The sequence below is a fragment of the Pontibacillus yanchengensis Y32 genome, from assembly GCF_000770635.1.
In the GTDB taxonomy this organism is placed as follows: domain Bacteria; phylum Bacillota; class Bacilli; order Bacillales; family BH030062; genus Pontibacillus; species Pontibacillus yanchengensis.
In genome coordinates, this window is the sequence record NZ_AVBF01000027.1 from 1 (window position 1) to 52253 (window position 52253).

Genomic DNA, 52253 nt, shown 5'->3' on the forward strand with positions numbered 1-52253 from the left:
CTTGCCAGCTCGCCGGCAGGACGCGAGCCGTTTCCCACCCATCCCTAACACTCATTAAGCATCGGACCCTCCCCCTAACCAATAATCATCTCGAATCCAAGTCTTCAAGATTATGCTTCTTATCTTGAATAAGGCTATTTTTAATTAGTTGATTCCATAATCAACACCAAACTTTAATGACCTATGCATAAAAAAGCCCGAGCATTCATAGCTCGGGCTGATCTCATTTATTTCTGTAACGCTACCTTCACAACGCTATCTCCAACAGTAAACTCCTTCATCTCATCCGTTTCCCCAACAGTCAGGTTGTTCACGAGGACATTTTCACGGATTAGGCTTTCATTCTCCTGGATTGCTTTCTTTACATCGTCATCACCAGAAAGCGTGATGTCGACGCGGAGATCGATTGGTAGGTCTTGTTGTTTTCGATCGTCTTGGATGACACGAATTACTTCACGAGCAAGGCCTTCTAGGCGAAGCTCCTCTGTAATGTTGGTATCCAATACGACGTGGAAGTCTTGATTGGATCCCATGGAAAGGCCAGAATCGGCAATGCGTTCTACGTTCAATAGGTCGATTGGGACTTCTACGTCTCCATCGCTAGTTGGAACGACAACTTTTTCGTCTTGTACGACTTGTGCCGCTTCTTCGTCAGATAGTTTTTCCAAGTATCCTTTCACAACACCAACGTTCTTCCCAAGAACTGGTCCGGCTGCGCGGAAGTTTAACTTCACTTCGTAACGGACAAGGTCGTCAGAAGACTGCTTCACGACAACTTCTTTGACATTGATTTCATCTCGGATGATGGAGCTGTATTTTTCCATCGCTTCCCCTTGGGCTGGGTTTACCGGGATAACGGTTAGCTCAGCTAGTGGCTGCTTCGTTTTGATTTCTTCTGTGTTACGTACGCCACGCGCAAGCTCAACCACTTGCAGGACAGCATCCATATCTTGTTCTAGCTGTTTGTCGACGACTTGTTCGTCTACTTTCGGGAAGAATGCTAAGTGTACGCTTTGACCCGTCAGGTTTTGATAAATGTCGTCTGCTAAGAACGGTGTATATGGTGCCATCAGCTGACTCAAGCCTGTCAGTACTTCGTGTAGCGTGTGGTAAGCGGCTTTCTTAGATTCTGTCATGCCTTCTTCCCAGAAACGTTCACGGGAACGGCGAATGTACCAGTTACTTAGCTCATCCACGTACTTCTCAAGCGCGTTTGCTGCTTTTGTAAAGTCGTAATCGTTCAATGCTTCTTCTACAACGCCCGTTACACTATTCAAGCGCGATAGAACCCATCGATCAAGTAGTGTCTTCTCGCCGGCATCATTCGGATTGAATTCATATCCGTCGATGTTAGCGTATAGCGTGTAGAAGCCGTGCGTGTTCACGAGTGTATCGATGACTTTGGACTTCGCCTCAATCACGACGCGCTCAGAGAAACGTTTGTTGTTCCAAGGTGCACTATCTGCAAGAAGTGCCCAACGGAAGGCATCGGCTCCGAATTTGCCGACTAGTTCTGTCGGGTCTAGGGCGTTTCCTTTACTTTTGGACATCTTACGTCCTTCTTCATCCAGAATGTGACCGGTAGACAGTACGCGCTTATATGGCGCTTTGCCTGTGAATAGTGTAGAAACCGCTAGCAGGCTGTAGAACCACCCACGCGTTTGGTCGATTCCTTCACAGATGATATCTGCAGGGAATTGCTTTTCAAACTGGTCTTTGTTTTCAAATGGATAGTGCTGCTGGGCAAACGGCATGGATCCACTATCGAACCATACGTCGATGACCTCAGGGACACGTTCCATCGTTCCTTCACACTTCTCACACTTCAGCTGAACGCGGTCCACGTAAGGCTTGTGCAGCTCCACATCGCCGATATCGCCGATTGCTTTTTCTTTAAGATCAGCTTGACTGTGCGGTGCGTATTGGTGATCACAGGAATCACAGATCCAGATAGGCAGCGGTGTGCCCCAGAAACGGTTACGTCCGATGTTCCAGTCGACCATATTCTCAAGGAAGTTTCCGAAACGGCCGTCCTTGATGTGGTTTGGATACCATTCGACTTGTTGGTTGTTCTCAAGGAATTTGTCTTTAAGTTCTGTTGTCTTGATGAACCAGCTCTCGATTGCGTAGTACAAGAGTGGAGAATCACAACGCCAGCAGTGCGGGTAGCTGTGCTCGTATTTTTCTTTATGGAAAAGGAGTCCTTCGTTCGCTAGGTACTTCACGATGTCGACGTCACAGTCTTTCACAAAGCGACCTGCGAATGGAGGAATATCTTCTGTATATTGTCCTTGCCCATCTACAACGTTGAAGAAGGAAAGGTTGTGCTTTTTCACCAGGCTGTAGTCATCTTCACCATAAGCTGGAGCGATGTGTACGACACCTGTACCGCTTTCCGCATTAACGAAGTCCGCTTCGACAACGAAGTGACCGCGCTCTGGCTTCACGTATGGGAATGGTGCTACATACTCGACGTTTGCGAACTCGCTACCTTTGTGACGGGACACGACTTCGTACTCTTCGCCAAGGTTCTTATCAGCTAAAGCTTCTGCCACAATGTACACTTCTCCGTCTTTCTTGGCCTTAATGTAATCGAGGTCAGCGTGTACAGCAAGTGTTACGTTCGCTGGAAGTGTCCAAGGCGTGGTCGTCCACCCAAGGAAAAATTCGTTTTCTGTACCTTTTACTTTGAACTTCGCGGTTGCGGAAAGGTCCTTCACATCTTCGTAACCCTGCGCGACTTCGTGTGAGCTCAATGTCGTTTGACAGCTCGGGCAGTAAGGCGTTACACGGTGACCTTTAGAAAGCAGATTACGCTTATGAAGGTCACTCAAGATGTACCAAACGCTCTCAATATAGCTGTTGTGAAGCGTGACATACGGATCATCCATGTCGAGCCAGTACCCGATCGATTCCGTGAATTCACGCCATTCTTGTTCATAATTGAAGACACTTTCTTTACATTTCTCGATAAACTTCTCGACACCGTACTCTTCGATTTCCTGTTTCCCGGAGATGCCAAGCTGCTTTTCGACTTCAAGCTCTACAGGCAAGCCGTGTGTATCCCAGCCACCTTTACGAAGCACTTGATACCCTTGCATCGTTTTATAGCGACCAACAAAGTCTTTGATGACGCGGCCTAGTACGTGACCCGCGTGCGGAAGACCGTTCGCTGTTGGCGGTCCTTCATAAAATACAAATGTTTCGGCGCCCTCGCGCTCGTTCATCGAGCGACGGAAGACATCTTCTGCGTTCCAGTAATCTTTGACGCGATTCTCGCGGTCAATAGCCGCTTCTTTCGTGTTTACACTGCGCATCGTTTCCACCTCTTACCCTTTTATTTTTCTATATAAATCAAAAAATCCGCCCCTGAACACATGTCAGGGACGGATATACTTCCGCGGTACCACCCAGATTCCGTGCAGATGCACGGCTCTTTGCAAAAACGAATAACGGTCGTTTCCCGGTTCTCCCTACTCGAAGCCTTTCGGAGGAACTTCTCGGAGATGATCTTCAGCCAAACAACCGCCATCACCTTCCAGCAAACTGGTGACTCTCTGAGGACTGGATGATTGCCTACTCTTCTCGTCAACGAAATAATACGTAATTTCTTCTATATATTATAATGAAACATTCCGGCTGTCAAAACCATGTTACCATCTTAACCAGAAATCCGTCGTTCTAGACTTATAGTAGAAGATTTGTTTGACTCTATACGTACTTTCTCAATACGTTGCCAGGGTTCAATATCTACATCTCATTACAATGGAAGAAATGGTTTGTTTATAGTATAACATGGAGAGACGTCCATTACGTTTTCCGTATCAATAAATAAATGAAATAAGGTGCGCCAATTAAGGCAGCCATAATTCCGGCTGGTACTCCATCAGGCTCTAAAATATTTCGCCCTATCGTATCCGCTACTAGCAATAGCCATCCCCCTAAAAGAATTGCGATGGGAAGATACAATTGATTTCTCGGTCCAATGAGACTTTTAGCTATATGGGGTGCCATTAATCCTATAAACGCAATGCCTCCTGTAACGGATACAGCCGCAGATGCTAATGCTACGGCAACTAATAGCATCGAAAAGCGTTCCCTTTCGATGGAAAGTCCCACTCCAATCGACACTGAATCGCCCATCCCTAACAAGTTTAAACGGTTCGCTTTGTACAATGTAAACGGAATTAAAATGACTAACCATGGCAAGATGGCCCAAATAAACGGCCAATCAGACCCCCAAATGTTTCCTGCTAGCCAATTTGCGATAAAGTCTACCTTCTCTCGTTTTGCAGAAGAGATCAATACAACCATTAAACCGGAGAAGGCCATTGAAAAGCCAACTCCTATTAAGATAAGCCTGATTGGTTGAAGTCCAACACTTTTTTTATATGAAAATAGATATATCAATGTCGCCGTCAGGAATGCTCCTACAAAAGCAACGATTGGTAGCATATACACAAAAGATCCTACATCGATTGGGAAAAATAAAAAGAAGACTGCAACCGCAACACCAGCCCCAGTATTGATACCAATAATTCCTGGATCTGCCAAATCATTTCTAGTAATCCCTTGTAAAATGGCACCTGACAACGCCAAGGCCATTCCTGCTAAAACGGTAATGATTATTCGAGGCATACGTACAGAAAAGACAACAAAGTTTTCTTTAAATGTTCCTTGCTGAAGGAAGATGGGAATCAACCGATCATAACTCACAGAAGAGTACCCAAGACCTAACCCGACCAAAACAGTCCCCGTAATTAATAGAAGGAGAGCCGTTATAATCAATCGTTGTTTTCTTATAATCGCTGGATGAATCATGATATGGTCTTCCCTCCCTTATTTACGATAAATAGAAAGAAAGGTAATCCCATAATCGCTACGACAGAAGCGACAGGTGTTTCATATGGTGCATTAATGGTTCGGCCTATCGTGTCCGCTAATAACATAAAAGCAGAACCAAACAGAGCTGACATTGGAATAATATAGCGGTAGTCATTCCCGACGATTGGACGAACAATGTGGGGAATCATGAGACCAATAAAAGCCATATTTCCTACTAAGGCAACTGCAGCTCCAGCAAGAAAAATAATCACAATAAATAACGTAAGCTTAATTCTCGTTGTCTTCTGACCTAATCCTACCGCTACATCATCATTTAAGCTTAAAATGGTTAGTTGTCTAGAAAGATAGATTGCCACAACAAGACCTAAAAGGATGAAAGGGGTGATGGTTTGAATTTGATCCCACGTTGTACCAATTAGACCTCCAGCAGTCCACATCGACACATCTTTAGCAATGTTAAAATACAAGCCAATTCCTTCTGCAATAGCAGATAATAAAGCCGAAACAGCAGCACCTGCTAGAACAATTCGGAAAGGGGAGTAGCCACCCTTTTTTAGTGAGCCTATACCAAATACCATTACGGACCCTACTCCTGCTCCAATAAAGCATGCAATCATAATTCCAAAATAATTCACAGATGGAAGCAAGGCCATGGTTAATGCTAGTGCGGCGTTTGCCCCAGCTGTTAGCCCTAACAAACCAGGATCTGCAAGAGGGTTCCTGGTCATCCCTTGCATGATTGCACCAGCAACGGCCAATGCCATCCCTACGACAATGGCAGCTACTTCACGAGGCAACCTAATCTCCCTTATGATATTGGCACTCTCTGTTGAAGCGCTAGTTGTAATAGCAAGCCAAACTTGTTTCACACTAATATCCGCAGCACCTAATACCATCGCTACAAAAAAAGATGCAACAAGCACGATAAACCCTAATATGAACTTGTAATATAATGGAATAGTATTCTTATTTGCAATCATGTCAATCATCTTTTCTATATTAAAGTTTAAACCCTAGGAAGGACATCATTATGTACGTAAAAATAAGAACAGGCTGCCGAAACCATTCGACAGCCTTGTTCTCGTCTTACTGTTCACCAAGGAATGCTTCTTGGAAGTAGTCTAATTGATATTCTAGTGTGTTAGGATCATTAAAATAGAAGGCTTTACTGTTCACTTCAAATACTTGATCATTTTTCACAGCAGGAATATTCTGATACGTTTCTGTTTCTTGGAAAGAGTTATCTGTATCTTCATTCTTACTAACAATCATATAGTCCCCAGCGTATTCTGGTAGGACCTCTGGTGAGATGGCATAATATCCTTGCTCTAGAGCCATTTCCTTCACTTTTTCAGGCATTTTAAGATTCATTTCTTGATATAGAATCTCTGTTCCGCGTCCCCAGTTATCACCGAAAACATAGATTTGCTTATCAAATTTCTCGATTACAGAAACTGTCGTGTCTTCACCAATTTTTTCGCGGATTTTGTCTCCTGTAGATTGAGCGCGCTCTTTGAAATCTTCAACCCATTCTTTCGCCTGTTCTTCTTTATTTACAAGCTTACCAATTTCAATATGCTGCTGTAGGTAATCTACTTTACCGTATGTATAGGTAACAGTAGGAGCAATTTCTTTGAGTTTATCAACGTTTTTCGTATTAGATAATCCAATGATTAAGTCCGGGTTAAGTTCGATAATCTTCTCAAGGTTTTCTGCAGAAACTTCTTCAACATCTTTTAACTCTTCTTCCCAGCGAGGGTTCATCTTTGACCATGAATCGATTCCAACTAGATTAACATCTAATGCCATTAGGTTCCCTGCGAAGGATGATAATACAACTACTCGCTCTGGGTTAGCAGGAACTTCAACTGGACCATTTTCAGATTCATAGGTGATGGTTTCCGAGGAGGAATCACTGCTTTTTTCTTCATTGTTACTAGATTCCTCTTGGTTTTCGTTTTGATCATCAGCAGAACTTGCTTCCTCAGATGATTGACCTCCACATGCACTAAGAATGAGCACGAACAACAGTAGGAATGGAATAATTGCTTTTTTCATAAGTATCTTCTCCTTTTATTAAGTCATATGTTATACACATTGGTTTATTGGTACGTGGATCCCTACCAATTTCCGCATCGATTTGAAAAACGTCCTTCAACACCTCTTTTTGTATAACTTCTTCACATGATCCTGCCTTTACGATGTTGCCATCTTTCAAGGCGATTATATGGTCAGCAAAACGCGCTGCTTGGTTTAAATCATGCAGAACCATTACAATCGTACGCCCTTCATCCAGGTTCAGCCTTTGCAGAAGCTCTAACACTTCCAACTGATGTGCCATATCCAGGTACGTTGTTGGCTCATCAAGAAAAATCATATCCGTTTCTTGAGCCAAGGACATGGCAATCCATACACGCTGACGTTGTCCTCCAGATAAAGCATCAACAGGCTTGTATTTGAAATCTTCGGTACCCGTTACCTCAAGCGCCCAATTGATCATGTCGATATCTTTCTTGGTCAATCGTCCAAAGCCTTTTTGATATGGAAACCGTCCGTACGATACTAACTCTCCAACTGTAAGGCCTGATGCACTCTCAGGAGATTGTGGGAGAATCGCCATTTTCTTAGCAAGAGCTTTTGTATCTTCCCTAGTAATGCTGTCCCCATCCAGAATTACGGATCCAGACCGATGAGAAATGATACGCGTCATGGCTTTCAGTAGCGTAGACTTTCCACATCCATTTGAACCGATGATGGTAGTAATTTTCTGATCTGGGATATGAAGAGAAAGATCTTCCACAACGGAGCGTTCGCCGTATCCAATTTGTAAATTTTCCGTGTATAGACGGACCATAGTGAAGCCTCCCTAGATTAATTCGCGAATGTTGTTGATAATGATTCTCAATATCGGTTACAATGAATACTATAATTGTGTTCATAACGATTGTCAATATAATTTTAGTTCAAAAGAATGATAGTCTTACAAATGAGAATGGGGAGCGTGCGAATACATGGAGGAAATGGAATACTTTGATGTTACTATTATTGGCGGTGGTCCTGCTGGGCTTTATTCAGCCTTTTATAGTGGTTTACGAGAAATGAAAACAAAAATTATTGAATATCAGCCTCAATTAGGAGGAAAGATTCAAGTTTATCCTGAGAAAATGATTTGGGATGTAGGAGGCCTCACCCCTACTACAGGAGCTCAGCTGATGGACCAGCTTGTTGAGCAAGCAATGACGTTTGATCCAGAGGTTGTCTTGAATGAGAAAATTGAATCCATATCAAGACAAGAAGATGGCATGTTTGTACTTAAAGCAGCTTCTGGTGACGTGCACTATTCTAAAACCGTAATCGTAGCAGTAGGTAGTGGCATCTTAAATCCACAAAAACTGCCAATTGAAGGGGCAGAACGATTTGAGGTAACCAATCTACACTATACGATTAAGTCACTTCAGCGTTTTAAAGACAAGACGGTCATTGTTTCTGGTGGCGGAAATTCAGCTATTGATTGGGCAAATGAATTGGAGCCAGTGGCGAAAAAAGTGTATCTTACCTACCGAAAAGAACAATTAAAGGGACATGAAGCCCAAATTACGCAATTGCTAAGTGGATCTGCTCAATGCTTCTTTCAGACATCCATCTCAAAGCTACATGCAAGTGATAGCCATGAATGTATAGAGGAAGTAGAATTAACAAATCAGCAAACGGGAGAATCTTTTAAAGTAGCAGTGGATGATGTAGTGATTAACCATGGCTTTGACCGAGACGCTGCTCTCTTAGAAAATAGCCCTCTTAACCTTGAAATAGCGAATGATTCCTTCATCTCAGGAAATGCACGAAGCGAATCATCTGTAGAGGGACTTTATGCCGCAGGTGATATTTTAACGCACGAAGGAAAATTGAATTTAATTGCTGGCGCATTCCAGGATGCAGCAAATGCTGTGAATCGAGCTAAACAATACATCGAACCAGAAGCAAATGCTACTGCTTTAGTTTCTTCTCATAATGACCGATTCAAACAACGAAATAAGAAGTTAGTGAAAGAAATGGTGCAGTAATAAGTGATTTAGTAGTAGAATAGATATAGAACAAAAGCTCAGGGCGCCCTGCTAGCGACGTATATACTGCGGTCCACATGACGTGGGTTGGTTCGATGTTGCTACGTGACGTATTGCCCTTAATCGAACTTCCTCTGCCTACCGTAGGAGATAAAGGCAACACGAAAACATGCGTGATTTGATGTTAACTTATCGTAAGGGGGAGCAGGAAGTTTGCTAGTCGCTGGGCGCTGGAGCTGGACGTGGCCGCATCGGATCACTTTTTAGTTATACACAAGCCTTGAATTTTTTAATTTCATATAAAGGAACAAACTAACACGCTGTGGAGGGTGGAGCTTTAAAATGGGTAATTCTATTATTCCTTTCATCATATTTTTTCTGTTAGTTGGGATAGCTATCTATCAACTATTATTAGCCTTAGGATTTCCATTAGGCGCAGCTGCGTGGGGTGGTAAACATCGCATTTTACCAATACACCTCCGCATCGCTAGTATGTTTTCAGCATTATTTCTTGTATGTATGGGTATTCTAATCCTCCAACACACTCCCATTATTGAACCTTTCCTACCTACCCATCCTATTCTTTGGGTATTCACCGTCTTCTTAGGGGTGAATACGGTAGGAAATGTAGTATCACAAAGTAAACTAGAACGGCTCATCATGACTCCCATATCTAGTATTCTATTTTTGTTGTGCCTTTTAGTTGCACTAGGTTACTGATGTGAGCCTTTCCTTATATAATACCCTCCATGTAGAAAGAAGCTCAGAGCATTATACTCTGAGCTTTATTTGATAATAGAAGTTGCTTATTTCAAAAATCGAATGGTTAAAGGAAACTTGTATGGTTTACCCATTAATGCTTTCACGATAGCTGCCACTAGAAATATAAGTACAAAAAAGCCGTGTAGCAACAAAAGACCTATTATGATAAACCCTGCCCCTACTCCAATAACCGCAAATACAGGCGGTAGGTCCATAGCAGAAATATCAAAAAACGAGGAAAGTCCATTGATACCAAAAGCAAAGATCATAAAACATAAGAAATATAACTGATAGCTCAATTGAAAGTTAATATTTTCTTTGGAATGCTCATCGATTAGTATAGATTGTTGACCTGCTAACACCCGATAAACATACACAGCTAATATATTAAAGGGTGGTATTGGGACCATAGCAATCACGTGTGGGAGGGCTGCTAGTATTTTTTGTTGAGTCGAATAGTGCATTTAAATCTCCTTTTTTTAGATGAAACTCTTGAGCTAACCCTTCTATACTGATTACATCACTCACGATGATTTCTTTTTAACCATTTTCTTTTTTGGCTTAGTACCTATAAGAGCAGCTTTCACCTTTTCTCTGTTCTCCTTATGCACCAGTACATATAACGTATCATCGCTTGCCAGTATCGAATTTCCTTGTGGGGTAATAACTTTTCTATCTCGGATGATACCTATGATTAACGTGTCACTTGGCAGCTGCAAATCCGTTAATGATATTCCGATAGCCGGCGATTGTTCTGTCATAGCTACTTCCATGATTTCAGAATCTGTTTTTCCTAATGTGATTAATTCCATGCTTGGCATGACGTCATGATCCTCTTTCACAGTAAGACCTAATTTCGTTGCCAGCCATGATAACGTACTTCCCTGAATCAAGGCTGATATTAAGACTACGAAAAAGACAACATTGAAGATGAGATCACTATTTTCCACATCCGCAACGATTGGATATGTGGCTAAAACGATTGGAACAGCACCTTTCAATCCTGCCCAAGAAACGAACAACTGCTCCTTTAGATTATATTTCATAAACATAGTAGATATAAAAACAGCAATCGGACGAGCCACAAAGATTAATATAATGGATAGTAAAATCCCCTGCCAAAACACTTCAGGAAGTTGTTTTGGAAACACAAGTAATCCAAGCAGGATAAACATAACAATCTGCATCATCCATGCAAATCCTTCATTAAACCTTAAGATGGAAAAGCGATACAGAAGGTCATTATTCCCAACGAAAACAGCCATTACATAAACAGCCAGAAGTCCACTTCCCCCAATTGCACCAGCAATCGCATAGGTAACGATAGCACAACCTATCGCCAATACAGGGTACAAACCAGAAGCATCCAACTTTATATGATTTATAAGGAGAACGGTAATTTTTCCAAGTACAAGGCCAATGACCAACCCAACTCCCATTTGGACAAAAAATGTCCCTAACGTGGACCAAATAGAAGTTTCAGGAACTTGTATCATTTCAATCAAGGAAACCGTTAGAAACACTGCCATCGGGTCGTTTGATCCCGATTCTGCTTCAAGCGTAGAAACAAGTCTCTTCTTGATATCTTTTTTGCCAAGAACCGCAAATACAGCAGCAGCGTCTGTTGAACCAACAATTGCACCAAACAACATTCCTTCTAATAAAGAGAAATCCAGGATATACATAGCTGCTCCACCCGTTACTATAGTGGTAAGGAACACACCAAGCGTAGCCAATATACCTGCAGAGCCAATTATGGGACGAATATGATGCCATTTGGTCTGTGTACCACCCTCAAATAAGATGATAATCAAGGCAATGATTCCAATTAATTGCGTAAGTTCTACATTTTCAAAGTAAACGAAATTGTTAAAAGACATTCCTACTAAAAGGAATAAAACTAGAGAAGGTAACCCTAAACGAGAAGAAAATTTTGTTGCAACAACGCCAATAATCAGCATTGACGAGAACAAGAAAATTAGTGTATGTACAGATAATTCCAATTGAATACAATCCTTCCAAAAACATGCTCTATTTTCTATTTATTATGATAACCTTCATACCCTAAAAAACAAAACCTGATGCTTTTTTGTTATTGGATTAGATGGGGACAATTAGAGCTTTGTTAGTAAGTATAAGCTTTGGCCGGGTGTGGACGTGCACTCGGGTGCGCTGGGAGCCTTAGCGAGCGAGTTTCTGATTATAGGAGCGACTTCTTTAATTTTAGAGCGACTTTGACCATTTTCCGAGCAACTTTTCCAATTTAGGAGCGACCGCTGTTTTGAAAGACGTGCTGGGATCTGTCCGGGGGTGGCGGACATGCGCTGGGCCCCTTTGCGAGCGAGTTTTGGAATTTTGGAGCGACTTCGACCATTTTCCGAGCAACTTTTCCAATTTAGGAGCGACCGCCCCAATCCCGCTTCCAAGCCATGTTTCCGTTCCTCCCAATATCGCTGGAGGTGAGCGTGGAACAAGGACGAAATTCTCATGTGTTATTCCAATTTGCAATCCAAACACAAACGCCTGGGCAAACCCTTTATGATTAAAGGAATCGCCCAGGCGTTCAAATACTACATGTTGTTAAATGTTTCTATTGCCTTATCTGGACCCATGCCAGGTTGAATTTTGTTTTCATATAACATCTTAATCAGGGTTTCATCTAAATCCGTAAAAGCTTTGATATAGGTATATTTTTGAAAAAACATGCTATCGGGATAACTATAGGAATCGTTCACGAGTCCTAATGATTGAGTCAATTCCTCCCGAATTAAGTGAGTACGCCCTTTTTGAGAGGTTACATCGGTTGCAATAAGAATTTTAGCTCGGTTAATGACATAACCTTCTTTCCACCAATACTTAAATAACCCCCAGTTTCCTTCTTTAGGGTTAGAAACATATTGATCAAATTCTTCTAATGGTACGAAGTAAATTTCGATATTTGCATTTTCGTCTTGTTGAGTAAGTGTAATACTATCCTGTGCTTGATTGATGTCATTAATAGTATTTTCTAAAGCCTTTGCATCTTCTGATGTAGGGGAACCTGATACTTTGATTTTCGGATCTGATTTCCATTTTCGAATGGGATAATCCCCATCAATCCATTCAGATCCAAAAGCAATTTCTTGAAAATATTCTAATGCCTGATCAGAGTATTTGCCCTTATGTACTTTAAACTTCAACGTTTCTTCTTCCCTAAGGTTTTCACCATTTTCCGCTTTTACATTTGTACCAATATGTAGAGTGTATGTGCTCCCAGTATTATACGGAATTTTAGGTTCTACCTCTACCACCTTATTATTATTAGATAGATAGAGTCGTATATTCGTTTTAGAGATTTTGTTTCCATCTGGCCCTATTACATATATATTATCATGATTGATTGTGGTCGGATCCATTGGGGTATTAAATTTGATTTCCCAGGTTTTATTTTTTGGAACAGAACGTTCTTCTGCATGAACATGGCCTTCTATAGACAACATCGAAATCAATAGTAAACCTACAATTAGCATGACCTTTTTCATCAATAATCCCCCCTTTTGAAAAATTACATGTCTATATTTTATCATTTTTTGTCGAGTAGTGCGTGAGAAAATTGGATTCTTTACCAATTTTTAACACGGAATACACAAAGAAACGTATAGGATACTGATTAGCAACTCATACTATGCAACCCGTGCAACATGAGGTAGTTCAATCTAGTATGTGAGGCATCTAAATAATTTCACTTCGATGTTGCTAGGCGCTGGAGCAAGACATGCAAGCTTTAAAAGTATATAACCTCTTTGCTAAACGCTAATTTTTATAGGTGCGCTTTTGCGGGAGAGTATCTCGTGTTTGAGCGACATTTTTGATTTATGAGCGAAATTTGGAATTTAAGAGCAACTTTTCAAATTTATGAGCGAGATTTGAATTTTATGAGCGACATTCCAAATATATGAGCGACCACCTAAAGGAGCACGAGGTGCCAGTACAAAAATAAACCTGGTAGATGAAAAATCTACCAGGTTATGACTCTATTACGAATACTAACTATTTTTGTTCGTCAAATAGAGTATTAGCAAAGACGGACTTAAATACGTCAGCATAGCGCTTCATGTTGCGTTGAACTTTTTCACCGATTTCAGCCATTTCTTCATCGGACGCGTTTGTCATATCTACTGCATTTTCCCCTTCTGTTACTTCAGGGAACGTTAGCTCGTCTGTGAATTGCACATCTTGTTGTACATCAAACGTTAGGCTACCATTCATTTCACCCGTTTGAGGAGTTGTCATTGCTAAGTCCAGGCCAAATTCCATGTCCTGACTATAGCTATCATCAGATTCCTTGTTTAATGTAGTGTTCACATGACCACTGATATCAGGAATCATTTGTCCTTGAAGTGCTTCCCCATCTAAAATAACGTCGAACGCTACATTTGAGGAAGTTTCAGTGTATTCTGATGTTAGATCAAGACCAACGTTTAGGTCAGATTGAGTTTCAGGTGCATCTACTTTCAAACGGAATGTGTTATCCACGTTCAGGCCGTTACTTACCTCTTCTCCATCTTCTGTATAGCTTAGAACAACGTCTGTGTCTGCAGCTTCAGAAACAATAGAGATATCGCCTGATGCTTGATAATCATCGCCATTTTCTTTGTAGTTCCCTACCATTTCTACAGAAACAGTTTGGTCTGTTTCAGGGTTTAGAATGCTAAATGTAATCTCTTCATGAGCAACTAAGTTGTCTTTAATGTACGCTTCAATGTTGATACCGTCTTGAAGTTGAAGTTTATCAACATTTTCGATAGCCTTATTTAGATCAGCAATCATCATTTCTTCCTGACCTTCAGTAGGAACGCCTTGCATTTCCATTTGTGTCATAACCGTATCCCAGATACGCTCATCATTTTTTAGTTCTTCTAATAACTTCTTGATCATCTCTTGAGCGTTTTCTTCATCAATTTTTACGGAAACCTTGTTGTATGTTTCATCTTCAAAAGAAGCATTTTCTTCTAGGGAAAAGTCAGCTTCTTTTACTTGTTCTTCTAAGATATCTAGGTAATCTTGGCCAATCTGCTTTAACTCATCCATTGTAAATGTAGTCTGATTATATTCCACTACGTTTGGAATTTTAGTCATCTCAGGAGCAGCGGCGCTCATTTGACCCTCAGGAGTAGCTGGCATTTCTGCATTTGCACCTGACATTTCCATTAAATTACCAAAATCATCATTATTCACCGTGAAATACTTGTTATATAGATTAGTAATTTTCACTGAAGTCTTTTCTTCATTCTGATAGAAAGAACCTTGTCCAATTCTGTAGCGATCTAAATACAAATCCATATCCGCAAACATTTCATTTGTACTTGGGTCCAACTTAGAAGATGTTTCAAGCTTTGCTTTTGATAAAGCTTTTTCATACATAGACAATTTTGGAACCATTTGATGGATCATATCACTGTTTACATCTAAACCTGCTTGAATCGTAGAATTAGATTCATAGGCTTCTTCCAGCAAACGATCTTGTAGCTCATAAGATGTTTCCGTGTAAGGCTTGTACCTTTCCCACTGTACTTCATTTGTGTTTTTCTGTGCGTCTAAATAAAGGGACATCGGGTCTTCTTCAGCTGATGCATATGTAGCTGTAGCTCCAAATCCACTTAACGCCACTACTGCTACTGTCGCAGATACACTTGCTTTTTTCAGGTTTTGAAATGCTTTTCTTTTCAATTTTTCCATCCTCTCTTTTCCTTGGTAAAAAATTCTTTTCAACAGTACTCTACGAATCAGTCTACTATAAGTTTCAGTAAATTACCAAAAAAATGAAAAGAATGTACTTTTATGTATTCACTTTGTTCGTGTTGAAGTGCAACTTATTCCTCAACATCACAATGTTAACCTCTATCTATTTTTTTAATTTCAATTATTATTATTTATTTGTTGATTATGGAATGAACTAATCAAAGTAGCCTTATTCAAGATAAGAAGCATAATATGGAAGATTTGGATTCGAGATATTTTATAGAATCAACGTTACTAGCTGGTCGAAAAAGAGGGATATTTCCGTTGCTTTTGTAAGAATAAAGGTGGCCGTGGAACAACTCGCGTCCTGCCGGCGAGCTGGCAAGCCTCCTCGAGCCCAAGAGCGGGGCTCTGCGGGGTCTCGCCTACCTCTTTCTCCGGCGGGAGTCTCCTTGTTCCACGGCCACCTTTGCTGTTTTGGGAGGGACGGAAACATGGCCAGAAAAGGTTGTTTTAGGTTGTCGCTCCTATTTTGGAAAAGTTGATCTGAATTTTGCGAAAGTCGCTCCAAAAATCAAAAAGTCGATCCTATTTTCAGAAACTCGCTCCTAATTTTCAAAAGTCGCTCCAGAGCCCATAATTATAGCAAAAGGTCGCTACTACGCATTGCAAACTCGATCAATTTTATGGCAATTGAGGCCGCAGGTCCGATTGCAACATATTGGCAGGGTTGGGTGGGAAACAAGGAGACTCCCGCGGGAGGAAGAGGTAGGCAAGATCCCCTGAGGGCGTTTTCCCCGAAGGTAGCTTGCCAGCTCGCCGCAGGACGCGAGTTGTTTCCCACCCAACCCCAACCCTCATAAAGTATCGGACCTCCCCCTTAATATATCTCGAATCCAAGTCTTCAAAATAATGGTGCTTATATGGAAGAACATAAAACTATTTCATTATTTCACCAACAACATTTCACCAACAACAAACGTTAACAAAGCCAAACACACAAAAAACCGTACGTGATTCTAATAACGAATCTCGTACGGTTACATGTGTAATATTAATGAGTCATCTTATTTTGTGGCATCTGCGCCTGACCTTGTGTTTTGGCAAAGCCATTCACCATAGCTGTCATATCTTGTTGAGCGAGTTGTGGAACTTGGTAGTATTGATGTTTATTTTGGTATAAGAAAATTTCATATGCCATTTCAATATAATTCGGGACGCTGTCAGCTAGCACACGACGTACAACTGGGTTTGTTGCTTCCACAGCAGTCATTGTTAAAAGAGATGCTGTTGATTTAATAAGGCCTAGCATATGACCTGAAATACCTTGGTCTTTTATATCTGCTAGAGAACGATTTGGTTTCTTAGGCTGTGATGGTTTTACACCAAACACTACTTCATTGCTTTGTTGCATATTATATTGCTGTGTTGGCACCTGAGGATCTGCTCCTGTTGAGAACGCATCTACAACGGTATTGTATTGCTGCTCGATGAATTTGTACTGGCGATCAAGTATTTGTGTTAATTCCTGATCTTGTACATACTGGCGAAACATCATGTATTGATCTAATACATTAATAACAGAAGCCAGCACTTCATGTAGGTCAAATACTTCATGCCCACCATGAATCATGTTTTGCGGCATTCCTTGTGGTGCTCCTCCAGCATTTGGTTGCTGTTGTTGGTTGTTCATTTCTTTTCCTCCTAATAAGCAAAGTCATCTTTATTATGATGAATTACATTAGGAATATGTACATAACTTCCATTACAGAAAATTCTGCTTTTATGAGATTCAAACGTATTGTGTTGACGTTATTCTTGTACACTGCTAAAGTTTCAAAAGTGGCGTCATTAAACGCCTAACGTTTTTAACAACACTACACTTCACTACATTCCTTGTATAAGTTTGAGAATAGGGCTCAAACGTATCTACTAAGCTACCGTAAATAGCTTGGCTACAAGGGATATTGTTTATTATTTACACCATGAAATAAACGATTCCCTTTGTAGACCTGTAGCTTCGGTGGCATGTGCTTCCGAAGCTTTTTTGTATGATGTGACATTTATTTTTTCGCAAAGGGAGGTTTTATCATGTTGAAACAAGTAGCTCGATATTTTCAATTTAACGAGAGACAAACTAATTTCAGACAAGAGACCATAGCAGGAATGACAACTTTCCTTGCTTTAGCATATATTTTAGTTGTGAACCCAGCAGTACTTGGCGAAGCTGGAATGGATAAGGGTGCTGTCTTCACAGCAACTGCACTAACCATTTTATTTGGTACATTAATGATTGGACTGTTTGCGAATTATCCAATCGGAATCGCTCCAAGTATGGGATTAAACGCATTTTTCACCTATGGAGTTGTTCAATCCCTAGGCGTGGAATGGCAAGTAGCACTGACCGGCGTATTCATCGCAGCTATTTTATTTATGATTTTAAGCTTATTGAAAATCCGTGAAAAAATCATTAATGCCATCCCTCAAGATCTAAAACATGCTGTTGCTGGAGGTATTGGCTTTTTCATCGCTTTTATTGGCTTGAAAAATGCAGGCTTGGTGACAAGTAGTCAATCTACATTTGTGCAATTAGGAGATCTCACAACTCCGACGACATTACTGGCGATTTTTGCATTTATTATTACGATTATTATGCTTGTAATGGGTTGGAGAGGAGCCATTTTTTATGGCATTATTCTCGCTACAATTAGCGGGGTATTGTTGGGAGTTATTGATAAGCCAAATCAAATTATCGGAAAAGTCCCTAGCCTTGAACCGACATTCTTAGTGGCGCTACAACCAGAAAACTTGACACAAGCACTATCACCTCAAGTGCTTCCTGTCATCTTTACGTTTTTATTTGTGGCTTTTTTCGATACAGCTGGCACTTTAATTGCCATTGCATCTCAAGCCGGTCTTATACGAAACAATGAAGTCCCAAATGCCGGACGAGCTCTGTTATCAGATAGTACAGCTTCTACGGTAGGTGCATTACTTGGTACTTCTACAACAGCATCGATGATTGAATCCTCTGCTGGTATTGGTGCCGGCGGAAGAACAGGCTTTACCTCTGTTGTGATGAGCGCATTTTTTGCAGCAGCTCTTTTCTTTGAACCTATTCTATCCATCGTCCCAACCAGTGTAACAGCACCAGCTTTAATTATTGTTGGAGCAATGATGGCTACCGAAGTTAAACAAATAAACTGGGACAGCCTCGATGTTGCCATCCCAGCATTTATTACGATCATTATGATGCCTCTCACCTTTAGTGTAGCTACAGGCATCGCATTAGGATTCATCTTATATCCGATCACATTCCTATCCGCCAAGCGTGGAAAAGATATTCATCCAATGATGTATGTGCTGTTTGTGTTATTTATCATTTACTTTTGGATAAGTCCTTAAGCTAAAGCGCAAGCGCCTTGGTCACCCCCGACAGGCTTAAGGCAAGCCTCGAGGTGGCGTTTTTTGCCACAGCGAGGCTTGCCTTAAGAACCCGAGGGGTAGGCGCTGGAGCTGGACGTGGCCACTTCACTTTTTCAGTTCAAGAGTATGGTTTGGATCCTCACCCTTACGGCCAAGCAACACCCTGATTTTCCTCATCCAGAGGTTTAATCAGGGTGTTTTTTTCGTTAGTAAGTATGCATACTTACTCCTTGGACAGCCCTTTAAATCCCCAACTTATTGGTCTGGTAACTTCCATTGCTTCAAAATAAACCATGTACACTTGTTTCTTTTCATCAATACTCTCTATAACACCTGTTCCGAATACAGGATGTCGTACTTTTGAGCCTTCATCGTAAGCTGCTTCTTTTTCTGGTTGAGTTTGCAGTTTTCTAGCGACACGAATAACTTCTTTTGCTTCTTCTTCCAAATTTCGATCCATTACCCCAATACGTCGGAAGAGCGCTTCATCTAATTCAAAAATAAACCGAGATGGATACTTTTTCTGTCCTCTTCCGGTAAACCCTTCTGATTCGGTTAGATATAATTCTTTCTCTGCTCTAGTAATGGCTACATAGGCTAAGCGTCGCTCTTCCTCTAGCGCATATTCCTTCCGATCTCTTAGGGAACGCTCATTTGGCAGGATATTTTCTGACATTCCAATCAAAAATACATATGGATATTCCAGTCCTTTAGCCGTGTGAATTGTCATGAGCTTCACAGAATCCTTATCATCTTCCCGGTCATTTTCTGTATATAGCGTAAGCATCTGAAGGTAGTACTCTAATGATAAATCTTCTCCATAAGATGCTTCATACTGAACTAATGAACGTTGGAGCTCCATAACATTATCTAAACGATCCTGGTCTCCATCCTCTCGAATTAATGCTTCATATCCTGTTGCTTGTAATACGTCCTGTAGTAAATCTGAAACGGCCACTTCGTCCTTCTTTACCTTTAATGATTCAATGGCTTGAACAAATTCTTGGGCCTTGGTTCGTTGGAATTGCTCATGTTGGGCGTGTTTTTTTAATGTTTCATATAAGGTTAGGCCCTCTTGCTCGGCCCATTCTCTTAATAATTGGATTCGTTTTTTACCAATCTGTCGTTTAGGTGTATTCACAATTCTTAAGAAGGATAAATCATCACCGAATGCTAGCAAGCGCAAATGGGCTAACGCATCTTTTATTTCCTTACGTTCAAAGAACTTAAAGCCACCGAACATGGCATATTCAATATTTTCATGTATTAGTTCTTGTTCAATAAACCTAGATAAGTAATTTGCCCGATACAAGATGGCTATTTGACTTAACCTGGCACCTTTTTCTTTCACCAAGTGCTTAATCTGGGTTAGTATCCATTTCGCTTCCTCTTGTTCGCTCTTTCCATGATAATGAATCACCTTTAATCCTGAAGGAGACTCCGTGAACATAGCTTTATCCACTCGTAGTTTATTGTTCCGTATTAAAGAATTACCAATATCAAGAATTTCCGGAGTGGAGCGATAATTTTGATTGAGGAATATCGTTTGGCAGTCTGGGTACCATTTTTCAAAATGAACGATGAATTTCGGATCAGCCCCACGCCATTCATAGATTGTTTGGTCTGGATCACCAACTACAAAAAGATTCTTATGCTTTTGACTCAATAACCGGATTAATTCAAATTGTTTGGAGCTACTATCTTGAAATTCATCAACTTGAATATAATGTAAGTGATCCTGCCATTTTTCTAACACGGTTTTATATTCTTTAAAAAGGACAAACGTAAAGTTCATTAGGTCATCAAAATCCAGCCCATAAATCCGCTTCTGTTTTTTTAAATACATCAATAGAATCTTCCGGTCCTGATCCTCCGTTTTCTCTGGTTCGATAGGATCTGTTCGATTCATCAATTGATACACATATCCTGTATCCATTTTCATCTCGGCTATCTTTTTTAGAATCCGATTAAACTTACTATCATTGATCTTCAGTTGTAGTTCCTCGTATATCTCTCTAAGAATCGTCTTCTGATCCTCTGTATCTAAAATCAGGAAGTTCTTCGGATAAAAAAGGTGATGGATGTCTTCTCGTAAAACGCGTACACAAAAACCATGATAAGTAGAAATATATCCTGTATCACGTTCTCCTCCGATTAACTTTTTCACCCTGCGTTTCATTTCTTGTGCAGCTTTGTTCGTAAACGTTACACACAACAAGTTAGAAGGTTCGATTCCAAGGGCATTAACAAGATAGGCATACCGATTCGTTAACGCTCTCGTTTTCCCTGAGCCTGCTCCTGCAATGACGCGAATGGGTCCCTCGGTGGTCGTAACCGCTAATTGTTGCATTTCATTTAATCCACTTAGCATACTTGATTCCATACCTATCCCTCACAGAACATTTGTTTGGATTTAGTATACTATATTTTCTTCTATTATTGAAGGGAGATGTATGTTATTACTTTTGGTACGTCATTAGTTCAGAAACCGACGTAAACGTGTACCCTTTCGCTGATAGCTTTTCGATTATACCTTCAATTGTTTCAATAGCATATTGTTCATTACTCTCATACATCACTTCTAAGGAAATAATTGATCCTGGCTCGACACTATCACTTACATCTTGAATGATACTTTCTGGCTCTGAATCAATATCAGCGTAGATCTTAGGTTCAATGGACCACATAACCGTGTCACGTTCATGTTGCTGGAGATAAAATGGCAGAACAAATAGTTTCTTGCCATATGGGGGGCGAAATGGAATGGTTCCTTGATAGCCAGCATCACGGATCAGTTGATCGGTCGTTTCAATTTCTTGCCTGATCCATGAAGGGCTTTTGAAAATCATCTTCTCGTACGAATAACTTTGATTTCCGATTTGGTGATTGGTTTGAACAATCTTCTTTAATTGCTCTGGATGCTTCATAATTGTACTTCCGTTTAAGAAGAAGGTAGCTTGTACATCATACTTCTCGAGAGATTTTAAAATATCTTCTGTCATTTCAGTAGGACCGCCATCAAACGTGAGAGCGACAACTTTTTCATCTGTATCCACATCTGTTACGAGCTTTCCTGCGACTTGAAAGGTTTGAGCATTCATTAAATGATATAGGCTAAAGACAAGTAAAAATACACCGATGAACGTCATAAGTAAGCTATTAATCAGTTTTTGCATGATGATCGCCTCTTTTAATGGATGGTAGAAGATTATTTACTATTTCTATAGCCTCCCCATCCTTCTATCAAACGCTTACAGCCAGGTTTTAATGGAACTGTAATATAAAAGAACCAGCCACAAATCCCCATGCCTATCCTTCACACCGACTTTTTCTAACCTGTTGAATCTTCCTCCTTCTTTACACCTTATTAATATTTTGATTGTATCGATTGTTAGTCATTGAATTATGGTGGCCATGGAACAACTCGCTCCCTAAATTCGGGGCGGGGCATCGGATATGCGTGGGTTCCCTATCGTTATGCGTGGCTTTCCTCCTGATATGCGTGACTTCCCTCTCGATATGCGTGACTTCCCTCTCGATATGCGTGGCTTTCCCCTCGATATGCGTGGCTTTCCTCTTGATATGCGTGACTTCCCTCTCGATATGCGTGACTTTCCTCTCAATATGCGTGACTTCCCTCTCGATATGCGTGACTTCCCTCTCGAAATGCGTGGCTTTCCTCCCGATATGCGTGGCTTTCCTCTCGATATGCGTGGCTTTCCTACCGTTATGCTTGGGTCTCCTCGTTCAAGGTGTGATTCTTTATAAAAAGGTTTCACACAATCCAACTATCCGTCGAACAAAAGCGCAAGCGCCCTGCTAGCGACGTACAAACTGGACGGCTCCGTATGAGATAAAGGAAACACGAAGAGCGGTAGCGATTCGATGTTGACTTATCGTAAGGAGGAGCAGGAAGTTTGCTAGTCGCTGGGCGCTGGAGCTGGACGTGGCCACATCACTTTTTTAGTTATACACATGCATTGAATTTTATAATTTCCTAAGCAACAAAAAAAATAACCCCCACCTAAGATGGGAGTTACTTCTCTATCTATTCAAAATCAAAAGCCCAATTACCGTTACGGAAAACGGGTTCTGTACTTCCGTCTGCAGTGATGCCATCAATGTCTAACTCACCGGATCCGACCATGAAATCAACGTGGACGATACTGTTATTGACGCCATTTTCATCTAGTTTTTCATCATTCATGTCTGCTCCGCCTTTTATGCTACTTGGATATGCTTTTCCTAGTGCTAAGTGACAGGATGCATTTTCATCATATAACGTGTTATAAAAGATGATGCCACTCTGAGAAATGGGAGACTGATGCGGGACTAGGGCTAGTTCACCTAAACGACGGGCACCCTCATCCATATCTAATAAATTCTTTAGTGTTTCATATCCTTGTTCAGCACTGAAGTCTACAACTTTTCCTTCTTCAAACGTTAACGTGAAGTTGTCTATTAGATTTCCACCGTAGCTAAGTGGCTTCGTGCTGGCAACTGTACCATTCACTCCATACTTATGTGGTAATGTGAACACTTCTTCTGTAGGCATATTGGCATTAAACGTGACGCCTTGTTCTGATGTAGAAGCTCCGCCTTTCCATATATGGCCTTCAGGTAGCGCAACCTCTAAGTCTGTACCTGGTGCTTTATAAATCAATTTCTTAAACTGCTTCTTATTCAGGAAATCTCGTGCCTTCCCTAAAATCTCATTATGCTCATTCCAAGCTTGGATTGGGTCGTCTTGATCTACTCGAGTAATGGTGAAAATTTGTTCCCAAAGCTTATCGACAGCTTCTTGTTCTGACACATCAGGGAACACCTTTTGAGCCCATTCTGTATTTGGTATCGCTACAATCGACCATGTAATTTTATCGTTCATGGTGTATTGACGGAAGTTTTTCATTGCTTCTCCAGATGCTTTGTTAGCTGCAGCAATTCTGCTGGAATCCACTCCATTCAATAAATCTGGATTCGTTGATCGAATGGATAGAACAGCGGCACCTTCTTCTGCAAAGGCATCAAACATATCTACTTTCCATTCAGGTACAGACTCAATTACCTCTTGCGCAGCGTTGTCGAACCATAAGCGTTGAAGGGTATCATCAGACCAGTTAATATGTACATTCTTCGCACCCATTTCGTATGCTTTACGAGCTACGATTCGAGCTAAATCAGCACCATCTACAGGAGCATTCATCATTAATGTTTGGTTCTCTTGTAAGTTCACCCCTTTTTTTAGGGCTAAATCTGCGTACTTTTCTAACAGATGTTGGCTAGGCATGTGTTACTTCCTCCTTTAAATTTCGTGTCACTAAATATCTTAACAAAACGTTTTCAAAATTGTAATAAATACATTTCTTTTAGTTTTTCCTATCGCGATCATTTTATTGCAATTTACTTTTACTAAACCTACGTTTTTCCATGGGAATAATTACAACAAGCACTCCTATTGAAAAAGAAATTGAGCATTCGTTATACTACTTATCGTGCTCTCATAACTATTTTTACGATAAAACAGATATAAATCTCAAATTCGAGACAACTATAGAAGGAGGTTCTCTCATGGATACCAAAATGATTGAAACGATGCATAAACGAAACGGGACGAAGGAATTTGATAAGAATTCTAATATTACAACGGAAGAGCTAAATGCGATTCTTGAGGATGCTGTTACTGCTCCTTCCTCCTTTAATCTACAGCACTGGCACTTCCTAGTTTTTCATAACGATGATGCTAAGGAAAAGCTACTTCCTGTGGCATTTGGACAAGAAAAAGTAACCGATTCAGCGGCTACGATAGCTGTACTTGCAGATAAGGAAGCGTATCACAACATCGATGCTGCATTCGATCCGCTTGTTGAACAAGAAGTAATTACAAGCGAGATGAAAACCGGCATTTCTAGCACGATAAACAAAGTATATGAGAATCATCAAGCAGCACACGATACAGCTCTTGTGAACGCAGGGCTTGTAAGTATGCAAATCATGCTAGCTGCAGAAGCACGTGGATATGATACGCTCGCAATGGGTGGTTTTTCAGGAAGCCAACTAAAAGAAACGTTCCATGTTTCTGATCGATATGAACCAGTTATGCTCATTTCCATTGGTGAAGAAGCCTGGACACCAGCCAAAACACCACGAATGGGTCTCGATCAAGTTTCTACTTGGATTTAATAGACTTCTAGATATTCCAATTTTTATTTCGTTAGCACCTGCTAATTTATAGCAGGTGTTTTTTTTCGTCAAACCACCTTATATTACAAGTTTCACCAAACTTTGCATACAGTTCAATCATGTCATTCTTTTCTATTAAATCAAAAAGATTGTACAATTCATTCTGTACAAAGTGAGAATAATAGTGTATGATAACTACTGTACATAAAAGAAAGGACGATTTGATGAAAACCAAAATTATTGATTGGCCCACGTTTATAGGGGCATTCTTCTTACTGTTAGCTGTAACAGTCCCACTTATCCTTTTCCCTGAACAAGGACAAGAAGTCGTTTTGGCTGCGAAAGATTACATGACAAAGAACTTTGGTGTACTCTTTATGCTAATGGGAATTGGAGTCTTCTTATTCCTCATATATGTCGCGTTTAGTAAAAATGGTCACGTAAAATTAGGTGACAAGGATGAAAAACAAGAATTTGGCACATTCTCCTGGGCAGCGATGCTTTTCTGTGCAGGTATTGGATCTAGTATTCTTTACTGGGGTACAATCGAATGGGCCTACTACTATCAATCTCCTCCATTCGGTATGGAAGGTGGCACAAAAGAAGCGATTCAATGGGCAAGTGCCTATGGCATTTTCCACTGGGGACCAATCGCTTGGGCTATTTACACCTTACCAGCACTACCAATAGCTTATTTCTACTATGTTCGTAAAAAACCTGTACTTAAAATCAGTGAAGCTTGCCGCCCTCTAATTGGCAAACGCGCTGACGGTCCTATTGGAACGATTATTGACGTATTATTTATGTTCGGATTAATGGGAGGAGCTGGAACTACTCTAGCCCTTGGTACTCCTATGATTGCACAAGGTATTTCAAGTCTTACTGGCGTCGAAGTAACGATAGGCTTAAAAACAGTTATTTTAGTTGTCTGTACGGTTATTTTTGCCGTTAGTGCATACACTGGATTGAAAAAAGGAATCAAGGTACTGAGTGATATAAACTTATGGTTAGCCTTTTTCCTTCTTGGGTTCATCTTTATTTTCGGACCTACTCGTTTCATTGCAGAAACAACAACGAATAGTTTAGGTCTACTATTAGATAACTTCTTCCACATGAGTACGTGGACAGAACCATTTGGTAATTTAGGTCAATTCGAAGAAACACTTTTCCCTGAATCATGGACGATTTTCTATTGGGCATGGTGGCTTGTTTATGCACCATTCGTTGGTCTATTTATCGCTCGTATTTCTCGCGGTCGTACGATTCGTCAAATGATTCTAGGAACGATTATCTACGGAACACTAGGAAGTATCCTATTCTTCGGTATCGTAGGTAACTTCGGAATGTATATGCAGATGACTGGGGAATTTGATGTTATCGGTGTACTAAATAATCAAGGAGCACCCGCCGCCATTATTAGTGTAATGGATCAACTTCCATTAGCACCACTAATGATTGGGATTTTCACCGTGCTCGCGATTATATTCTTAGCGACAACATTTGATTCAAGTTCATATATCCTTGCTTCGGTTGTACAGAAGCAAGTTGAAGAAGAACCACTTCGTTGGAACCGTTTATTCTGGGCATTTGCACTATGCTTATTACCATTAACACTCATGTATCTTGGTGGACTAGGTACACTGCAAACAGCCAGTATCGTAGGTGGTTTCCCGCTTATTATCATTATGATTATGCTCGCATGGTCCTTTATGAAAGCATCCAATGCTGACATTAAAGCATCAGAAGGATACGAGCCGAAGACCATTAACTTAGACTCTGAAAAAATACACAAACGTCTAAAACGTAAAAAGAAAGACGACGAAAACGATAAAGACTCAAGAGTAGGTTAAATAATAGAACAAAAGCGCAAGCGCCCGGTTAGCGACGTATATGCTGGACTGAGCCGTAGGAGATAAAGGCAACACGAAGAACGTAGTGATTCGATGTTAACTTATCGTACGGAGGCGAGGGAAGCATACTAGTCGCTGGGCGCTGGAGCTGGACGTGGCCACTTCACTTTTTTAGTTATACACAAGCGTTGAATTTTATATTATTTCCTATATGACAAAAGAGGCACGCTCCTTCATTGGAGTGTGCCTTTTTTAGTTATATCTTCAAAGTTAGTATATTTTCTAGCGCTTCCGCATTGTTAGTCAAGCTGTGTCGTATTGATTTCTTCAATCACCCAAACCGTATTTCGTGTGGATAATACGAACTCAACCTGAATATGCCCTCTTAATTGGTTATCGATTTCTTGTGTAATTTTGTACATTCCGTTAGCTGTTTCTGAAAATTGATATGGGTTGTTCTCATTTAAATATAGGGGGCCGCCTTTAGCTTCCACATATACATTTCCATTTTCAACTCTGAAATAGGTGTCAACTAATGAAGCTGCGATATCCGGTGCTACAAAGTGTTCAAAGTGAGTCTGTAGACCTTCTTTGGTGGTGTACTCTTGTTGGATTCCTTCATCATTTGTATAGTTTACTACCTTCTTGAAGGCTGTTTCGTACTCTTCCAGAACTCTTGTAGCTTGAGCTTTGTTTAACGTCTTACTTTCTATATTGCTCTCATTATTATCAGGGGAAGTATTTTCATTTTCTCCACTGATTTCTTCCTGCTCTACTTGCTCAACAATCCATATTCCATCTTGTTTAACTAGTGTAAATATATTTCGTACATTCGTTGGACCCATCTGTTGGTTATATCTTTCTTGAATTACTTGATATTGTTGATTACTTACTTTTTCAAAAGAGAAAGCTTCATCCTCAAGTAAAAATGTAGGTCCTCCCATTGCTTTAACATATAACCCATCATCTTCTACTCTAAAATAGGTATTCACAAATGAATTTGCACGATCTGTGGACATAAAGTGCTCAAAATGTTCTTGTAATTCTTGTTTGGTACTATATTCATTTAGTTTTTGCTGATCGTTCGTATTATTTATTACCATTTTAAACGCTTTCTCATAATCTTCTAATATAACTTGTGCTCTTCCTTTGTCTAATGTCGCAGCATCTGCTTCTGCATTACTTTCAGAATCATTAGCAGAGCTTCCTGTATTTGATTCCTCTTTGGTGTCTTCATTCATTTTATCTTCATTTTGAGTTTGTGAATTAACAGAATCAGTTGTTCCTTCGGTATCTTGGGAGGAGTCAACTCCACAACCTGTGAAAAATAAGATTGCTGAAAAAGAAATGGCCAGCAAATTATTCATATTATACACTCCTTCTTCTCTCATTTTTATATGATTCAACCCAATCAGATCTGATATATTAAAATGATCATTTTAACCCCTTTGACGTAAAGAGGTATGGTTCCGTTTCATTATTTCCACACCTTTTACTTAAAATTCTAGTAGTATATCTTTATTGTTATTGCTTCCCAATACGCCCTTGGTCATTTATTATAGGAAATAAGAGAAATTGAAGGTGGTGCAGAGAATGTCTAAGGCACAGGAATTATATGAATATTTACAAAACAACGCTAACGAAATCACACAAGAATGGTTAGATGGAAGACATAAAGGAACGAAATCGATCTACTCTGCTGATGCAGGTGAAGAGACAGAAAAACAACTACGCGAACATAATCAAAAACTATTGGATGCCATGAGTAAAGTTTTTATTTCTGAAAAATCCTACCCAGAGCAAGAACTGAAAGAATGGGCAGAGGAAGTATCAGAACGAAGGGTATCAGAGCAAGTCCCTATTCATGAAACATTAGGAGAATTCCGCCGTTTCAGAGGGATATTATGGGATAAGATTAAACAATTTATTTCCAATGACAATGTAGACTTAGATACGAGTTTACGCTGGGGTGAATTACTCAATGACGCTCACGATTATGTTGTGCTTCAATTCGTTGAACATTATGACAGAACGAACACAACACAAATGCATGCCCAGCAGCAACTAATTAATGAGCTAAGTGCTCCTGTAATACCAATTACAGATAAAGAAGCGATTTTACCGTTAATTGGGGATTTGGATTCGACTAGAACCTCTCACATTCAAAAGAGTACATTAGAACAATGTAGTAGACATCCATATGAGACCCTTTACTTGGACATGTCTGGCGTACAGACAATCGACACAATCGTTGCCCATCACGTCTTTCAACTGATTCAATCCCTAGACTTATTAGGTGTTAAATCTGTCATCTGTGGCATGAATCCAAAGGTTGCTCAGGTTGCAATTCAATTAGGAATTGACTTTTCAAATATTACCATTAAAAGCACGCTATCTCATGCTCTTGATGCGATTAATTTTCATGAAGGTGAGAACACGAACCTTACTAGTTAAAGCCCAACATTATTTAAAAGCCCTTGGATTAAAGAAAAATCCAAGGGCTTTTTCTTTCTGTTTAACACAGCTGCTGTTAGGGAAATTATGGAAAGAGCAACAAAGAAGGAGGAAAACAATGGGAGATTATATGCCAGCAAACTATGTAACCTATTATTTCCATGATGATGGAACCATTCCAAACAATGCTCAGTTACCACTTGTGTTGTACCCAAGTGTTTTGAATAATGAACAAGATTCTATGGATAATCGTTTTTTAAAAGAAGGTTGGGGAGATACATGGATAGGTGGTGTTTTTGATTACCATCATTTCCATAGTACCGCTCATGAAGTGTTAGGTGTACTAAGTGGTGCTGCGACCATTCAATTCGGTGGAAAAAAAGGAGAATCGCTACATGTTAATACAGGTGATGTGGTCATCATTCCTGCAGGCGTAGGTCACAAGTGTTTAGATGCTACTAAGGATTTCAGGGTTGTTGGAGCTTATCCAGAAGGGCAGAAAAATGACCTCCGTGTAGGTAAAGCTTCAGAACGTTCTAAAGTATTAAATAATATAGGACATGTGTCCCTACCGAAAACCGATCCCGTATTCGGTAAACAAGGAGCATTACTTACGCTTTGGCATTAAAAAGAGTTCAGGATACCTTCCTTTCGATTAAGCTAAATTTGATTATAGTGAATGTCACCCCAAACATACTTTTCCTAAAGGTTGCTTATCATGCCTAAATTAATATCGCTATAAAAAATCATCTAAATCAAAGAATCCTAGCATGGAAGTTCGCTAGGATTTCTTAATGCTACGTCTTCAAAAATTCTTCAATATGCTGGATTAATTGCTGAATTCCTTGAATGGAGCCCACGGTATCTCTGGGTACATTACCAGCATGATTCGCTCCAGCCATAAGGTAGGTGGTGATATGATCGCGAGCCTCTAGCTCTCTCCATGGATTTTCCAGGTAATGCGGATCTTCTTCCCCAATAAATACTAGACTTTTCTGAGGAATTTGCAACAACGTATCCCTTACCTTGTCTTCATTCAATAATGGGGTGAGCCAAATCGCCTTTGCTTCCGCGAATTCTTGTCTTAAAGTAAGCTCTTGTACCATCGCTCTTGTGCCTAAAGACTTCCCAACTAATACATAATCATTATAAGAAGAATCCTGGAGAGCATCTTTAATACAACTGTCTACATCTGCATAAAGCCACTCGTCTCGTTCTTCTTGATTTAATTCTTTAAAGGAATCTTTTTGATCATAATGATAGTTTACTTGTAAGACATCATATCCATAATCCACTAACACGGACGTTACATAATACAGTAAAGGCATTTCACTCGAATAACCTAAACCAGGAAGCATAATGGCTAATCGATCAGCACCCTCATCATGTTGAATGATGCGTGAGGATACAGGCTGTTCCTGGTACCCTCCTACTTCTTTCTCGCTGATAGAGTACATACTTCCCCTCCTTCTACATTATTTGGTGTCTGTAATACGTCTTTCCCAAATAATGGAGGAGCAAATCTCTCATTAACTATTTTCCTACTTTTTTGGTTCAGGAATATACACAGGTTTTGGACTAAGCCAAAACGAGTACCATCCACCTTCTTTTACAATAGGGTTATACTCGGAGAGCTTCAAACCAGCTTCATCTGCCATGTGAGAGATATCTAGTTGATTTGGAAGAGAATATAAATTGGAATGTGCTGCAAAGAAACTATTAAATGCCGCCGAGAATGCCTGTCCTTCCTCAGCTCCATTAATTGGCGTAATAACAGAAATGATTCCGTTTTGTTCAAGCCAATGAGATAAATTTTCTAATAGCTTCCCTCTCTCATTTGGATCAAGATAGTGAAAAATATTGTGGAGAAGAATTAAATCTGCTTTGTCTTCATCAGGCTTCCAATTTGATGCGTCTCCCACAATATAAGTGATATTATCGTAGTCCTTTGATGCTTCACGAGCGTGCTCGATAACATTTGCGTTCACATCTACTCCAATCATTTGGATATCGGGAAACACTTCTGCTAGTTTCCTTAAATAACCTCCATACCCACAGCCAAGATCGATCATTCTTGTAATGTTACGTTCTCGAATTGTCTTTTTGATACGACGAATGGAAAATTGCTCTAATAATGTAGAAGTCTCCGCAACTACATTCCCATACTTTTCATGATTAAAATAAGCTCGGTCATTCGATTTCATAAAAGCAGGATACGATAAGAGCGTTGGAATATGTAGTTCCATCATTTCTTTTAATAGGGCACCAATCCCATCCCCCTCAACTTCTTCTAAAAATTCTCCACAATTCTTTTTAGAAGTACGATACCTTTCACCTGTACGTTTGCGTAAGTGGTTAATGGAGGCACCTACCTCTACCCAGCATTGTAATAACTCCTCACTTAAACCCTTGTTAACTGCCACCTCTTGTACTGTTACGGGGCGCTTAAAAGCCTTGAATAAATCAAGTTCATTCCCCACATACGCATGCCAAGTATGTAAGAACGACTCATTTCGTTTCATCCAATTCCTTGCTTTCCATGCCTTTTGCCAATCTTTCATTCTATCTCTCCTTTCTCCCAAGGATAATCCTCTGTTCGTTCAAAAAAATACGATAGCTGCTCTTCCTCATTAATGGCTTTGTTTCGCTTTGGAAGAATACCTATTTGAATGGCTCGGTCTAGAATCGTATTATCCCACCGACCTAATCCTGATATATTTAACATTTGTTTAACATGCAAAACAGGGTCCTTTTCCATTTGTACAATGCTTTTCATTCGAACTTGTCTCCACCAACGATAAGGAAAAGAGTAGGCCAAAGCCGATAAATGGCTTAGCTCTAATAAAAACTGCGCTCGTGGTCGTCGAACTTTTTCATACCACTGCAGATGACTCATGTCCCATGTTGGCTGCTGCTTCATCCAGACAATGAGTTGGCCTAATACGTCTGCATCCTGGATGGCCAAGTTCATTCCTTCTCCTGCCATAGGGTGCACAGCATGAGCAGCATCTCCAATCAAAGCTATGTTATCGGACACATAGTGATCCACATGATACATGGTAGGAATCATCAATTGAATGTCTTTCCATGATTGTAGTTGGGTCACATAGTCTCCTAACTCGGGACATAATTCCTTATATGCTTGATGGATATATTCGATACCTTCTTGCTTTAATGCTTTGTAGGCACCTGCTTTAATCAAAAACACGGTTCTAATTTTTTCATTTGGTAATGGAAATAGTCCAAGAAAACGGTGATTAGTCGTAACTATTTTTCCTTTTTGAAATTCTGGAGGTCTTGGAATGGTTACCGTTAAAAAATGATGATTATAGGTTTTACTTTCTGAATGAACCCCCATCGCATTACGAGTAGGAGAATTTCTTCCTTCTGCTCCTACATAGATATGAGCGGACATTTTCTCGTACGTCTTATCATACGTATATTTAATTTGAGCAACTCCCTCTTCAAAGCCTACGAAGCGAGCTGGTTGAATATAGGTAAAGTGGTCGCTATATTCTCTTGCCTTATCTAGCATAATTTTCTTCAATTTTTCATGGGGAATCATGAGAGCATAATTATAGGGAGAGAATAGTAAACTATAATCCATCTTGGAGTTACCTATATGAATTGGTTCATCATTTTCTCTTCTTTCCAGTTCATTAAATTCAATAGCGTCAAACGTATGGCCATGTTTCAAGATTTCATCTAGCAATCCTAGCGCATCTAATAATTGGAGGGTTTTGGGTTGGAGTAATTCACCTTTATAGGATGGGGACTCAGCCTTCAACTGCTCGACTACAGCAACATCTACTCCGTTACTTGCCAGCTTCACTGCAAGAGCTAATCCCCCAACTCCACCACCATGAACTAAAACATCTGTATCCTTCATCCTCTCCCCCTTCCCGAACTGATGTATGATTACTAAATTCCACCATATATATGAGACGAAACGTTTGGATGCTTTATCCATAATTGTATTCCAATCCAGTAGATCATTTGGTACAATGACGTAATAGAAAAGCGCCTGCCAAAAGACGTCGGCTGGTTCAATGTTGATCGTACAGAGGTGAGGCACGCTCACTAGTCGCTGGGCGCTGGAGGTAATAATATAAAGGAGGGTATAATCATGTTTACCTATCAAGTCGATGAATCTACTTATCTAAAATTGTTAGAAATAAGAGACACTCAACCTATGTTCAATATAGTAAATCAAAATCGTTCCCACTTAAGGCAATGGATGCCCTGGATTGATTCCACCAAAAAAGTACAAGACACGGAAGCCTTTATTAAAAGTACGTTAGACAAATTCTCGAATAGTAACGGCTTCGACGCAGCCATATGGCATAAAGGGGAAGTCGCTGGCGTTGTAGGTTTGCATTACATAAATCAAACCCATGGTTTAACTAGTATTGGGTATTGGTTGGGAAAGGATTTTGAAGGAAAAGGCTTGATGACTAAATCCGTTTCCAGCGTGATTGATTATGCCTTCCATACGCTCAAACTAAACCGTATTGAAATTCGTTGCGCTACAGAAAACAAAAGAAGCCAAGCTATCCCTGAACGACTAGGCTTTTCAAAAGAAGGTGTCATCCGGGACGCAGAATATCTTTACGACCATTATGTAGACCATATTGTGTATGGACTTTTGAGAAGAGAATGGGAGGAAATGAAAGCGTGAGCATATACGTCTAAGTCTTTTGGTTTTTGTCAAAGACAAAAGAAATTCTTAGAAAGAGAGGGGATTTCTTTTAAGGAAATAGACGTTTACGAAGATAAGGAAAGATAGTTTCAAAGATTTCGGGGTTTAACAAAAAGAGATTGGTGCAAGAGTTGTTAGTTTAATTTTAGCGGGTTTTCCCGCTTTTCAAGGTAATATAGCCAAGAGGTTAAGGCGAAGGTCTGGCAAAACCTTTATCCTAGGTTCAAGTCCGAATATCACCTCTAATAAAAGAAAGAGAGTTCAGTTTAACGATGCTGAACTCTCTTTCTTTGTCTAAAAGCTTTTATTCCATTCTTTATCATTAGGTCCTTTTTGATCATACAAGAACTGAACACTAACATGCTTTATCATGATGTCTTCTTTCAAGTATTGAATAAAGGCATTAAACGTTTCTTCATCAGATTCTCTTGGTTGTCTTTTTAAGTTGATATTAATAAATGGCTTAGCATTAGCATTTCTGAAGTTGGGAGGTGAATTTGGTTCAATATCATTTTCTATCCCAACTCGGTCATCATACCGTACATCAAAATAATTCATTCCTTTTATTTTTTCTTCTAAATAAGAGTCAATTTCGTTTGATAATTGATTCTCCCATTTATTTGCTACATAAGTGTCTTCCATCTGCTCATTTAAAATATTTTTATAGACCAAGAATTCCGTTCCATCTTCATGTCTAACTCTAGCAGCGTTATCAAAGTTTATTGCATTCGCTGTGTTATATACACCGTATATATCAGTTTGTGTTTCAAAATGATTATCAAGATACTCTCTTGCTTGTTCTTTTACTTCGTTCTCTTTAAAAGGGTTGTCAATGACATAAAGCATTACGATAAAACCAACACCTAAAAGAAAAACTAGTATAACTAAACCGGAAATTTTCAAAATGTTTCTCATGACACTCTCCTTGAAACTTTGTTTATTTAATTAGTTTCATTTAGTTTCATTATACAGAGGACAAACTTTATTTTCATTTATTTTCCAAGTTTTTATTTAAAAGGTTGTTTTGTCCCTATTTCATGTTTTTTTATATAGTGGACGTGGCTTCTTCACTTTATCAAAATTATCCACAAACTTAACCATTAATAGTTTCCCAGACGATAAAAAAGACGGCATTTCGCCGTCTTTTTTATTATGCGTTTGATGATTCCTTTTCCATTTTGCGGAGTTCCACACGTCTAATTTTTCCTGATGTGGTTTTAGGAAGCTCATCAATAAATTCTATTTTTCTCGGATATTTATACGGTGCCGTCAATTCCTTCACATGCTTTTGCAATGTTGGGATAAGGGAAGGATCCTCAGCATCCACCTCTGGCTTTAGAACAATATACGCCTTCACGATATTACCTCTAATTTCATCTGGACTAGAAACAACCGCACATTCTTGGACAGATGGGTGTTTTACTAAGGCATCTTCGACTTCAAATGGTCCAATCGTGTATCCAGAGCTAATAATAATATCGTCACTTCGACCTTCAAACCAGAAGTATCCATCTTCGTCCTTGCTGGCTTGGTCCCCTGTTACATAATAATCTCCTCTATAAGACATTTTCGTACGTTCAGGGTCTTTATAGTAATGTTTGAATAAAGCTGGTGTATCTAGATGAACAGCGATATCGCCTACTTCTCCTGGCCCTACTGGGTTCCCCTCTTCATCAATGATATCGACTTTGTTTCCAGGGGTTGGTTTCCCCATGGAACCTGGCTTTACATCCATCCCCTTCATGATGCCAACGAGAAGGGTGTTTTCCGTTTGACCATATCCATCACGAACCGTTACATTGAAGTACTTTTGAAAGGTATCAATAACTTCTCGATTTAACGGCTCTCCTGCTGATACAGCACTATGAAGTTGGGAAAGGTCATACTGATCTAGATGATCCTCTTTTGCCATTAATCGATACTCTGTCGGCGTACAGCACAAGACGTTTACACCATGATTCTGTAATAAGGTTAAATACTTCTTCGCTTGGAATTTACCTTGGTACACAAACCCTGTCGCGCCTGAGCCAAGGACAGATAGGAATGGACTCCATACCCATTTCTGCCAACCAGGACCTGCTGTAGCCCAAACCGTATCTCCTTCCTTAATAGCTAACCAATTGGCCGCTGCAGTGCGTAAGTGCGCAAATCCCCATCCATGCGTATGCACCACACCTTTAGGATTTCCAGTTGTACCAGATGTGTAAGATAAAAATGCCATATCCTCACGGGAAGTGTCTGCAATCTCTAAATGATCCGGCGCTTGATCCATTAAATAATCAAGAAACAGCCAACCATCTACATTTTGTTCAAAAACAAATTTCTTTAATTCATCCACTTGATCAATATCACTAAACTGTTCTACATATGGATAATGACTCACGACCGCTTTTACTTCTCCGTGAGTGATTCGGTACTGTAAGTCCTTCGTTTTCAACATCTCAGAACTTGGGATAACCACTAGGCCGGCTTTTAATGCCCCTAAGTACACTTCATAAGCTTCAATGATCCTTGGGACCATGACTAAAACCTTATCTCCCTTTTCTAATCCTTGTTCTAAGAAAGCGTTTCCAATCCGATTCGCATTTCGCATAAGTTTATGATATGTAATTTCACGGTGATTTCCCATATCATCTTCCCACTTCAACGCTAAATGATTCGGATCATCCGCATAACGTTCAACCTCTTGCACGACATTATACTGTTCCGGAGCAATCAAATCTTCACGATTCATACCAACATCTCCTCTTCCTTTTATAATGACTAATAACAAGTTTAACTCATCTACATTCTACCAAATTTTCAAAAAACTTTGTACAAGAAAAGCGCAAGCGTCTCCTTGTTCCACGTCCATCTCCTGCGATGTTGGGAGGTACGGAAACATGTCCAGAAAGGGATGGGGCTGGTCGCTCCTATTTTTCAAAAGTTGCTCCTAATTTCAAAAACTCGCTCGCAAGGGGCTCCCAGCGAAGTCGAGCGAACGTCCGACCACCCGAAAACCCATATTATCTCGAATCCAAGTCTTCAAAATTATGCTTTTCATCGTGAATAAGGCTTTTATTCCAAGCTCATCACTAAACTTAAACAGAGACAATAAAAAAAGACGTCCATTTACACAAAATGAACGTCCTTATCTATATGATTAACTTGTACTCCATTGGTCTTGATAATAGTGATATTGATACTGATATTGTTTGGAGTTTGCATGTTTTGGATGGAATGATTGATATACTAACAAGACTTTGCTATACCAAAATTGAATAAGTGGGCCAAGTGCGATAGCTGCAAACAGAGACCCATAACCAACTGGGCCGCCAATAAGAAACGCAATAGCTGCTACAAAAATCGCGACAAGTGTTTGTGCCATTTTCATCGTTAGTTTAAAACGTTCTTTAACGGCTAGGAACAATTGGTCCATTGGTGACCTTGGAAAGCCTGGCATAATATAGACTGCAACGCCTAAGCCAATTAATGTGACGCCAGCTAAAAATACAACGCTTTGCAAAAGCACCGGTTGAGAAGCTAAATCTACTCTACTCAACACTATTTCTAACCAAAAATCGAAAATAATGCTTTCTAGAATAATTGGGATCAAAGCTTGAATTTCCGGCAATTTTTTAAGTAACATAGCATTCACAAACAACGTGACAATCATGGAAGTGGCGTACCATACACCTACCGTAAAGCCGAAATTATCACGCAATCCTACAAACAAAGCCGTCCAAAAGCCTGTACCTACTGTGGCCTTTACGATTAATGCGGCACCTAGAAAGTTTATTGACATACCAATCAGATAAAATAGAATGCGGTACATTTGCATAGCATCGCCTCCCCACACACAGACTTACCGCGTATTGTTATTTATTAAACATTGAGGCTGCTCATTTTTTTACTTTTTCAAAAAAACAAACAACCTCTCATGAGTAATTAATATACGATTTCGGTTTCATCCTGATATTGAGGATGGAAACGATAGTACATAGGATATGCTCTTGTGTACCAGTATTGAATAGCTGGACCAAGGAATAGGATACCTGCTAGCGTGCCTAAACCGACAGGGCCGCCAATAACGAAAGCAGCACTTGCCATAATAGCTGCCACTAGGGTTTGCCCCATTCTTAGACTTAAGCTAAAGCGATGGCTTACAGCTAAGAACAATTGGTCAACCGGAGCGCGTGGGAACTGAGGTAGGATGTAAACTGCAACACCAAGACCTACGATAATGACACCTGCTAATAGTGTTCCAACTTGGAACAAGAATGGTGCAGTGGTAAGGTCTATGCGAGCAAATACAATCTCCAACCAGAAGTCTAATATAACACTTTCAAGTAATACTGGAATGATTGCTCTATATTCAGGCGCTTGCTTCACGAGCCAACCATTCACAAATATAATGATAAATTGAGTAATTCCATACCAGAAACCTACAGTATAGCCTAATTTATCTGATAGCCCTATAAAGAAAGAGGTCCAAAAACCTGCTCCTAAGGTGGCGTTAATAATTAAAGCTACACCAAAAAAATTCGTAAACATACCAAGAAGGTAAACCGTAATTCTGTACAACATCACGATCTCCTCCTTTCTTAGAAGATTTGTTGAACCCGGGCTAAATAACGACATGTCTTCTTTAGCAAAATCCATTCTATATCCCACTACAGCAGTGGTCAATACGTGTGCTCAAAATGTTTTTTTGGTAAATTTTAAGCAAACGAATACATTCGCATTACTGACTTATTCTGGCTTATAAATCGTTTTGAAATTTTTAATACACCAACTCAAATCGCTCTTTGTAATGAGGATGAAATTGGTAATAGAAAGGGTAAGTGAACGTGTACCATTGCTGTATGATTGGTCCTGCAAACAACACACCTAGTAACGTTCCTAAACCAACTGGACCTCCAATCAAGAAAGCTGAGGTTGAGGTCGTAATAGCGACCAGCGTTTGGCTTACTCGCATGCTCATACGGAATCGCCCAGCAATGGCAAGGAAAAATTGATCCACTGGTGCACGTGGGAACTGAGGTAAAATGTACATCCCTACTCCCATCGCACTCATGGTAATTCCTACTACAAGGAAAGTAAGCTGCAACGCCAATGGCGCCATTGATAAATCTACTTGCCCAAACACAATTTCCACCCAGAAGTCTAAAATAAGACTCTCTAAAATTAATGGAATAATTGCTCTAACTTCAGGTGGTTGTTTCATGAGCCAAGCATTGGCAAAAATCAAAATCAACTGTGCGACTGCATACCAAAAACCTACTGTATAGCCAAGACTATCAGAAAGTCCCGCAAACAGTGCTGTCCAAAATCCAGCTCCAAGAGTAGCTTTAATCAATAATGCTACTCCAAAGAAATTTACTAGCATTCCAAGAAGGTATATCGTTACTCTATAAAGCATGACGATTCCCCTCCTTTCTTCCCTTGTATATGGCCAAAGCACACGACTTCTCTAAAATTCCGACGCCATTCTACTAGCGGTTTTTTAACCGGTCAATAAGATTGCTTACATTTTGTATAGCGTGTTACTGATTTTTAATATTGAAGCGTTTTCCTTTACAGAATCCTTATGTGAATGGATTTTCTTTCCTTAGTGTTTGACTGTATTGGGTATTCGTTACTTAACATTCGTTTTGGCTTTGGTATCCGCTTCTTCCTCTCCCTTATCCGTCTCTTCACTTTCGGTATCCGCTACTTCGACCTGGCAACTCACTTCATTCCGCACGACCCATTCCCCAAACCAAACAAAAAACCTGATTCCATAAAATGCATGAGGCATTCAACAGAATCAGGCTTCGAATATGCTTTGTAATGATTGATAGGTTGGTTTTTCAATTCGCATGTAATCTAGGCTTTCGTGCATGTGGCGGTCAATTAAATGAAGCAATCGATCGATATCTTGTTTATCTAAGGCTTCGACGATGTGCTCATGTTCAACGAATCGTTTACTTTGCATCATGTTCACATCATAAAAGACATCATATAGCATGAGATAAACGTTAATTTGATCTAAAATTCGTTCCATATAATCTACAAGAAATGCATTGCCACTCTTCTCAGCAAGGAACATATGAAAGGCTTTGTTTACATGGATATAGTCCATAATATTGTTGTTTTCATAGGTTTCCTTCTCTTTTTGAATTAATTGCTTCATTTCTGTAATGTCTTCATTCGTAATTGTCGTAATAGCCATTCGACCTGCCATGGACTCAAGTTCCTTACGCATAAAAAATGCTTGATGGATTTCCTCAAGGGTCGGCTGCACAACAAATGCGCCTCGATTTGGGATTACCGTCACGAGCCCTTCTTGTTCTAGCTTTTTTACAGCATGACGAATGGGGGTGCGTGATACGTTCAACTGCTCAGAGATTGTCTTCTCAATAAGCTGCGTACCAGGAGCTATTCTGCGAAACAAAATAGCTTCCTTCACGGATTGATACACATGATCAATCATCGATTTTTTATCACTCATGATGGTGTCTTCATCCTTTATTCAACATTCATTTTACTTATCATAGCATATCTGAAAACGCTTGAACAAAGCTAAGCTAGGCGTTTGAAGTTTTGTCCAATGATTTCATTCATTGTATGCACCGTGACAAATGCTGTATGATCCACTTCACTAATATATCGTTTCAATCGAATGAAATCTTTACGCTTCAGTATCGTAGTAATTACTTCTTTCGAGTCATAGTTAAAAGCGCCTTTGGCTGAATGAATCGTTGCCCCTTTGCCAAGTTCATGAACGATGAACTCACGAACCATTTCGCTTTCCCGGCTAATAATAACAATCTCTTTATTATCATCAAATTGCTGCAGTGCATAATCAATTACAATACCATTTAAAATGACACCAAAGAATGCATAAAGACCAATTTGAGGTCCGAATACGAAAATGGACGAAGCTGCAATAGCGATATCAGAAAACAAGACCGCTTTCCCCATATCAATGGAAAGATATTTGTTTAGGATCATTGCAATGATGTCTGTCCCACCGGTAGAAGCACCTTGATGGAAGACCATCGCAATACCAGCTGCTGCAATAGCTTGTCCAATAATTAGCTGGATTAAAATATCATCGCTTAACGGTTGGTCCATTGGAGCGAATTTTTCTAACGCCCATACCATAAAAGAAACCGCAAAGCTTGTATAGATCGTTTTTGATCCAAATTTAAAGCCAATGAAAATGAAACCTAGCAAGAAGCAGATAACATTTAAAATTAACATGACTAGACCAAGGGACATATCAGGGAATACATCATTTAACACAATGGATAAACCACTGACGCCTCCTGTCGCTAAACTGTTCGGGGATAGGAAAAAGTGGACATTGGCAGCCACACAAAAAACCCCTAGATTAATTACGATGAATGAGAGGATATTTTTGAACATAGGCATCTTCCTTTTCTGAAAATGTTTTCATATTGTCGACCAAAATTGTAGTACAATCTGAAATTATAGAGGGCTTATTGTTCTATGTAAACAGCCTCAACACCTTTTTTACAAACTTTTTTCGATGTCAAAATATTTCGTTGATTCCGTAGAACAAAAGCGCAAGCGCCCGTCTAGCGACGTACAAACTGGACGGCTCCGCATGAGATAAAGGAAACACGAAGAGCGGTAGCGATTCGATGTTGACTTATCGTAAGGAGGAGCAGGAAGTTTGCTAGTCGCTGGGCGCTGGAGCTGGACGTGGCCACTTCACTTTTTTTAGTTATACACAAGCATTGAATTTTATAATTTCCTGGTGGACCGCAAAATAAAAGGGTGAAATGTGCGAAAATTCCTGCACATTTCACCCCTATTATTCTAGTACAATGTTGTTAACTTTTTTCACTATTTTCTTCTTCCATCGCTTCCTTCATCCGTCTAACATGATCGCCATCTTCCTTTTTCATAATTCGTTTAAATAATGGTTTAATTAGCTTCATCTTTAAGGAAGAAGCGTTGATTTCACATTCAAAGGTAACTTCTGTACCACCCGTTTCTGTTGACTTTAATTTGTAATGATAGAGTGTCGCCAGTCCTTCAAGCTCACTACGCACGGAGAACTTTTCATTTGGTTCATATTCTGTAACTTCAATCTCTGAAGAAGCTTCTCTGCCCCTTATCAATCGAGTTTCTTTAAATCTTGTACCAACTCCAAAGGGTCCTTCTGTGAGAATTTCATTTTTTACAACGTTCGGCATAATGGTCGTCGCGTTATCGAAGCTAGTCAGAAACGTAAATACTTCTTCTTTAGGCTTTGCTATGGTTACTTGATCTGAAAAGGCAGTCATCACTTATTCCCCTTCCTTTATTTCCTCGGTAATGTAGTATTCTCTATTTCTTCATATGTTACCTTTTCACTTGATAGAAAAACATATCTATTCTGCCTTCACTACTTCTCTTTTCTTGTACGAATAACCCCAGACCATTTATACTAGAGTAGGAAAATAATAGAAGAAGATTAATAGAAAGGGAGGAGATTACATGGGAAAGTGGATAACCACGATACTTACGGCTATGCTAGTCACCTTTAGCATAATCCCAAGTGTTGGTGCTGCAGAAGAAACATACAAAGAGTTATCGATGGACAAAAAGAGAGAAATGTTAACAGAAATTGCATTAGAGGAAGGGATTCCACCGGAGATTTTGAAAGCGGTGGCTGAAAGAGAAAGTCAAATGATGCAATTTAAAGATGGGGAGCCTTTTATTCGAGAAGACGATGGTGGAACTGGCATCATGCAAATTACCAATCCTAATATGGATGTAGATGAAGAAAAGCTTAAAACAGACACTGAATACAACATAAGAATAGGTGCCAAAATATTAAACCAAAAATGGAATCTTATGGGACAAAACATTCCATCTATAAATGACTCGAATCGAATGATGCTTGAGCATTGGTACTTCCCTTTGATGGCTTATCACGGCGCATCTGGAACAAACGACCCTCAGAAGCAAGAATTAACCTATCAGGAAGAAGTGTATGATATAATTGCTAATGAAAGTAGAGTTAGCGTCTTCCCTATGCCAACATTTCCAGAAGGCTTTTTTGGATATGATGATGGTAAGTTAAAGTTTGATGAACTAACTTCCCAAACATGGGAGAACGGTAACACGATATCTACTCAAATGTTCCAACAAGGTGACGAGGTTTATGTAATGAACTCTGCACAAGGAATTAACTTTGGTTATATTAGAGATAGCAAAGATAGTTCTGGCACCAGAGATATGCTAGGATATCACACTAAACTAGAAATCGTAGATGGCCCATATTTTAAAGATACGAACAAAAACAATCACTTTATCAAATACAAAGTGAAAGGCCCAAATGGTATCAGCGGTTACATCTCATCTTCCAATCTACGTTCCATGGATATGAAACAAACGAACTTCACTGATTGGACAGACAACTCTGATACAGTGGAACCAAATAAAACGTGGACTATTAACTTCAATACGAAGCTGAACACTGGCTCTGTGAACGAAAAGAACGTATATATCGTAAACGAAAATGGTGTAGGGATTCGTTCAGTAGTTACACTAAGCGATGACGGTAAGTCTCTTACCATCAATCCTAACAATGACTTAGAAACTGGAATGAATTACACCCTTTACATTGAAGGCATCGTATCAAGCACTGGCGGCAAGATGGAAACACCAATCTCCAAATCCTTCACTGTATCGAATTAAGAAAAGCGCAAGCGCCCTGCTAGCGACGTATGGGCTGGACTGAACCGCAGGAGATAAAGGAAACACGAAGAACGAAGTGATTCGATGTTGACTTATCGGACGGAGGTGAGGGAAGCACACTAGTCGCTGGGCGCTGGAGCTAGACACGTAAGCGTCAGAAATTTATACTTTCTTTACGTATAAAAACCAAACGAGCCCGGATGTCTTAACATCGGGGCTCGTTTTTTACTTAATCAACACCTGCTTCAAATTCCATATGCCATTTGCATACTCTCGAATCGTACGGTCACTTGAAAATATACCTGAATTAGCTATGTTATAGACACTCTTCGTTAGCCATTCGGTTTTGTTCTTATAGCATTTAGCTATGGCTGCTTGAGCTTCGATGTAGGAGGCAAAGTCCTTCAACACAAAGTATTCATCGTAATCGATTAAGCTGTAATAGATGGATTTAAAGTCTACGTCTTCTTTTACAAAGGTTCCATTCACCATTTGGTCGAGAATCGTTTTAATTCTGGGATCGCGATTATAGAGATCTCGAGCGTGGTATCCGCCATGTTCATAATAATCTAGAACTTCGTCAGGCTTTAAGCCAAATAAGAAAATATTGTCCATTCCTACCGCTTCGGCCATTTCAATATTGGCTCCATCGTTTGTGCCAATCGTGATAGCCCCATTCATCATAAACTTCATGTTCCCCGTTCCGGATGCTTCCTTACTTGCAGTTGAGATTTGCTCACTAATATCTGCTGCTGGAATAATAAGCTCTGCGTCCGATACTCCATAATTTCGAATAAAAACAACCTTAATCTGATCCCTTATCGACGTATCATGGTTAATAACATCCGCAATTGTATGAATGAGCTTCACAATACTTTTCGCAAGATGATAGCTAGGAGCTGCTTTTCCACCAAAAATAAAGGTTCGAGGCGTAATGGAAGCATTTGGATTTTCCTTCAAACGACGATATAAATCCATAATGTGAAAAACATTAAGCAATTGACGCTTATAGGCGTGCATGCGTTTAATGTGAACATCGAATATCGAATCTGGATCTACATGAATGTCATAATCGCGTTGGATGACGTTCGCAAGTTTTACTTTCGACTGCCTTTTTACGAGCTCTAATTGCTCGTGCAGGCTTGAATCATCTGCATATGGAACCAGTTGGATAAGGTCGGACGGATTTTCAATCCAAGACGTACCAATTGTATCTTTGATGACGTCCGTCAAACCAGGATTCGCTTGCATAAGCCACCTTCGATGTGTAATGCCATTTGTCTTATTGTTAAATTTATGAGGTTCACGCTCATAAAAGTTACTCATTAAATCCTGCTTTAAGATGGTACTATGCAATTCAGAAACGCCGTTTACACTGTAACTTCCTACAATAGCTAGGTTGGCCATATTTACGTATCCATCGGCAAGTATAGCCATCCCTCGAATTCTATCCCATTCTCCAGGGTACTCATCCCATAAACCTCGACAAAACCGTTCATTGATTTCTTCTATAATCATAAAAATTCGAGGTAACAAAGGTTTCATAATATCAATCGGCCATCGTTCCAGAGCCTCGGCTAAAATAGTGTGATTCGTGTAAGAGATGGTCTCGGTCGTAATGGACCATGCTTCATCCCAGCTCAACCCTTCCTGATCCATTAATAACCTCATTAGTTCAGGGACGGCTAATACTGGGTGGGTGTCATTTATGTGTAAGGCAATTTTCTTTGGTAAATCCTTGATCCTAGGGTGCATACGCTTAAATCGACAAAGAATACTCTGGAGGCTGGCTGACACGAGAAAATATTGTTGCTTGAGGCGAAGCTGTTTTCCTTCAAGGGTTGAATCATCAGGATAAAGAAATTCAGAAATAGCTTCTGTAGCTCGCTTATACTCAATCATTTTGTGATAATGCTTATGGTTCAAGTGTCCAAAGTCAAAATCTTTTATAGCTGATTCAGCACTCCAGAGGCGTAACGAATTCACTGTGTGATTATGATAGCCAACAACAGGAACGTCATATGGCACAGCCAAAACCGGCTCATAATTCACATGGTCGAAGTGGATCATCCCATCTTCTTCTCTAGATTGCACTTCCCCCCAAAATCGAACCTCTACTGTTTTATCTGACTTTCTAACTTCCCAGACGTTCCCTTCTCTGAGCCAATAATCTGGGATTTCTACTTGATACCCATCAATAATCTTTTGTTCAAACAAACCATATTTGTAGCGAATACCACAACCATGCCCTGGCAAATGAAGGGAAGCCATGGAATCTAGGAAACATGCAGCCAGACGGCCAAGACCACCATTCCCTAGTCCGGCATCTGGCTCTTGAGCTTCTACTTCCTCAAGATCAATACCTAAATCAGCAAACCCTTCCTCACAAACATCTCGAATTCCGAGGTTCATTAAATTGCTTTTCAACAACTTCCCTAGCAAAAATTCCAACGACAAATAGTAAACCTGCTTATCTCCATTCTCACGGTACTGATCGTTTGTAGCAATCCAGTTCCGACTTACATACTCCCTTACCATGGAACCTAATGTCACATATTTATCAGCAAGCGTCGTCTCTTCCACACCCTTACCATGAATGTTGACCAAACGCTCCAAAAAGGCTTCTTTAAAGGAGTTTTTATGCTGAAACACTACAGCACCACCGCCTCAGAGACTTCACAAACACGTTCATAAAGAGCTTTGTATCGCAAAGAAGACTGCGTCCAACTCACATCACATTTTCTAATATTTTGATTGATTCTCCACCAAACGAATGGATCCTCATAACACGCTAATGCTCTGCGAATCGTATGCAGCATGTCATCTGCATTATAATGTTCAAAGCTAAATCCATTCCCATCCCCTGTGCGTTCATCGTAGGATTGAATAGTATCCTTTAGTCCACCAGTTTCTCGCACCACTGGCACTGTCTCATATTGAAGAGCAATCAACTGGCTCACACCACATGGTTCATATTTTGACGGCATGAGCAATAAATCAGCCGCTGCATATATTTGATGAGACAACGCTTCATCAAAAGAAGGTTGAAACGCCATTTTTTCAGGAAAATATGCTGCAATATCTCCTAATACTTGCTCATAATACTCTTCCCCTTCCCCTACAATCACCACTTGAATATCCTCTTCTAGAAGGTCTTCAATGACATGGGTCAACAAGTCAATTCCTTTTTGTTCGACCAAACGCGTAACCATCGCTAGCATAGGAACTTCTAATTTTGGAAGTCCAAAACGCTCTTGAACAGCACGCTTGTTTTCCGATTTCCAATCATACACGCCTCGTTTTGTGTGAAGATGTTCGTCTTGATAAGGATTATAAGCACGATAATCTATTCCATTAGGTATGCCGATTAACTTACTTGAACAATGTTGGAGCACGCCATCTAAACCTTCACCATACTCAGGCTGTTGGATTTCCTGTGCATACGTGTCACTTACTGTCGTTAGATAATCAGCATAAAGAAGTCCAGCCTTCATAAAGTTCACCTGTCCATAGAACTCAAGCTGCTCTGATGTAAAGTACGCTTCGTCTAATTCTAGTAGATCCCCAAGAACATCAGCAGGGAAAATGCCTTGATATTTTAAATTATGAATCGTTAAGATGGTTTTCATATTTTGATAATACGGATTGTCTGCATAATACGTACGTAAATATAAGCTTGTTAACGCAGTTTGCCAATCATGGGTATGCAACATATCTGGTTGAAAATCAAGCTCTGGTAAAATCTCAAGGACAGCTTTTGAGAAAAAGGCAAAGCGTTCTGCTTCGTCATAGTCATTCCCTTGACCATATATATAATCTCTACCGAAGTAAAACTCATTATCAATAAAATAGTAGTGGACACCATCGATTTCTAACTCTTCCACACCACAGTATTGGTTTCGCCAACCAAGTGAAACATCAACGGCAACCTTCTCTTTCATTTGCTCCTTCCAATAATCAGGAATCGATTTATATTTCGGCACAATCACTCTTACATCAAGTCCTTGTTCCTGTAACGAAACTGGCAATGACCCAATCACATCTGCTAATCCACCTGTTTTACTAAATGGAACACATTCTGAAGCTACAAATAATATTTTCATTTCCTGCTCCTCCTTATACGAATTAGACTTGCCGATGACAGGAAGTACGATAGCAATCAGCCTCTTCCTTACTCACCTAACAATTCCCACCTATTGAACTCATCCTTGAAACTACTCCGTTTCAGCACATGACTAGGTGTTATGTAGAAAAATGGACGTACTTTTACGATGTGTCCAATTCATGTTCATACAAGAAAATGTATGTGGGACAAAACAAAATCATGATAATAAGTTATAGATTTTTTTGCAGAACTAAAAAGATACGAAAGGAACAAAAGCGCAAGCGCCCGGGTAGCGACGTACAAACTGCTGCCCACACGACGTGGGTTGGTTCGATGTTGCTACGTGACGTAGCGATTTTAATCGAACTTCCCTTGAATCCGTATGAGATAAAGGAAACACGGAGAGCGACAGCGATCCGATGTTGACTTATCGTAAGGAGGTGCAGGAAGTTTGCTAGTCGCTGGGCGCTGGAGCTGGACGTGGCCGCATCACTTTTTCAGTTATATACAAGCATTGAATTATATAATTTCCTAGACGACAAAAAAAACAACCAAGCCCGAAATTGGACTTGGTTGTACTAAAACTATCCCTCTATACTTCTCCACAATGTTAATGATGCATAACTTTGATAAGGCTCCCAACCCTGGCTCATCTCCGCTATTTCTTCTTGAGAAGGCTTCTTTTCTTTTTGGAAGTAATATTTCAAAGCGTTTTGGATCCCTATATCCGCTTTTGGTAACAGGTTTTCTCTTCCTACACCAAACATTAGCCAATTTTCTACTGTCCACGGGCCTACGCCACGAACTTTTTTTAGACGCTTCATCACGTCCTCATCTGGCTGTTGAGCTAATTCATGTAGGTCTAACTCGCCATCTACAATCAAACGAGAAGTATCAATCACATACTCCGCTTTTCGCTGACTAAATTGCAATTCCCTTAATTCTTCGTACGGTATTTGCGCAACTGTTTTAGGTGATGGATAAAACCATACTCCGTCTTTCTTTTCCCCATAGTTTTGAACGAAACGAGTACTAAGAGTGTATGCGAACTTCATATTGAGTTGCTGATGAATGATGACCTTCATCAAACAGTCATATAGGTGAAAATCCTTCACAATAGGAGTTCCGGGATGGGCGTTAAACAGTTGATCCAAGTTCGTATCTAGAAAATGCTCATGAACCTTTTCCAAATCACGGTCCCATTGAAAAAGTGCTTTTATATGCTGTAACAGGTTATCCTTCTGTTCAACTGATTCACTGGATATCTGAAAAAGAGGTTCACTCGTTTTTCCTAGCGCCTGCACTCGAACGACGTGCTTTTCTTCCCCTAATTGAACTGGCACATCAACCCAACGTTCCTCCCTGTCCAATTTACTTAACGGATCAAGACTAAAACGTAATAACGTATAATCAAAATCATAAAAACTATTGGCTGTCACTTCCTCAGACCACACCATGCATTCCTCCTTCATATACCTTAACCAAGATTTATGCTAGTTGATAATAAGATCGACATTCTTCTCGTATATACTCCATGAAATTCATAATCACCTGTGCTCTCATTAAGGGAGAAGAGTAATAAGATGAAGCTTGGTCCTGATGATTTTCTCTCAAATGAAATCCCTCTAGAAGAATCGTGTCCCATTCCGTTCCAATCTTCTCTTTCAATAGCGATAACGCCTCTGTCTTAGGAACAATTCGCTCCTGATCTAGGGTGCAAAATATTCGAGCATTGGTTTCAATTGCAAACAAAGCATCTTCATCACCAAGTAGTTGGATTAATTTTTTATTTGGCCAATAGTGTTCCGTATTGTAGCGTAACGTTTTCTTCACATCGTTCCATGAAGTTTCAAGGGGCAGTTCTTTAATGTCCGGGCCAGTGATCCTAACCCCATGATGTTCGAGTACCCACCACGTAACCGCGTTAATATCCCAATGCCCTTTCTTGATTTCTCCTTCTTCACAATACAGGTATGCTTCTAGTTCTTCATTGTATTTTCCAATTTGGCTATTCAACATATACACGCCGTCCATTTCATCTCCAAACGAGTAGTCGTTCTTTAATGTGACATGTAGCTGTTGTAACTTTTCCTCTTCTTCCACTGACAAATGTCTATTTAATATTGTAATAAAATCAATGTCACTATTTCCTTCTTCAAAAGCATCTAAAGCTAATGAACCATATAAATAGACACCTTTAATTGCGTCATTTAAAAGGTTGTTCAGTTGCTCTGTATATTCTGTTAGTAAGGATTCTACTTGCTGTGGTACCAATTATACATCCTCCTTCTGTTCTTGCATTCACTACGAGCAATCGCTTTGCATATAACGTTTATATACCGACGCTTGGGAATCAAGTTTATGTTTTCCCTATATTAGGGAACTAGAAACAACATACCGAAGAATAGTCATTGGCAACACTTCATATTCATGTAAGTACTACCGCAAGCAACATGTATAATCAGAATTTTTTTGCAATTTATAGGGCTGTATAGTAATTTTAATATATTAAGACGTGCCGGAATTACACGTGCAAGGATTCTACTAAAAGAAAAAGTGTAAGAGCTTTTCGCCCCTAATAGAATTAGACAAAACATAATCGAGATTCATTTAATAGATAGGTGCGAAAAAAACTTCATCTTATATGTTTACTTACTGTAAAAAATAATTTTGTCTAGAAAGTAGAATAACTCCTTGATCATGATCACATTTAGTTAGGAGTGGTTAATGTGAGCCACACTCAATATAGAATAGACCAGGAACCAAACGGGACCTCCACGAAAAACAAATCTCATCAAATGAGAGATTTCTGCGATGAACTTAACATACGAGGCATTTACATTGAAAACGCATACATGCTAGAGCTTGGTTGCGGGCATGGTTTTGTAACTCAAGCCTTTCAGCACTTACAAGCTGATGTGAAAGGTATTCATTGTTCACCTCAAGAGATAAGCATTGCTCAAAAACAAAATCCTGAAGCCTATTATTTAAAAGGAAACCCAGAGTACCTTCCATTTGAAAAAGATAGCTTCGATATCGTTTATGCCTGTAATCAATGGGAACACTTAGACCGAAATAAAGTCCTAAGTGAAGTAGACAGGGTCTTAAAGCCAAAGGGATACTTACTTATTCTTGATGCGAACTGCCGTCTTGACCATGAAGGTGTTGTTTATCTTACAAATGAATTGTTATCCATGTACGGACAGCTTCCACTAACGACCTATTCACACTCATCAGATGAACAGGCTATCTCTTTTCCTCCGAAATGGTCAGAAGAATGGGCGAAAGCTGGATTCACCTTTATTGATGAATGGAGCTCAACCTGCAATATAGAGTTCACTTTAAAGAGCTGGACGAATACCGTTCTACAACATACGAGTGATGCAAGCAACTATATAAAGTCTAGAATCATGGATGAAATACGAGCATTCTTGCTCAACTCAACAGAGGAAGATACGTTTCACATCCCTTATGCATGTAGTACAGTAATTCTTCAGAAATAAAAGTCCTGGCTATCCAAACCAGGACTTTTCTATGCTTCACAATCCAAAATGTTCCGAAATCGGTTGTGGCAGTATTTGCTTCATGACAAGGTGATCAAGACTTTTGAATTGATAGCCCTGTTTTTGGAGTTCCTCAATCATATGCTCCAATGCTTCAGCATTATCTTCAGAAACAGTGTGTAACAACATCACTGCCCCAGGGTGGATTTGATTTATGACACTTCTATAAGCATATTCCCAACCTTTTTGTTGGTTCGTATGCCAGTCTACAAATGCCAAAGACCAAAACATGGTGATATACCCTAATTCTTCTGTTGTAGCTAAGCTTCTTTCGCTAAAAGTCCCTCTTGGTGGACGTAAATACATCATCGAATCTTGATCCGTAATTTCTGCTACTGCTTTCTCCACTTTGGACAGCTCTTTAGCAATTCGTTCCTTGCTCATTTTTGAGAAATCAGGATGACTCCAGGAATGGTTCCCTACAATATGCCCTTCCTTGACCATACGTTTAACTAAATCAGATGCGCTGTTGACGTAATGCCCTGTCACAAAAAAGGTAGCAGGGACTTGTTTTTCCTTCAATACGTCTAAAATTTGGCCTGTGTACCCTTGTTCATAACCGTTATCAAACGTTAAATACACAACTTTTTCATCTGTAGCGTCAATATAATATCCTCCATATTTTCTTAACAAATCACCATATCCACCAGTATATGGAGGCTGATGATTTTTACTTTTACTATATCCCCATCCGTGACTTTGATCACTGTATGCTTCTGCAAACTGGATGGGTAACGTTGAGAATATGGTAAATACAATAAGTATAAAAAGCACTAGCTTCCTCAAATAATCACCCACTTTTTATGTAGTTTTTTTCAAGCTGGCTTTTTTATACTTCTGGACTGATAAAAAACAAAAGCTATCTTGAAGACTTGGATTCGAGATATTATGGATTAGAGAAATGTTTCC

At 39.9% G+C, this 52253-nt stretch carries 41 protein-coding genes, 1 tRNA gene, 1 pseudogene, 1 riboswitch and 1 other annotated feature; of the genes and pseudogenes, 13 read left to right on the forward strand and 30 right to left on the reverse strand.

The window, feature by feature from the left end; all coding sequences use genetic code 11:
- Window positions 1-227: 227 nt before the first annotated feature.
- The 5 genes from ileS to N782_RS10800 all read right to left on the reverse strand — a co-directional run bounded on the left by ileS (window position 228) and on the right by N782_RS10800 (window position 7699).
- Window positions 228-3317 carry an isoleucine--tRNA ligase gene (gene ileS, locus N782_RS10780; protein ID WP_036819473.1) on the reverse strand — a complete coding sequence of 1030 codons (3090 nt, stop codon included), beginning with the start codon at window positions 3315-3317 and terminating at the stop codon, window positions 228-230.
- A 62-nt stretch (window positions 3318-3379) separates the two neighbouring features.
- Window positions 3380-3601, reverse strand: a binding site (T-box leader).
- A 209-nt stretch (window positions 3602-3810) separates the two neighbouring features.
- On the reverse strand, window positions 3811-4821 hold the full coding sequence (locus tag N782_RS10785) for a FecCD family ABC transporter permease (protein ID WP_036819475.1): 1011 nt from the start codon (window positions 4819-4821) through the stop codon (window positions 3811-3813).
- Window positions 4818-5825, reverse strand: a complete 1008-nt coding sequence (locus tag N782_RS10790; protein ID WP_036819476.1) for a FecCD family ABC transporter permease — start codon at window positions 5823-5825, stop codon at window positions 4818-4820. Before N782_RS10790 ends, N782_RS10785 begins: the two co-directional genes overlap by 4 nt.
- A gap of 106 nt (window positions 5826-5931) precedes the next feature.
- On the reverse strand, window positions 5932-6903 hold the full coding sequence (locus N782_RS10795; protein ID WP_036819479.1) for an iron-hydroxamate ABC transporter substrate-binding protein: 972 nt from the start codon (window positions 6901-6903) through the stop codon (window positions 5932-5934).
- Entirely contained in the window at window positions 6854-7699 is an 846-nt protein-coding gene (locus N782_RS10800; protein ID WP_036819484.1) for an ABC transporter ATP-binding protein, read from the reverse strand. Before N782_RS10800 ends, N782_RS10795 begins: the two co-directional genes overlap by 50 nt.
- A gap of 157 nt (window positions 7700-7856) precedes the next feature.
- Here N782_RS10800 and N782_RS10805 point away from each other — a divergent pair, with 157 nt between their 5' ends.
- Both N782_RS10805 and N782_RS10810 read left to right on the forward strand, forming a co-directional pair.
- Window positions 7857-8906, forward strand: a complete 1050-nt coding sequence (locus tag N782_RS10805; RefSeq protein ID WP_036819485.1) for an NAD(P)/FAD-dependent oxidoreductase — start codon at window positions 7857-7859, stop codon at window positions 8904-8906.
- 342 nt (window positions 8907-9248) lie between these two features.
- Window positions 9249-9626 (forward strand): hypothetical protein, encoded by a 378-nt coding sequence (locus tag N782_RS10810; RefSeq protein ID WP_036819488.1) that lies wholly within the window; start codon window positions 9249-9251, stop codon window positions 9624-9626.
- A gap of 86 nt (window positions 9627-9712) precedes the next feature.
- Here the strand turns inward: N782_RS10810 and N782_RS10815 are convergent, their stop codons facing one another.
- The 5 genes from N782_RS10815 to N782_RS10845 all read right to left on the reverse strand — a co-directional run bounded on the left by N782_RS10815 (window position 9713) and on the right by N782_RS10845 (window position 17082).
- A complete protein-coding gene (locus tag N782_RS10815; protein ID WP_036819493.1) occupies window positions 9713-10132 on the reverse strand; it encodes a DUF4870 domain-containing protein in 420 nt (139 codons plus the stop codon).
- A gap of 60 nt (window positions 10133-10192) precedes the next feature.
- A complete protein-coding gene (locus N782_RS10820) occupies window positions 10193-11671 on the reverse strand; it encodes a potassium/proton antiporter (RefSeq protein ID WP_036819496.1) in 1479 nt (492 codons plus the stop codon).
- Between the two features lie 567 nt (window positions 11672-12238).
- Window positions 12239-13189, reverse strand: a complete 951-nt coding sequence (locus N782_RS20735; RefSeq protein WP_052111299.1) for a DUF2927 domain-containing protein — start codon at window positions 13187-13189, stop codon at window positions 12239-12241.
- Window positions 13190-13697: 508 nt separating this feature from the next.
- Window positions 13698-15386, reverse strand: coding sequence for a DUF6583 family protein (locus N782_RS10835; protein ID WP_036819499.1), 1689 nt, complete (start codon window positions 15384-15386; stop codon window positions 13698-13700).
- A 1057-nt stretch (window positions 15387-16443) separates the two neighbouring features.
- Entirely contained in the window at window positions 16444-17082 is a 639-nt protein-coding gene (locus tag N782_RS10845; RefSeq protein ID WP_036819506.1) for a spore coat protein, read from the reverse strand.
- A 183-nt stretch (window positions 17083-17265) separates the two neighbouring features.
- Window positions 17266-17367: riboswitch (purine riboswitch) on the forward strand.
- Window positions 17368-17480: 113 nt separating this feature from the next.
- Here N782_RS10845 and N782_RS10850 point away from each other — a divergent pair.
- Window positions 17481-18794, forward strand: coding sequence for an NCS2 family permease (locus tag N782_RS10850; protein ID WP_036819508.1), 1314 nt, complete (start codon window positions 17481-17483; stop codon window positions 18792-18794).
- Between the two features lie 244 nt (window positions 18795-19038).
- Here the strand turns inward: N782_RS10850 and N782_RS10855 are convergent, their stop codons facing one another.
- Both N782_RS10855 and N782_RS10860 read right to left on the reverse strand, forming a co-directional pair.
- On the reverse strand, window positions 19039-21198 hold the full coding sequence (locus N782_RS10855; protein WP_036819510.1) for an ATP-dependent helicase: 2160 nt from the start codon (window positions 21196-21198) through the stop codon (window positions 19039-19041).
- 76 nt (window positions 21199-21274) lie between these two features.
- The gene (locus N782_RS10860) at window positions 21275-21991 is read right to left on the reverse strand and encodes a polysaccharide deacetylase family protein (protein WP_036819511.1); all 717 of its coding nucleotides are present in this window, start codon (window positions 21989-21991) and stop codon (window positions 21275-21277) included.
- Window positions 21992-22271: 280 nt separating this feature from the next.
- On the opposite strand from N782_RS10860, the gene N782_RS10865 reads away from it, so the two are divergent.
- A complete protein-coding gene (locus N782_RS10865) occupies window positions 22272-22583 on the forward strand; it encodes a hypothetical protein (protein WP_036819512.1) in 312 nt (103 codons plus the stop codon).
- Window positions 22584-22863: 280 nt separating this feature from the next.
- On the opposite strand, the gene N782_RS10870 is transcribed toward N782_RS10865, so the two are convergent.
- On the reverse strand, window positions 22864-24102 hold the full coding sequence (locus N782_RS10870; RefSeq protein ID WP_036819513.1) for an aminopeptidase: 1239 nt from the start codon (window positions 24100-24102) through the stop codon (window positions 22864-22866).
- 281 nt (window positions 24103-24383) lie between these two features.
- Here N782_RS10870 and N782_RS10875 point away from each other — a divergent pair, with 281 nt between their 5' ends.
- A complete protein-coding gene (locus N782_RS10875) occupies window positions 24384-24995 on the forward strand; it encodes a nitroreductase family protein (protein WP_036819515.1) in 612 nt (203 codons plus the stop codon).
- Window positions 24996-25219: 224 nt separating this feature from the next.
- On the forward strand, window positions 25220-26845 hold the full coding sequence (locus tag N782_RS10880) for a BCCT family transporter (RefSeq protein WP_036819517.1): 1626 nt from the start codon (window positions 25220-25222) through the stop codon (window positions 26843-26845).
- 299 nt (window positions 26846-27144) lie between these two features.
- Here the strand turns inward: N782_RS10880 and N782_RS10885 are convergent, their stop codons facing one another.
- Window positions 27145-28212 carry a hypothetical protein gene (locus tag N782_RS10885; protein ID WP_036819518.1) on the reverse strand — a complete coding sequence of 356 codons (1068 nt, stop codon included), beginning with the start codon at window positions 28210-28212 and terminating at the stop codon, window positions 27145-27147.
- Window positions 28213-28438: 226 nt separating this feature from the next.
- Between N782_RS10885 and N782_RS10890 the strand changes: the two genes are divergently transcribed.
- Together N782_RS10890 and N782_RS10895 are read left to right on the forward strand one after the other, a co-directional pair.
- A complete protein-coding gene (locus N782_RS10890; RefSeq protein ID WP_052111300.1) occupies window positions 28439-29299 on the forward strand; it encodes an STAS domain-containing protein in 861 nt (286 codons plus the stop codon).
- 118 nt (window positions 29300-29417) lie between these two features.
- Window positions 29418-29927, forward strand: a complete 510-nt coding sequence (locus tag N782_RS10895; protein WP_237582647.1) for a cupin domain-containing protein — start codon at window positions 29418-29420, stop codon at window positions 29925-29927.
- A gap of 169 nt (window positions 29928-30096) precedes the next feature.
- On the opposite strand, the gene N782_RS10900 is transcribed toward N782_RS10895, so the two are convergent.
- The 3 genes from N782_RS10900 to N782_RS10910 all read right to left on the reverse strand — a co-directional run bounded on the left by N782_RS10900 (window position 30097) and on the right by N782_RS10910 (window position 33188).
- Window positions 30097-30756 (reverse strand): alpha/beta family hydrolase, encoded by a 660-nt coding sequence (locus N782_RS10900; RefSeq protein WP_036819520.1) that lies wholly within the window; start codon window positions 30754-30756, stop codon window positions 30097-30099.
- A gap of 84 nt (window positions 30757-30840) precedes the next feature.
- Window positions 30841-31860: a class I SAM-dependent methyltransferase gene (locus tag N782_RS10905; protein ID WP_036819524.1), complete on the reverse strand. Its 1020-nt coding sequence runs from the start codon at window positions 31858-31860 to the stop codon at window positions 30841-30843.
- Window positions 31857-33188: an FAD-dependent oxidoreductase gene (locus N782_RS10910; RefSeq protein ID WP_036819528.1), complete on the reverse strand. Its 1332-nt coding sequence runs from the start codon at window positions 33186-33188 to the stop codon at window positions 31857-31859. Before N782_RS10910 ends, N782_RS10905 begins: the two co-directional genes overlap by 4 nt.
- Before the next feature lie 237 nt (window positions 33189-33425).
- Here N782_RS10910 and N782_RS10915 point away from each other — a divergent pair, with 237 nt between their 5' ends.
- From N782_RS10915 to N782_RS10920, 3 genes and pseudogenes are all read left to right on the forward strand, one after another.
- Window positions 33426-33977 carry a GNAT family N-acetyltransferase gene (locus N782_RS10915; RefSeq protein WP_036819530.1) on the forward strand — a complete coding sequence of 184 codons (552 nt, stop codon included), beginning with the start codon at window positions 33426-33428 and terminating at the stop codon, window positions 33975-33977.
- Window positions 33978-33992: 15 nt separating this feature from the next.
- A pseudogene (locus N782_RS22195) lies at window positions 33993-34085 on the forward strand (glutaredoxin domain-containing protein); the annotation flags it as partial.
- A gap of 82 nt (window positions 34086-34167) precedes the next feature.
- Window positions 34168-34240, forward strand: a tRNA-OTHER gene (locus N782_RS10920).
- A 52-nt stretch (window positions 34241-34292) separates the two neighbouring features.
- Here N782_RS10920 and N782_RS10925 read toward each other — a convergent pair.
- The 8 genes from N782_RS10925 to N782_RS10960 form a co-directional block, all read right to left on the reverse strand.
- Window positions 34293-34913 (reverse strand): hypothetical protein, encoded by a 621-nt coding sequence (locus N782_RS10925; protein WP_036819532.1) that lies wholly within the window; start codon window positions 34911-34913, stop codon window positions 34293-34295.
- Between the two features lie 235 nt (window positions 34914-35148).
- The gene (gene mbcS, locus N782_RS10930) at window positions 35149-36732 is read right to left on the reverse strand and encodes an acyl-CoA synthetase MbcS (RefSeq protein WP_036819533.1); all 1584 of its coding nucleotides are present in this window, start codon (window positions 36730-36732) and stop codon (window positions 35149-35151) included.
- A 408-nt stretch (window positions 36733-37140) separates the two neighbouring features.
- Window positions 37141-37818 (reverse strand): YczE/YyaS/YitT family protein, encoded by a 678-nt coding sequence (locus N782_RS10935; RefSeq protein ID WP_202595691.1) that lies wholly within the window; start codon window positions 37816-37818, stop codon window positions 37141-37143.
- A gap of 107 nt (window positions 37819-37925) precedes the next feature.
- On the reverse strand, window positions 37926-38564 hold the full coding sequence (locus tag N782_RS10940; protein ID WP_036819535.1) for a YczE/YyaS/YitT family protein: 639 nt from the start codon (window positions 38562-38564) through the stop codon (window positions 37926-37928).
- Between the two features lie 196 nt (window positions 38565-38760).
- Window positions 38761-39399 (reverse strand): YczE/YyaS/YitT family protein, encoded by a 639-nt coding sequence (locus tag N782_RS10945; RefSeq protein WP_036819537.1) that lies wholly within the window; start codon window positions 39397-39399, stop codon window positions 38761-38763.
- A gap of 387 nt (window positions 39400-39786) precedes the next feature.
- Window positions 39787-40470, reverse strand: a complete 684-nt coding sequence (locus tag N782_RS10950) for a GntR family transcriptional regulator (protein WP_052111301.1) — start codon at window positions 40468-40470, stop codon at window positions 39787-39789.
- Window positions 40471-40541: 71 nt separating this feature from the next.
- The gene (locus tag N782_RS10955; protein ID WP_036819540.1) at window positions 40542-41390 is read right to left on the reverse strand and encodes a YitT family protein; all 849 of its coding nucleotides are present in this window, start codon (window positions 41388-41390) and stop codon (window positions 40542-40544) included.
- Between the two features lie 431 nt (window positions 41391-41821).
- Window positions 41822-42277, reverse strand: a complete 456-nt coding sequence (locus tag N782_RS10960) for an SRPBCC family protein (protein ID WP_036819545.1) — start codon at window positions 42275-42277, stop codon at window positions 41822-41824.
- Window positions 42278-42470: 193 nt separating this feature from the next.
- Between N782_RS10960 and N782_RS10965 the strand changes: the two genes are divergently transcribed.
- Window positions 42471-43676, forward strand: coding sequence for an Ig-like domain-containing protein (locus N782_RS10965; RefSeq protein ID WP_036819548.1), 1206 nt, complete (start codon window positions 42471-42473; stop codon window positions 43674-43676).
- 225 nt (window positions 43677-43901) lie between these two features.
- Here N782_RS10965 and N782_RS10970 read toward each other — a convergent pair whose 3' ends face one another.
- From N782_RS10970 to N782_RS10985, 4 genes are all read right to left on the reverse strand, one after another.
- Window positions 43902-46328, reverse strand: coding sequence for a glycogen/starch/alpha-glucan phosphorylase (locus N782_RS10970; RefSeq protein WP_036819552.1), 2427 nt, complete (start codon window positions 46326-46328; stop codon window positions 43902-43904).
- Window positions 46328-47779, reverse strand: a complete 1452-nt coding sequence (gene glgA / locus N782_RS10975) for a glycogen synthase GlgA (RefSeq protein WP_036819557.1) — start codon at window positions 47777-47779, stop codon at window positions 46328-46330. The genes N782_RS10970 and glgA overlap by 1 nt, the downstream gene beginning before the upstream one ends.
- Window positions 47780-48365: 586 nt before the next feature.
- The gene (locus N782_RS10980; RefSeq protein ID WP_036819577.1) at window positions 48366-49235 is read right to left on the reverse strand and encodes a DNA-3-methyladenine glycosylase family protein; all 870 of its coding nucleotides are present in this window, start codon (window positions 49233-49235) and stop codon (window positions 48366-48368) included.
- A gap of 34 nt (window positions 49236-49269) precedes the next feature.
- On the reverse strand, window positions 49270-50055 hold the full coding sequence (locus tag N782_RS10985; protein ID WP_036819559.1) for a nucleotidyltransferase domain-containing protein: 786 nt from the start codon (window positions 50053-50055) through the stop codon (window positions 49270-49272).
- A 455-nt stretch (window positions 50056-50510) separates the two neighbouring features.
- Here N782_RS10985 and N782_RS20740 point away from each other — a divergent pair, with 455 nt between their 5' ends.
- Complete coding sequence (locus N782_RS20740) at window positions 50511-51284, forward strand: class I SAM-dependent methyltransferase (RefSeq protein ID WP_052111302.1); 774 nt, start codon at window positions 50511-50513, stop codon at window positions 51282-51284.
- 36 nt (window positions 51285-51320) lie between these two features.
- Here the strand turns inward: N782_RS20740 and pdaA are convergent, their stop codons facing one another.
- Window positions 51321-52130, reverse strand: coding sequence for a delta-lactam-biosynthetic de-N-acetylase (pdaA, locus tag N782_RS10995; protein ID WP_036819561.1), 810 nt, complete (start codon window positions 52128-52130; stop codon window positions 51321-51323).
- Window positions 52131-52253 lie beyond the last annotated feature (123 nt).

Bases quoted from the DNA above. Each gene is read 5' to 3' on its own strand.
- ileS (WP_036819473.1), bottom strand. From the start codon at position 3,317: ATGCGCAGTGTAAACACGAAAGAAGCGGCTATTGACCGCGAGAATCGC.
- N782_RS10785 (WP_036819475.1), bottom strand. From the start codon at position 4,821: ATGATTCATCCAGCGATTATAAGAAAACAACGATTGATTATAACGGCT.
- N782_RS10790 (WP_036819476.1), bottom strand. From the start codon at position 5,825: ATGATTGCAAATAAGAATACTATTCCATTATATTACAAGTTCATATTA.
- N782_RS10795 (WP_036819479.1), bottom strand. From the start codon at position 6,903: ATGAAAAAAGCAATTATTCCATTCCTACTGTTGTTCGTGCTCATTCTT.
- N782_RS10800 (WP_036819484.1), bottom strand. From the start codon at position 7,699: ATGGTCCGTCTATACACGGAAAATTTACAAATTGGATACGGCGAACGC.
- N782_RS10805 (WP_036819485.1), top strand. From the start codon at position 7,857: ATGGAGGAAATGGAATACTTTGATGTTACTATTATTGGCGGTGGTCCT.
- N782_RS10810 (WP_036819488.1), top strand. From the start codon at position 9,249: ATGGGTAATTCTATTATTCCTTTCATCATATTTTTTCTGTTAGTTGGG.
- N782_RS10815 (WP_036819493.1), bottom strand. From the start codon at position 10,132: ATGCACTATTCGACTCAACAAAAAATACTAGCAGCCCTCCCACACGTG.
- N782_RS20735 (WP_052111299.1), bottom strand. From the start codon at position 13,189: ATGAAAAAGGTCATGCTAATTGTAGGTTTACTATTGATTTCGATGTTG.
- N782_RS10835 (WP_036819499.1), bottom strand. From the start codon at position 15,386: ATGGAAAAATTGAAAAGAAAAGCATTTCAAAACCTGAAAAAAGCAAGT.
- N782_RS10845 (WP_036819506.1), bottom strand. From the start codon at position 17,082: ATGAACAACCAACAACAGCAACCAAATGCTGGAGGAGCACCACAAGGA.
- N782_RS10850 (WP_036819508.1), top strand. From the start codon at position 17,481: ATGTTGAAACAAGTAGCTCGATATTTTCAATTTAACGAGAGACAAACT.
- N782_RS10855 (WP_036819510.1), bottom strand. From the start codon at position 21,198: ATGGAATCAAGTATGCTAAGTGGATTAAATGAAATGCAACAATTAGCG.
- N782_RS10860 (WP_036819511.1), bottom strand. From the start codon at position 21,991: ATGCAAAAACTGATTAATAGCTTACTTATGACGTTCATCGGTGTATTT.
- N782_RS10865 (WP_036819512.1), top strand. From the start codon at position 22,272: ATGCGTGGGTTCCCTATCGTTATGCGTGGCTTTCCTCCTGATATGCGT.
- N782_RS10870 (WP_036819513.1), bottom strand. From the start codon at position 24,102: ATGCCTAGCCAACATCTGTTAGAAAAGTACGCAGATTTAGCCCTAAAA.
- N782_RS10875 (WP_036819515.1), top strand. From the start codon at position 24,384: ATGGATACCAAAATGATTGAAACGATGCATAAACGAAACGGGACGAAG.
- N782_RS10880 (WP_036819517.1), top strand. From the start codon at position 25,220: ATGAAAACCAAAATTATTGATTGGCCCACGTTTATAGGGGCATTCTTC.
- N782_RS10885 (WP_036819518.1), bottom strand. From the start codon at position 28,212: ATGAATAATTTGCTGGCCATTTCTTTTTCAGCAATCTTATTTTTCACA.
- N782_RS10890 (WP_052111300.1), top strand. From the start codon at position 28,439: ATGTCTAAGGCACAGGAATTATATGAATATTTACAAAACAACGCTAAC.
- N782_RS10895 (WP_237582647.1), top strand. From the start codon at position 29,418: ATGGGAGATTATATGCCAGCAAACTATGTAACCTATTATTTCCATGAT.
- N782_RS10900 (WP_036819520.1), bottom strand. From the start codon at position 30,756: ATGTACTCTATCAGCGAGAAAGAAGTAGGAGGGTACCAGGAACAGCCT.
- N782_RS10905 (WP_036819524.1), bottom strand. From the start codon at position 31,860: ATGAAAGATTGGCAAAAGGCATGGAAAGCAAGGAATTGGATGAAACGA.
- N782_RS10910 (WP_036819528.1), bottom strand. From the start codon at position 33,188: ATGAAGGATACAGATGTTTTAGTTCATGGTGGTGGAGTTGGGGGATTA.
- N782_RS10915 (WP_036819530.1), top strand. From the start codon at position 33,426: ATGTTTACCTATCAAGTCGATGAATCTACTTATCTAAAATTGTTAGAA.
- N782_RS10925 (WP_036819532.1), bottom strand. From the start codon at position 34,913: ATGAGAAACATTTTGAAAATTTCCGGTTTAGTTATACTAGTTTTTCTT.
- mbcS (WP_036819533.1), bottom strand. From the start codon at position 36,732: ATGAATCGTGAAGATTTGATTGCTCCGGAACAGTATAATGTCGTGCAA.
- N782_RS10935 (WP_202595691.1), bottom strand. From the start codon at position 37,818: ATGCAAATGTACCGCATTCTATTTTATCTGATTGGTATGTCAATAAAC.
- N782_RS10940 (WP_036819535.1), bottom strand. From the start codon at position 38,564: ATGTTGTACAGAATTACGGTTTACCTTCTTGGTATGTTTACGAATTTT.
- N782_RS10945 (WP_036819537.1), bottom strand. From the start codon at position 39,399: ATGCTTTATAGAGTAACGATATACCTTCTTGGAATGCTAGTAAATTTC.
- N782_RS10950 (WP_052111301.1), bottom strand. From the start codon at position 40,470: ATGAGTGATAAAAAATCGATGATTGATCATGTGTATCAATCCGTGAAG.
- N782_RS10955 (WP_036819540.1), bottom strand. From the start codon at position 41,390: ATGTTCAAAAATATCCTCTCATTCATCGTAATTAATCTAGGGGTTTTT.
- N782_RS10960 (WP_036819545.1), bottom strand. From the start codon at position 42,277: ATGACTGCCTTTTCAGATCAAGTAACCATAGCAAAGCCTAAAGAAGAA.
- N782_RS10965 (WP_036819548.1), top strand. From the start codon at position 42,471: ATGGGAAAGTGGATAACCACGATACTTACGGCTATGCTAGTCACCTTT.
- glgA (WP_036819557.1), bottom strand. From the start codon at position 47,779: ATGAAAATATTATTTGTAGCTTCAGAATGTGTTCCATTTAGTAAAACA.